This is a genomic window from Streptomyces sp. NPDC046881 (assembly GCF_040645015.1).
In the GTDB taxonomy this organism is placed as follows: Bacteria; Actinomycetota; Actinomycetes; order Streptomycetales; family Streptomycetaceae; genus Streptomyces.
The window spans coordinates 1-44,075 of record NZ_JBEYXJ010000076.1 but is presented as its reverse complement, the minus strand read 5'-3'; the positions used below and the strand labels follow the sequence as shown (position 1 = coordinate 44,075).

Below are 44,075 nucleotides of genomic sequence, written 5' to 3'. Positions count from 1 at the left end.
GTGCGCGGGGCCGCGCCCTGTCTCGAACGGACAGCGAAAAACCCTTGCACCACGACAGTTGGAGTACTACAAATGAACCACTACATGCGGAGCGGTACGCGGGGTGCCCACCCCGGCCGCTCCCCCCCGCCGTCCCACGAAAAGAGACCCGCTTGCGCAAGCTCTCGTACGTCATCGCCTGTTCGCTCGACGGATTCATCGGCGACGAGCACGGTGACGCCTCCGCGATGTTCCGCTACCTGGACGAGGAGTACTCGGCCTTCCTCGCGGCGGAACTCCCGGAGACCCTGCCCACCCAGGCCCGCAAGGCGCTCGGAGTCGACCACCTGGAGAACAGGCGGTTCGACACGATCGTCCAGGGCCGGGCCAGCTACGAGCTGGCTCTGCGGGAGGGCGTCACCAGCCCCTTCGGTCACCTGCGCGAGTACGTCGCCTCCCGCAGTCTCGGTACCTCGCCCCATCCGAACGTCGAGATCGTCGCCGACGACCTGACCGGCCGGGTCCGCGCCCTGAAGGCGGAGGACGGCGGGCTCGACATCTTCCTGTGCGGCGGCGCGCAGGTCGCCGGAGAACTGCTCGACGAGATCGACGAACTCGTCATCAAGAGCTACCCCCTCGTCTACGGCAAGGGCATGCCGATGTTCGCCACCGGCCTGGACCTCAAGGAGTTCGCCCTGGAGTCCGTCCGCACCTTCGGCAACGGCGTGGTGGTGCGCACCTACGGCAGGAAGCGCTGAGGCTGCCGCCGACCTACCCTGAGGGCATGGACAGCGACGCACCTGCCTGTCCCGTCTGCGGACAGCCCGTCGAAACGGTCGTCAAGCGGCACAAGACGCTGGGCGCCTGGGTGCCGGTCTGGGGCCCCGGCCCCTGCCGCAACCCCGACTGCGGGAGACACGACGCCACCGGCCGGCCCGCCCAGGACGACCGGTCCGCCGCTGCGCCGGCCGGGCCGGGCGGCAGCGGCCCGGAGAAGCCGTCGGCGGACGGGGGGACGCCGTAGCGTGGGCGCATGCCGAAACTTCCGTACATCCTCCACATCACCGAGCGTTCCCTGTGGGAGGCGGCGCGCGAGCGCGGCACCTACGAGATGTCCACCCGGGGCCGCACCCTCCAGGAGGAGGGCTTCATCCACTTCTCCACCCGCGACCAGCTCCCGACCGTCGCCGGCTTCCTCTACGGCGGCTACGACGGCCCCGACGAGCTGGTCGTCCTGGTGGTGGACCCGGCCCGGGTCGGTGTGCCGGTGAAGTACGAGTCCGTCGAACCGGGCGGGGAGGAGTTCCCGCACGTGTACGGACCCGTACCGGCCGAGGCCGTGGTGGACGTGGAGCGCTGGGCATGACCCGGCCGTGAATCCCCCGACGCGGGGGCTACCCGACCGGCCGGGCGCCGCCGGCCGGCAGCCCGCCGGTCTCCGGGTCGCGGCCGGTCAGGCAGTACGTGCCGCCGGCCGGGTCGCGCATCACCGTCCAGTGGGCGCCCGCACGCACGACCACGGCGCCCAGCTTCTCGTGCCGTTCGCGGACGGCCGCGAGGTCAGCGCAGGCGAGGTCGAGGTGGGCGGAGGCCGGGCGCTCCTCGTCGAGCCGCTGGAGCAGCAGCCGTACCGGCAAGCCCGCCGGCGGTAGCAGCACGGTGAACTCCGGCCGGGAGCCCGCCCGTTGCTGCCACCCGGTCAGCCCGGCCCAGAACGCGGACTCGGCGTCGTACCGGGACGGCGGGATGTCGAGGCACACCTGGTCCAGGCGGCTGCCGGACACCACCGGCGGCCGTACCGTCTCCCCCTGCCAGGGCACGGCACAGAACAACTGCCCGGCGGGAGAACGCAGTACGGCCCAGTCGCCGTGGTCCGCCACCAGGCCGGCGCCGAGCCCCCGGGCGAGCGCGACCACCTCCCGTACGTCGTCGGCGCACAGGTCGACGTGGGCGCCGCCGTCGCCCTCGCGGACGCCCTGGAGCTTCACGCTCGGGTCCGTCCCCTCCGGCAGCAGCGTCACGAACTCGCCGTCGTCGCCGCGGAACGCGGACAGCCGGGTACCGGTGGCGGCCGTCCAGAAGGCGCACGCGTCGGCGAGGCGCGCGCCGGGGCGGTCGGCGAAGGCGTAGGTCCAGCGGATCGTCATCCGGGGAGTGTAGGAGGGGGCGCGGGCGGGGAGTTCAGCCGGTGGGGCGTTCGATGAAGCGGAGCTGGTTGCCCGCCGGATCCCGGAAGGCGCAGTCGCGGACCCCGTACGGCTGGTCCATCGGCTCCTGGAGGACGTCGCCGCCGGACTCCCGCACCCGCTCGTACAGCGCGTCGCAGTCCGGCGTGGTGAAGATGACCCCGCGCAGCAGGCCCTTGGCCAGGAGTTCGTTGAGCGCCTGCTTGTCCGCGGGGGAGGCGTCCGGGCTGGCGTCCGGCGGCTCCAGGACGATCTCGACGTCCGGCTGGAGCGGGGAGCCCAGGGTCACCCAGCGCATCCCCTCGAAGCCGACGTCGTTGCGGATCTCCAGACCGAGCACGTCGCGGTAGAAGGCGATGGCCTTGTCGTGGTCGTCCACGGCGAGGAAGCACTGCGCGAGTTTCACGTCCATGGGCTCACCCTAGAACCGGCGGGCCCGCCGTGCCTCAGTACAGGCGCCGCCGCGGCCGGGTCAGCCGGCGGGCCACGCAGGGCGGGATCACCGCGCTCTCCTCGTGGTCGCGGGCGCGGTAGGCGCTCGGCGTCTCGCCGACCAGCTCGGTGAAACGGGAGCTGAAGGAACCGAGCGAGGTGCAGCCGACGGCGAGGCACACCTCGGTCACGCTCAGATCGCCCCGGCGCAGCAGCACCTTGGCCCGCTCGATGCGCCGGGTCATCAGATAGCTGTACGGCGTCTCCCCGAACGCCTTGCGGAAGCTGCGCTGGAAGTGGCCCGGGGACATCAGGGCGCCACGGGCCAGCTCGGTCATGTCGAGCGGCTCGGCGTACTCCCGGTCCATGCGGTCGCGCACCCGCAGCAGCCGTCTCAGATCCTCCAGCGCGGTCACCCGCCCAGCTTCGCACAGCACCACGCGCCGGGGCCCCGGGTTCGGCGGAGCGCTTCTCCCGGGCCGTGCGGGTTCTGGGGCGGAAGTGCTGACCTGGATCGGGGCCCGCGGGACGGAACCGGTCGCCAGCTACCCAGGTCCGCGCCCGGGCGGCGACCTGTTCGACCCGGCCGGGATCGAGGTCGGTGCGTTCCCCGGCGGGCGCTCCTGTACGCCCTGCTGGATGCTGGCGGCCCGGGCCGATTCGGCCTTCGCCGGCCGGATCCTGGAACTGCTGCTCGCACACCCCGACGCCGCCCCGGACCGCGGCCGCCCCGGCCCCACGACGACCGACCTCGCGCTCGACCGGCTCGGCACCCACTCCACGCACCGCAACGCCGGAGGCGTCCTGTCGGCCGCGCTGAACCGTCCCGGCATCCCGCCCGGCCTGGCCCAGGCGTTCGTGGCGTCCGCGCACCTGTGGATCGCCGCGGCCGGTCCGGCCGACGAGCGCGTGCCCCGGCTCCGGAGCGGTTCAGCGGGAACGGCGTGGCGTGAGCAGGGATCTCCAGGACCTGTTCCGCTGGAAGGGCAGCTCGAAGACGCGGGAGAACAGCCAGGCGCCGAGCACCGAGGCCGGAAGGGCCACGAGGAGCGTGAACCAGAAGGTGGGCAGGCCGGGCCCTACGAAGTGCGGGGCCACTCGGCGGATGACGGCCATGACGATCGGCAGATGGATCAGGTAGAGGCTGTAGGAGAAGCCGCCGAGACTCCGGAGGGGGCGCGTGGTCAGGAGCCGCACGAGGACGGCGGGCCTACCGGTGGCGACCGCGGCGAGCAGCATCGCCATGGCGGGAGCGATGGCGAGATCCACCCAGAAGTAGTGGTGCACCGTCCAGACCGGGCCCTGTACGACGCCGAGCGCCAGGACGGGCGCGGTGGCCAGGGCGGCCAGCCATGACCACGGCAGGCGCCGGACCCTCTCGGACGCCACGACGACTCCCGCGCCGACCATGCCCGCGACGAACACGGGAGCCAGGTGCGGAGCGAGCCGGTTGTCGCCCTCCACCGGGGTGGCGCCGGCCGCCAGCAGACCCCAGATGATCACCGGGGCGGTCACACAGGCGGCCATGACCGCCGCGCTCGCCTTCCGCCGGACCAGCAGCAGGAGGGGGAAGAGGAGATAGAGCTCGGCCTCCACGCCGATCGACCAGAACGCGCCGTTCGGCGTCGGGGCGGTGACCACGTCCTGGGCGACGAGGCCGTACACGAGCAGGGACGCGCCGGTGGGCGGTCCCGCGTGGGAGGCCGGCACCACGAACGAGGAGACGACCAGGCTCATGGCCAGCGCCGCCCAGTACGGAGGCAGGATGCGCCAGGCACGCCGGCGCAGGAACCGTAAGGCGCCGTCCGAACGCCAGCCGCGGCGGGCGGGGGAGATCGCGAGGGAGAAGCCGGACAGCACCAGGAAGAAGACGACGGCGAGACGCCCGAACATCAGCACGTCCAGCCAGCCGGGTGCCGAACTGTCCGGGTACCCGGGGAAGGTGTACAGCCAGCAGTGGAACAGGACCACGTAGAGCGCCGCCAGGCCGCGCAGCCCGTCCAGCCCCCGCACGTGCCGCCGCTCGTGCGCCCCCTCCTCCCCGGCCGGGGAGGCCACGTCGACTGTGCCACCGACCGCCCGGGTCAAAGCCACCGAAATCGTCCCCTTCCCGGGCACCACGTTCGCACGCAGGACAGCACGGCACCACCCCGCACCCACTGGTACGCGGCTACCGGGCGGGCAGTTCAAATCCGCTGGGGAGCCTGAGCGACGAAAAAAGACCGCACCCGGTCCGTGAGGGACGCCGTTGTCGGCGGCCTGGGGACCGGGTGCGGACAGGGAGGACCCTGCAAGAAAGGGAATTGCAGGTCAGAAGGCTTGATCCGGGATCAGGCCTTCTTGGTCTCCCAGAAGATCTTGTCGATCTGGGCGATGTAGTCCAGCGCCTTCTGGCCCGTCGCCGGGTCGGTGGACGCCTTGGCGGCCGAGAGGGCCTTCAGGGTGTCGTTGACGAGCTGGTGCAGCTCCGGGTACTTCTCGAAGTGCGGGGCCTTGAAGTAGTCGCTCCAGAGCACGGAGACGTGGTGCTTGGCCAGCTCCGCGCGCTGCTCCTTGATGACGGTGGCGCGCGCCTGGAAGTGGGGGTCGTCGTTGGCGGCCATCTTCTCCTGGACGGCCTTCACCGACTCCGCCTCGATGCGGGCCTGGGCCGGGTCGTACACGCCGCAGGGCAGGTCGCAGTGGGCGCTGACCTTGACCTTGGGGGCAAACAGGCGGGAAAGCATGGAGCATTCCTTCCTCGTGATCGTCTTCTCAGGTGCGACATTACTCCCTGTGGAAGGCGATTTCTCGGGTGCCCCCTAGGGCTTAGGACAAAAGTCCAGGGTGAGACTGAGACTGGTGGAGGAACGGACCGGGGAGGTGCCGGGGATGCCGGAGCTGTCGCAGCAGACCGAGCGGGGGAGGGCCGCGCCGCTCTTCGGGCTGGCCGAGGTGACCGGCCCGTCGATGGTGCCCACGCTGCACCACGGGGACCAGCTGCTGGTGCGGTACGGGGGTGTGGTCAGGCCCGGCGACGTCGTGGTCCTGCGTCATCCCTTCCAGCAGGACCTGCTGGTGGTCAAGCGTGCCGTGGAGCAGCGCGAGGGCGGCTGGTGGGTGCTCGGGGACAACCCGTACGCCGGCGGCGACAGCACGGACTACGGGGTGGTGCCCGAGGAGCTGATCCTGGGGAAGGCGTGGTTCCGGTTCCGGCCGGTCAAGGCCGGTCAGCGCTCACCGCTCGCGCTGGTGCGCTGGGCGCTCTCGGCGGCGAGGCCGCTGCTGCCGGACCGGTCGGCCTCCAGGCGTTTGCGGGCCCGGTAGGCGGCCACGTTGGCGCGGGTCGCGCAGCGGTCCGAGCAGTAGCGCCGGGAGCGGTTGGTGGAGGTGTCCAGGTAGGCGTTGCGGCACGGGGGCGCCTGGCACAGGCCGAGGCGGTCCACGCCGTACTCGGTGAGGTGGAAGGCCAGGCCCATCGCCGCGATCGCCGCGTAGCCGGCGGTGGCGTTGGACGGGTGGTCGGCCAGGTGCATGTGCCACAGCGGGCGGCCGTCCTCGTCGCGGTGGTCGTGCCCGGAGATCTGCGGGCTGACCGGGAACTCCAGCAGGAGCGAGTTCAGCAGGTCCACGGCGAGGGTCTCGTCGCCCGTGTCGGCGGCCTCGAAGACCCCGCGCAGCCGCGCCCGGACCGAGCGGAACCGCGTGACGTCGGCGTCGGTGGCGCGGCGGGCCGCCGACGCGTTGTCGCCGAACAGGTCGCGGACGGCCTCGACCGTGGTCAGGATGTCCTTGCCCCGGGCCGGTTCCTCGCTGTTGACGAGACGGACGGCGTAATCCGAGTAATAGGCCAGTTCCACTTGTAGTCCTTACGGAGGCGCATTATCGTCGTGTCTGCGGTCGGGTAACAGCCGGTCGTGCTTCCAGGGTATTACGCGAACCGAGGGGAGTCGTCGTTCCATGACCACCACCGCCGGAACCGACTGGGCAGCGTGGCAGGAGAGCTGGGACCGGCAGCAGGAGTGGTACATGCCGGACCGCGAGGAACGCTTCCGGATCATGCTCGACATGGTCGAGGCACTCGTCGGCACCGCCCCGCGCGTGCTCGACCTCGCCTGCGGCACCGGCAGCATCACCGCCCGGCTGCTGCGCCGGTTCCCCGAGGCGACCAGCACCGGCGTCGACCTCGACCCGGCGCTGCTCGCCATCGCGGACGGCACCTTCGCGGGCGACGACCGCGTCACCCTCGTCACCGCCGACCTCACGGACCCCGACTGGCCGGCCAGGCTGCCGTACGACTCCTACGACGCCGTCCTGACCGCCACGGCCCTCCACTGGCTGCACAGTGAACCCCTCGCGGCCCTCTACGGTCAGGTCGCGGGGCTGGTCCGCGACGGCGGTGTCTTCATGAACGCGGACCACATGATCGACGACACCACGCCCCGGATCAACGCGGCCGAGCGCGCCCGGCGCCACGCCCGCATGGATCAGGCCAAGCGGGACGGCGCGCTGGACTGGGCCGACTGGTGGCGGCTGGCCGCCCAGGACCCGGTCCTCGCCGAGCCGACCGCCCGCCGCTTCGAGATCTACGGCGAACACGCGGACGGGGACACGCCGCCGGCCGCCTGGCACGCGCGCGTGCTGCGCGAGAAGGGGTTCGCCGAGGCCAGGCCGGTGTGGTGCTCGCCCTCCGACACCCTGCTGCTCGCGCTCAAGTAGGGGTGCGGAGGCGGAACGGGCGTCGTACGGACGGCGCGTGACACGGCGAAGGGCGGTACGGGGAGCCGTACCGCCCTTCGCCGTGCGGAGCGTCAGAGGACCTTCGACAGGAAGGACTGCGTCCGTTCGTGCTGCGGGTTCGTCAGGACGTCCCGCGGGTGGCCGGATTCGACCACCACACCGCCGTCCATGAACACCAGGCTGTCGCCCACCTCGCGGGCGAAGCCCATCTCGTGGGTGACGACGACCATGGTCATGCCGGACTCGGCGAGGTCCCGCATGACGTCCAGGACGTCACCGACCAGCTCCGGGTCCAGGGCCGAGGTCGGCTCGTCGAACAGCATCAGCTTCGGCTCCATCGCCAGGGCCCGGGCGATCGCCACGCGCTGCTGCTGGCCGCCGGAGAGCTGGGAGGGGTAGTGCCCGGCCCGGTCGGCCAGGCCCACGCGCTCCAGCAGCTGCATGGCGCGCTCCCGGGCCTGCGTCCGGTTCACGCCCTTGACCTGCACCGGCGCCTCCATGACGTTCTCCACGGCCGTCATGTGCGGGAACAGGTTGAAGCGCTGGAAGACCATGCCGATGTCCCGGCGCTTCATGGCGACCTCGCGGTCGCGCAGCTCGTACAGCTTCTCGCCCTGCTGGCGGTAGCCGACCAGCTCGCCGTCGACGTAGAGCCGCCCGGAGTTGATCTTCTCCAGGTGGTTGATGCACCGCAGGAAGGTCGACTTGCCGGAGCCGGAGGGGCCGATGAGGCAGAACACCTCGCCCGGCTTCACCTCCAGGTCGATGCCCTTGAGCACCTCGACGTGGCCGAAGGACTTGTGGACGCCCTCCGCCTTGACCATCGGGACGGTGCCCTTGGCCGGGGTGTCCTGCGTCTTGCTCAGCTTGTCGGTCATGCGCCCACAGCTCCCCTCGGGCGACCCAGCGACAGCATGTTCGCCTTCACCTTCTGCCACGGCGTCGCCGGCAGCTGGCGGCTGGAACCGCGGGCGTAGTACCGCTCGATGTAGTACTGGCCGACGCTCAGCACCGAGGTCATGATCAGGTACCAGGCCGCGGCGAGGAAGTACATCTCCACCGGGGCACCGGAGTTCTGGCCGATGTCCTGGGCGTAGCGGAACAGCTCGGGATACTGGACGGCCGCCACGAGCGAGGTCGTCTTCAGCATGTTGATCACTTCGTTGCCCGTCGGCGGCACGATCACGCGCATCGCCTGCGGGATGACCACCCGGCGCAGGGTCTTGCCGTGGCTCATGCCGAGCGCATGGGCCGCCTCGGTCTGGCCCTCGTCCACCGCGAGCAGACCGGCCCGGCAGATCTCGGCCATGTACGCCGCCTCGTTCAGACCCAGGCCGAGCAGCGCCGTCAGCAGCGGCGTCATGAAGTTCGACCAGTAGTCCTTGTAGAACGGCATCAGGTTGATGTACTCGAAGACCAGGCCCAGGTTGAACCAGAGGAACAGCTGGACCAGGACCGGGGTGCCGCGGAAGAACCAGATGTAGAACCAGGCGATCGACGAGGTCACCGGGTTCTTCGACAGCCGCATCACCGCCAGGACGATGCCGCCGACGATGCCGATCACCATCGAGAGCACGGTCAGCAGGAGGGTCTTGCCGACACCGGTCATGATCCGGTCGTCGAAGAAGTAGTCCGGTACCGCGTGCCAGTTGATCCTGCCCTGGCCGAACGCGTAGATGATCGCGACGAGGAGCGCGATCGCGATGACGGCGGAGACGTAGCGTCCGTAGTGCCGGACCGGGATGGCCTTGAGGGCCTCCGCGCCGGCCGGGGGCGCGTCCTTGGGCCCCGCCGTCTTGTCGATGTCAGTCACGGGTATTGCCTCTCAGTGGCCGCTCGGCGTGCCGCGGGTCACTTGCCGCCGTTGATGACGGACTGCTTGACGGCGCCGTCCTCGGCGCCCCACTTCTCAAGGATCTTCTGGTACTCGCCGTTCTTGATGATCGCGTCCATCGCGGCCTGCAGCGCGTCGCGCAGCTGGGTCTCCTTCTTGGACACCGCGATGCCGTACGGGGCCGCCTCGACCTGGTCGCCGACGATCTCGAAGTCCTTGCCGCCGCCCGAGGTCTTCACCGCGTACGCGGCGACCGGGAAGTCGGCGGACACGGCGTCCGCGCCGCCCGAGCGCAGCCGGGTCTGGGCCTGCTGGTTGTCGTCGAAGGCCTCGATGGCGAGCTTCTTGCCGCCCGGACACTTCTTGGCCTGCTGCTTGGCCAGGTCCTCGGAGGTGGTGCCGCGCTGGACGGCGAGCTTCTTGCCGCAGAGGTCGTCCCAGGAGGTGATCCCCTTGGTGTCGCCCTTGCGGGTGTAGATCGAGACACCGGCGGTCAGGTAGTCGACGAAGTCGACGCCCTCGCCGACCTTCTTGCCGGTGTCCGGGTCGACGCCCTCCTGACGGTTCTTGTTGTCCGTCATCGCCGACATCGCGATGTCGTAGCGGTCCGAGCGCAGACCGGTGAGCAGGGCGTCGAAGGTGCCGTTCTGGAAGTCGAACGTCACGCCGAGCTGCTTGCCCAGGGCCGTCGCCAGGTCGGGGTCGAGGCCGACGACCTTGCCGGCGGAGTCCTTGTACTCGACGGGGGCGTACGCGATGTCGGAGCCGACCCTGATCGTGCCCTTGCTCCGGATCTCCTGCGGGAGCTTGTCGGCGAGCGGTGCGCTGTTGGTGGACGCGCTGCCGGAGTTCTCGTTCTTGTCCTTCGTCTGGTCACCGCAGCCGGTGAGCAGCAGGGCCCCTGCGACCGCGATCGCACCGGCCGCGGCCAGACGTGAGCGCGCTGCGGTCGTACGACGGGTGGAGCTTGCGGTCATCGTGGTTCCTCCGGCGGATGGGAAGAGTTGCCGATGGGTCGACGGAAACACACACCTTCGGGTGTCGCGACCTCGTGGGTTTACGGCATCTTGCCATTCGGACTACGCCATTCAGGGGCGTCGCTATGTCAAAATCGGATAACGGGTGACTCCCGAACCGCATCAGGTCGGTACATCCCAGCTGTGCCACTGCCGAACATCTGCGGGAATCCAGCGCTCCAGCCGGAAAATCTTCGGCGCGTCTCAGGATGCGGTCACCCCTTCGCCGGGCCGTACGGGCCGCCTTGGGCGTATTCGCGTGCTTCCGGGCCGTCGGCCGCGCGTCATCCGCGGGTCGCCTGCCCGTTCCCGAATGTGACCTTGCACCTAATGGACTCGTCGCGGGCACCGTCCGTCCGGTAAGAAGGTTCTTTACACCCCTCATCCGGGGCTCAGGGCGCGTGTGCGGCGCGCCCGTCGCGTATGAGCTCGTACGTATCCGCAATCGAGCCGTACGCGGTGCCCGCCCACCCCTCACCAGGAGTGGTCGACCCTCAAACCATGCATAGCTAAGGGGTAAAACAAAGTGGCAGCGGAGATCGTCAATCCTCGCAGCGACAGCGGTACGGACCAGGACGGCGGGGCCGAGCCCCTCGATTCCTTCGATCCGGCGTTCGCGCTGCACCGCGGCGGCAAGATGGCCGTGCAGGCCACCGTGCCGGTCCGTGACAAGGACGACCTTTCCCTCGCGTACACGCCCGGCGTCGCTCGCGTGTGCACCGCGATCGCTCAGCAGCCGGAGCTGGTCAACGACTACACATGGAAGTCCAACGTGGTCGCCGTCGTCACCGACGGTACGGCCGTGCTCGGACTCGGGGACATCGGTCCCCAGGCCTCCCTCCCCGTGATGGAGGGCAAGGCCATCCTGTTCAAGCAGTTCGGCGGCGTCGACGCGGTGCCCATCGCGCTCGACTGCACCGACGTGGACGACATCGTCGAGACCGTCGTCCGGCTCGCTCCCTCCTTCGGCGGAGTGAACCTGGAGGACATCTCGGCGCCCCGGTGCTTCGAGGTCGAGCGCCGGCTCCAGGAGCGCCTGGACATCCCGGTCTTCCACGACGACCAGCACGGTACGGCCGTCGTGACGCTCGCGGCGCTCAGGAACGCGGCGCGGCTGAGCGGGCGCGAGATCGGGCAGCTGCGGGCCGTCATCTCGGGCGCCGGCGCGGCCGGTGTGGCCATCGCCAAGATGCTGGTCGAGGCGGGCATCGGGGACGTGGCCGTGGCGGACCGCAAGGGTGTCGTCTCGGCCGACCGGGAGGACCTGACGCCGGTCAAGCGCGAGCTGGCCGGCTTCACGAACAAGGCCGGCATCAGCGGTTCGCTGGAGGCCGCCCTCGCGGGCGCGGACGTCTTCATCGGTGTCTCCGGCGGTACGGTCGCCGAGGAGGCCGTGGCCTCCATGGCCGAGGGTGCCTTCGTGTTCGCGATGGCCAACCCGAACCCCGAGGTGCACCCGGACGTCGCGCACAAGTACGCGGCGGTCGTCGCCACCGGGCGCTCGGACTTCCCCAACCAGATCAACAACGTGCTGGCCTTCCCCGGGATCTTCGCGGGCGCGCTCCAGGTGCGGGCCACGCGGATCACCGAGGGGATGAAGATCGCCGCGGCCGAGGCGCTGGCCTCGGTGGTCGGTGACGACCTCGCCGCCGACTACGTGATCCCCTCGCCGTTCGACGAGCGCGTCGCTCCCGCGGTCACCGCCGCGGTCGCCGCCGCCGCCCGGGCCGAGGGCGTCGCCCGTCTCTGACGTCGCGCCGAACGGCCCCGTCCCTCAGGGCGGGGCCGTTTCCTTTTGTCCGTACACCCACCCCTTCGGGTGACGCCCGGGCGCCGGCGTACCGCTGCGCCGCAGGGGTGCCGTTGCGCAAGAGGGCATGTGTCACAGGGGGGCCTGGTTCCGTCGGCTGCACCGCCGACCTATCGTCGGCAGCATGTTCGCTGCCTACGCCGCCCGCATCGACCGCGACCAGCCGCTGAGCGGCCTCGAGTTGGGGGAGCGTCCGGCTCCCGAGGCCCGTCCCGGCTGGAGCACCATCACTGTGCGGGCCGCCTCTCTCAACCACCACGACCTCTGGTCCCTGCGGGGCGTCGGCCTCCCGGAGGACCGGCTGCCGATGATCCTCGGCTGCGACGCCGCCGGTGTCGACGCGGACGGCAACGAGGTCGTCCTGCACTCCGTCATCGGCCAGACCGGCCACGGCGTCGGCCCCGACGAACCGCGCTCCATCCTCACCGAGCGCTACCAGGGCACCTTCGCCGAGCAGGTCGCCGTGCCGACCTGGAACGTCCTGCCCAAGCCGAAGGAGCTGTCCTTCGCCGAGGCCGCCTGTCTGCCCACCGCCTGGCTGACGGCGTACCGGATGCTGTTCACCAACGCCGGGGTGCGGCCCGGCGACTCGGTCCTCGTGCAGGGCGCGGGCGGCGGTGTCGCCACGGCCGCGATCGTCCTCGGCAAGGCGGCCGGGCTGCGCGTCTTCGCCACCAGCCGGGACGAGGCCAAGCGGAAGCGGGCCCTGGAGCTCGGCGCGGTGGAGGCCGTGGAGCCCGGGGCGCGGCTGCCGCAGCGGGTGGACGCCGTCATCGAGACCGTGGGCGCGGCCACCTGGTCCCACTCGGTGAAGTCGCTGCGGCCCGGGGGCACGCTCGTCATCTCCGGGGCCACCAGCGGGGACCGGCCCTCGCACGCCGAGCTGACCCGGATCTTCTTCCTGGAGCTGAAGGTCGTCGGCTCCACCATGGGCACCAAGGACGAGCTGGAGGACCTGCTCGCCTTCTGTGCCGCGACGGGGGTACGGCCCGTCATCGACGAGGAGCTGCCGCTGGACCGGGCCCGCGAGGGCTTCGAGCGGCTCGCGGCCGGGGAGCAGTTCGGGAAGATCGTGCTGACCAACTCCTGAGGCGCCGGCCGGAAGTTGACGCAGAGGCGGGTCCGGGTGCCGGACCCGCCTTTTGCGTGGCCTTCTTGTCAACTTGGGTTGACAGTCGCGGAGTGTCAACCTACATTGACAGTATGAGTGAGGCAACCGATCTCGCCGAGCGCGCCGGTGACCGGGATCCCCGGATCGGACTGCGGGCCGTGGCCGCGCTGCGCCGGCTGCTGGAGCAGTTGGAGGCGGTGCAGGTGCGCAGTGCGCGCAATCAGGGCTGGTCGTGGCAGGAGATCGCCGCGGAGCTCGGTGTCAGCAGGCAGGCCGTGCACAAGAAGTACGGGAGGCGTTGATGTTCGAGCGGTTCACGAAGGAAGCCCGGGCGGTGGTCGAGGGGGCGTACGCCTACGCGGAGGAGGGCGGGTCGCAGTCGGTGGACGCCGAGCACCTGCTGCTCGCGCTGCTCGACCGGGAGGGCGGCCGGGGGTCGTCCGCCCTGTCCGCCCTCGGGCTCGCCCGGCCGCACGAGCGCGAGGAGGTACGGCGGGCCCTGCGCGAGGCGCGGCGGCGGGCCGGGCTGACCCGGGCCGAGGCGGATGCGCTGGCCGGACTGGGGATCGACGTGTCGGAGATCGTGGCCCGGGTGGAGGAGGCGCACGGCGTCGGCGCGATGTCCGGCGACCGGAGGGCCACGGGGCTGCGGGGGCGGGTCCGGCGCCGGCCGGCGTTCAGCCGGGGGGCGAAGGGGGTGCTGGAGCGGGCGCTGCGGGTGGCCCTGGCCCGGCGGGACCGGTGTGTCGGCGACGAGCATCTGCTGCTGGCGCTCACCGTGTTGCCGGGCGTGGCGGGGGAGGTGCTGGCCGACAGCGGTGTGACGTTCGCGGAGCTGTCGAGGGTCTGCCCGCCGGCTCGCTCGGTCGAAGCGTGAGCCCTCCGGGGGTCCGGCCGACCCACCCGTCCACCCGGCTCGCTCGGCCGAGGCCTGAGCCCCCGGGGCTCCGCCCCGGACCCCGAGGCGCTCGGCCGCCCGCCCGGCCGACCCGGTGGGCTGGAAGGCGGGCGGGTGGTCTCGCTCGGTCGGTGCCGGAGGGGGATGTGGTCCGGGGCCGATGTCGCCGGGGGCTTCGGTGTGCCGGAGCGGGGGTGTGGCCGGTGGGCCCTGGGGTGGGGTCTGGGCGGCGCCTGCGGCGGGGTCAGCGGGTGTGGAGGATTCCCGCGATGCGGGACGCCGCCGTGGCGAGGTGGTGGCGGGCCTCCTGGAGCTGGGCCGGTGTGACCCCGTGGTCGCGGGCCGCGTCGCGGATGTCGTCGCGGAAGCGGTCCAGGAGGCGGTCCAGGTCGCGGGCCGGGTCGCCGGTGAGGTCCTCGTGGGCCCAGGACGGCTCGTACCCGGCGGTGAAGTCCTCCGGCGGGGCGGTGTGGTGCGGTTTCGCGGACGGGTCGGACTCGGGGGTGCGGGGGAAGATCCACTCCCGGCCGGCCTCCTGGCCGAAGTCGCCGAACTCCTTGGCCAGTTCCGTCAGGCCCTCGCGGACGCCCGTCGGCCAGTCGCCGCGCGTGAAGTGGTCCTGGACGCGGTCCTGGACGCGGCGCGCGATGCGCTGGATCTCCTCCTGCGCCTGGGCCCGCGCCCGCGCCTGCGCCTCCTGGGCCTGGCGGCGGGCCCGCTCGGCCTCCTCGCGGGCCCGGCGGCTCTCGTCCTTGGCGCGCCGCGCCTGCTCCTTCCACTCCTGCTTGACCCGGCGCATCTCCTCCTTGGCGGCCTTCCAGGCCTCCTTGTCGCCCGGCTCGCCGTACTCCCCGTAGGAGTACTCGCCGCCGGACGTCTTCGCGCCCCGGCGGGCCTCGGAGGCGGCGGCGCGCATCTCGCGGCGCAGGTCGCCGGCCGCGCCGCGCACGTCGGCCCTCATCTCGGCGGCCAGTTCCGCGACCGACTCACGGATCTCCAGCTCCAGGTCGGCCAGCTCGCCGCTGCGGTCGGCCAGTTCGGCGCGGCCGGCGTCCGTGATCGCGTACACCTTGCGGCCGCCCTCGGTGGTGTGCCGGACCAGGCCCTCCGCCTCCAGCTTGGCCAGGCGGGGGTAGACCGTGCCCGCCGAGGGGGCATAGAGGCCCTGGAAGCGTTCCTCGAGGAGCCTGATCACCTCGTAGCCGTGGCGCGGGGCCTCGTCGAGCAGCTTGAGCAGGTACAGGCGGAGGCGGCCGTGGGCGAAGACGGGAGGCATGTCAGAGCACCTTCTTGTCGGTCGTGCCGTCGGCCGGGGCGCCGCCGGTACCGGGGGCATCGGCGGCGGTGGCGTCCTGGCCGGAGACGGAATTGTCTCCCGGGGCGGCCGGGGGGCGGTCGGCCGGGTGCGGTGCGTCGGGGGCGGGGGTCTTCGGGGGCGCGGTCTCCCAGGGGGTGTCCTCCTCGTCGTCCCGGGGCGGGCGGCGCAGCAGGGCGATCGAGCCGGACACCGTGGTGGCGCGCAGCCTGCCGGTGCCCGCGCCGAGGCGGCCGGTGATCTTGTGCGCGCCCCACTGGCCGTGGACCCGCAGCCCGTCGAAGGCGTTGGAGATCGTGCCGCTCGCGGTGTTCGCCTCCACCTCGGCGTCCGCCGGGTGCGGCAGGCGGATGGCGATCTCGCCCGAGACGCTGGTCAGGCCGACGTCCGTGGGGCCGTCCGGGTCCAGGTCGACGATCATGGAGCCGCTCACGGAGTCGGCCCGCACGGACGGGCCGGAGCCCTCGACCACGGTGAGGTCGCCCGAGACCGAGTGGAAGCGGAGGTCGCCGGTGACCGCCTGGGCCTCCAGGTTGCCCGAGACGGTGTCCGCGCGGACCGGGCCGGCGACGCCGACCAGGGTGGTGTCACCGGTGACGCCCTTGATCACGGCGGGGCCCCGGATGCCGGAGACGACCGCGGCGGCGCCGACCACGCCGACCTCCACGCGGGTGTCGGCGGGGACGGCGAGGGAGACGACGGCGCTGCGGCGCCAGCCCTTGCGGTCGAGCCACTTGAGGAAGCCCTTCCAGGGCAGGTCGTCGTAGGCCACGGTGAGGGTGGTGCCCGTCCGGGTGACCACCAGGGGTGGGCCTTCGAGTTCCGAGACCTCCAGACGGGGGGCGGGGTCGTCCGTGCCCACCACGTTCACCGTGCCGTTGACGATGCGGACCTGGAGGTCGCGCACGGGGGTGTCGAAGGTCAGCTTCTGGGGTTCGGTGACGGACCACTCCGACATGGGGCCTCCTTGGCCGGGCACGGGCACGGACGCGACGCGCCATATCGCGTCCTCTCGTAAACACGATATATCGCGGTTCCGGGAAGTCAAGAGACTCTTCCGGGTGGCTGCGCGGGCGCTGCTCCCGGGTGCGCCGGCGCGGACGGGGTGTGCGCGGGTGCGGTGGCCCGAACCGTGCGGGCGGTGTCGCCCGGGCCGGGCCGGCCGGTGGGCCCGAGCTGCGCTCCTCGCCGTCCCGCGGGGCGCTTACGCTGGTGGTTGTTGTCGGTTGCCGGATGTTTGCAGGAGACGTGACCCTATGTACTTCACCGACCGCGGTATCGAGGAGTTGGAGAAGCGGCGTGGCGAGGAAGAGGTCACCTTCGAGTGGCTCGCGGAGCAGCTGCGGACGTTCGTGGATCTGAACCCGGACTTCGAGGTGCCGGTCGAGCGGCTGGCCACGTGGCTCGCGCGGCTCGACGACGAGGACGACGAGTGACGGCGGGCGGAGCCCGGGGGCGATCACCGGCCGTGTCTCCCGGCTGATCCCGGACCTCATCGACGAGGCGGAGGCCGGTTACCGCTCGCTGCTCGGCCCCGCGCACCCGGTGGCCACCGGCATGCTGTCCAACACCGGTCTGGTGATGCAGGCGGCGGGCGAGCGGGGCGAGGCGCTGTCGATGTTCGAGTCCGCGCTCGCCGGCCTCGGCGCCACGCTCGGCCCGGACCACCCGTGGGTGCTGGGCTGTGCCCTCAACGCGGCCGGCGCGCGCAACTTCAACGGCCGGATCGAGGACGCGACGGAACTGAGCCGGGACACCCTGCGCCGTGCCCGGCACACCCTCGGCCACGAGCACCCGCTGACCCTGTCCTGCCAGGTGGCGCTGGCCGCGGACCTCCGCGCGGCGCACGAGCAGGACGAGGCGGGCACCCTGGAGGAGGACGCCCTCCTGTCCCTCACCCGCACCCTGGGCGCCCAGCACCCGCACACCCTCTCGGCCCGTCAACGGGTCCGCCCCTACTGGGACTTCGAGGCGTACCTGGGCTGAGGAAGCACCCCCGAAGGGGCGCGGGCAGCCACCCCACGGAACAGGCGAAGGGCCCGGTGCCGAGCAAGACTCGGCACCGGGCCCTCACATCTGGCGAACCGCCGGAGGCCTACGCCTCGAACACCTCACGGACCAGCTGCTCCTGCTCCGCCTGGTGGCGCTTCGCGGAGCCCACCGCCGGCGACGAGGAGTGCGGGCGCGAGATGCGCCGCAGCCGCTCGCCGGCCGGGATGTCGGCGCCGACCGCCAGGTCCAGGTGGTCGATCAGGTTGAGCGCGATGAACGGCCAGGCACCCTGGTTCGCCGGCTCCTCCTGCGCCCACAGGTACTTCTCGGCGTTCGGGTACTTGTTGACCTCCGCCTGGAGCTCGGCACCCGGCAGCGGGTACAGCCGCTCGATGCGGATGATCGCGGTGTCCGTCACGCCCCGCTTCTGCCGCTCGGCCTCGAGGTCGTAGTACAGCTTGCCGGCCACGAACACGACCTTGCGGACCGCGGCCGGGTCCACCGTGGTGTCCCCGATGACCGGACGGAACTGACCCGACGTGAACTCCTCCGTCTTCGACGCGGCGGCCTTCAGGCGGAGCATCGACTTCGGGGTGAAGACCACCAGCGGCTTGTGGTGCGGGTTGTGCACCTGCCACCGCAGGAGATGGAAGTAGTTCGACGGCAGGGTCGGCATGGCGACCGTCATGTTGTTCTGGGCGCAGAGCTGGAGGAACCGCTCGACCCGGGCCGAGGAGTGGTCCGGGCCCTGGCCCTCGTAGCCGTGCGGCAGGAGCAGGGTGACGCCGGACGTCTGGCCCCACTTCTGCTCCGCGGCCGAGATGTACTCGTCGACCACCGTCTGGGCGCCGTTGACGAAGTCGCCGAACTGCGCCTCCCACATCACGAGCGCGTCGGGGCGGGCCAGCGAGTAGCCGTACTCGAAGCCCATGACCGCGTACTCGGACAGCAGGGAGTTGTAGACGTTGTACCGCGCCTGGTCCTCGGCGAGGTACTGGAGCGGGGTGTACTCCTCGCCCGTCTCGCGGTCGATGAGGACCGCGTGGCGCTGGCCGAAGGTGCCGCGCTGGGAGTCCTGGCCGGACAGCCGGACCGGGGTGCCCTCCAGCAGCAGGGAGCCGACCGCGAGGGTCTCGCCCATGCCCCAGTCGATCGTGCCGTCCTCGACCATCGTCGCCCGGCGCTGCAGCTGGGGCAGCAGACGCGGGTGCACGTGGAAGGTTTCCGGGATGTTGACCTGGGACTCGGCGATGCGCTTGACGACCTCGGAGGAGATCGCGGTGTTCACGGCGACCGGGAACTCCGCCTGCGGGTCCGACACCGGGCCGGTGGCCGGCTGGGTCGTGACGGCCTCGCGGACCTCGGTGAAGACCTTCTCCAGCTGGCCCTGGTAGTCCTGCAGGGCCTGCTCGGCCTCTTCCAGGGTGATGTCGCCGCGACCGATCAGGGACTCGGTGTAGAGCTTGCGCACCGAGCGCTTCTTGTCGATCAGGTCGTACATCAGCGGCTGGGTGAAGGCCGGGTTGTCCGACTCGTTGTGACCGCGGCGGCGGTAGCAGATGAGGTCGATCACCACGTCCTTGTTGAACGCCTGGCGGAACTCGAAGGCCAGACGCGCGACGCGGACCACGGCCTCCGGGTCGTCGCCGTTCACGTGGAAGATCGGGGCCTCGATCATGCGGGCCACGTCCGTCGCGTACATGGAGGAACGCGAGGACTCGGGGGCCGCGGTGAAGCCGACCTGGTTGTTGATGACGATGTGGACCGTGCCGCCGGTGCGGTAGCCGCGCAGCTGCGACATGTTCAGGGTCTCGGCCACCACGCCCTGGCCCGCGAAGGCCGCGTCGCCGTGCAGCGCGACGGGCAGGACCGTGAAGTCCGTTCCGCCCTTGTTGATGATGTCCTGCTTGGCGCGGGCGATGCCCTCGATGACCGGGTCGACCGTCTCCAGGTGGGACGGGTTGGCGGCCAGCGAGACCTTGATCTGCTCGCCGTCCAGGCCGGTGAAGGTGCCCTCGGCGCCCAGGTGGTACTTCACGTCGCCGGAGCCGTGCATCGACTTCGGGTCGAGGTTGCCCTCGAACTCGCGGAAGATCTGCGCGTACGACTTGCCGACGATGTTCGCCAGGACGTTCAGGCGGCCGCGGTGGGCCATGCCGATGACGACCTCGTCCAGCCGGGACTCGGCGGCGGAGTCGATCACCGCGTCGAGCAGCGGGATGACGGACTCGCCGCCCTCCAGCGAGAAGCGCTTCTGGCCGACGTACTTCGTCTGCAGGAAGGTCTCGAAGGCCTCCGCCGCGTTCAGCCGGCGCAGGATGCGCAGCTGCTCCTCGCGCTCCATCTTGGAGTGCGGGCGCTCCACGCGGTCCTGGATCCACTTGCGCTGCTTGGGGTCCTGGATGTGCATGAACTCGATGCCGGTGGTGCGGCAGTACGAGTCGCGCAGCACGCCGAGGATGTCGCGCAGCTTCATCATCGACTTGCCGGCGAAGCCGCCGACGGCGAACTCGCGCTCCAGGTCCCACAGCGTGAGCCCGTGCTCGGTGATGTCCAGGTCGGGGTGCTTGCGCTGCTTGTACTCCAGCGGGTCGGTGTCGGCCATGACGTGGCCGCGGACCCGGTAGGAGTGGATCAGCTCGAAGACGCGGGCGGCCTTGGTGACGTCGTCGTCGTGGCTGGCGTCGATGTCCCTGAGCCAGCGGACCGGCTCGTAGGGGATCCGCAGGGCCTCGAAGATGTCGTCGTAGAAGCCGTTCTCGCCGAGCAGCAGGTTCGCGACGGTGCGCAGGAACTCGCCGGAGGCGGCGCCCTGGATGACCCGGTGGTCGTAGGTCGACGTGAGCGTCATGACCTTGGAGATGCCGAGCTTGTTCAGGGTGTCCTGGCTGGTGCCCTGGAACTCCGCGGGGTAGTCCATGGAACCGACGCCCATGATCACCGACTGGCCGGGCATCAGGCGCGGCACGGAGTGGACGGTGCCGAGGCCGCCGGGGTTGGTCAGCGAGACCGTGACACCGGTGAAGTCGTCCATCGTCAGCTTGCCGTCACGGGCGCGGCGGACGATGTCCTCGTAGGCCTGCCAGAACTCGAAGAAGTTCAGCGTCTCGGCCTTCTTGATGGCGGCCACGACGAGCTGGCGGTCACCGTTCGGCTTGACCAGGTCGATGGCCAGGCCGAGGTTGACGTGCGGCGGCTTGACGAGGGTCGGCTTGCCGTCCTTCTCGCCGAACGACCAGTTCATCGACGGCATGGCCTTGATGGCCTGCACCATCGCGAAGCCGATCAGGTGCGTGAAGGAGATCTTCCCGCCCCGGGCGCGCTTCAGGTGGTTGTTGATGACGATGCGGTTGTCGAACAGCAGCTTCACCGGGACGGCGCGGACCGAGGTGGCGGTCGGCAGCTCCAGGGAGGCGTTCATGTTCTTGGCGACGGCGGCGGCCGGGCCGCGCAGCGTGATCAGCTCCGGGCCGTCGGGGGCCTGCGCCGCCGACGATCGCGCGGCGCCAGCCGCTCCGGTGGAGCCGGTGCCTGCACCGGACTTCGCCTTGGGCTGAGCGGGCGCCTGTGCGGGCTGCGCCGGCTTGGCCGGGGCGGGAGCGGCCTTCGCCGCGGGGGCCGGAGCCGGCGCCGCCGCGGGGGCCGCGGCGGGCTGCGCGGGAGCCGGGGCGGCGGCCTGGGGGGCCGGGGCCGCGGCGGGCTGCGCCTGCGGGGCCGTGGTGGTCTCTGCGGCCCCCGCGGCCGCAGTACCCGCCGGAGCCGGGGTGGCAGGTGCACCCGGCTTGTAATCGGCGAAGAAGTCCCACCAGGCACGGTCTACCGAATTCGGGTCCTGGAGGTACTGCTGATAGATCTCGTCGACGAGCCACTCGTTCGGACCGAACGCGGCAGCGGGGTTCTTCCCGGCTTGGTCGTCGGTGGAGATGCTCGAGTTACTGGGGGACTGTGGCGACACGGCGGCAACCGCCCTCTTCCGCTTCACAAGGTGATGGACAGCGGGAATAAAGGCTACGCCTCCCTGGCCGGGAAGGTCAGGTCGAGCAAGGTCATCGTCGCGTAAGTCACATCAAGAATCTTGTTTCAGGGCTTGAAATGGCGGGAAACAAGCGTGGTTCCGCATGAGGGAGGGTGCGCGGGGGCGGACCCTGCGCGTCTTCGTTCGACGGGTGCCCGGGCCTGCCCTGATCACACGTGTCCGGCCGCGCTGACCGGCGGCGGCCGAGGTGGATCTTGAGGTTCCGCTCGGACTTTACGTCAACTTGGCACGGAAGTCAGTCCCGGAAGGGTGACGATGATCCGACAGCCCCGCTCGGATTCGGCCACCCCGATCCGGCCGCCGTGCAGGTCCACCGCCCACCGGGCGATCGCCAGCCCCAGCCCCGTGCCGCCGTCGCTGCCCGGACCGTGCGGCCGGGTGACGGCACCCCGGTTGAACCGTTCGAACACCCGGTGCCACTCGGACCGGGGGATGCCGGGACCCTCGTCCAGGACCTCCAGCTCCAGCGACTCCGGCTGCGGCCCGCGCCGCGCCCGTACGGTGACCCGGCCGTGCGGCGGGCTGTGCTTGACCGCGTTGTCGATCAGGTTCGCGACGACCTGGTGGATCCGCTCGGGGTCCGCGTGCGCGGTCAGCTCCGGCGGGGAGACGTCGAGGTGCAGATGGACGTCGGTGCGCGTGTGGCTGCCGGAGCCGGTGGCCATGCCCGCGCGCGCGGAGGCCACCATGTTGGCCTCCTTCAGCACGCCCGACAGGTACGGCCACACCTCGAACCGGCGCAGCTTGAGCGGGACGACGCCGTTGTCGAGCCGGGACAGGTCCAGCAGGGTCTCCACCAGCCGGCCGAGCCGCTCGGTCTGCTTCAGGGCCGTCCGCATGGTCTCCGGGTCGGCCTCGGTGACCCCGTCGACGATGTTCTCCAGCACCGCGCGCAGCCCGGCGATCGGGGTGCGCAGCTCGTGCGAGACGTTCGCGACCAGCTCCTTGCGCTGGTTGTCCTGGGCCTCCAGCTCGTCGGCCATGACGTTGATCGTCTGGGCCAGGTCGCCGAGCTCGTCCCGGCGGTTCTCCAGCACCCGGCGCGTGTAGTCGCCCTGGGAGATGGAGCGGGCCACCGCGTTCATCTCGTCCAGCGGCATGGTGAGCGAATGGGCCACGAACTGCGTGATGAGCAGTGTGGCGATCATCGAGAAGACCGTGATGAAGCGCAGCTCCGTCTTGGTGTGCACCGCGACGATCGACAGACCGGTGGTGATGAGCACCGCGATGACGACGAGCGCACCCAGCTTGGTCTTGATCGAGAACGGGCGTACGCCGCCCCAGGGTTCCTCGGCGAGGGTCCCGGGGCTCCTCCGTGCGGCCTGGCGCCCGTCGGTGCTCACGGGTTCGGTGTCTCCAGCGCGTACCCCACCCCGTGCACGGTGCGGATCCGCTCGGCGCCGATCTTCCGCCGCAGCGCCTTGATGTGGCTGTCCACCGTGCGGGTGCCGGAGGCGTCCGCCCAGTCCCAGACCTCGGCCAGCAGCTGCTCCCGGGAGAGCACCGCGCGCGGGGTGTTCGCCAGGCACACCAGCAGGTCGAACTCGGTGGGGGTCAGGTGGACGTCCTCGGACTTCACCCGCACCCGGCGCTGCGCGTGGTCGATCTCCAGTTCGCCGAGGCGCAGGATGCCGGAGCGGGGGGTGGCGGCGGCCAGCGCGGCCCGCTCCACCCGGCGCAGCAGCACGTGCACGCGTGCCGCCAGCTCCCGCATCGAGAACGGCTTGGTCATGTAGTCGTCGGCGCCGACGCCCAGCCCGACCAGCATGTCCGTCTCGTCGTCCCGCGCGGTGAGCATCAGCACCGGCACCGGACGCTGTGCCTGCACCCTTCGGCAGACCTCCAGCCCGTCGAAGCCGGGCAGCATGATGTCGAGGATCAGCAGGTCGGGCTGCCAGGCCTCGGCCGTGTCGACCGCGGCCGGACCGTCGGCCGCCGTTTGCACCAGAAATCCCTCGGCACGGAGCCGGGCCGCGATGGCGTCGACGATCGTGGGGTCGTCCTCGACGACCAGGACCCGGCGCTGTGCGCCCGGGGTGGTCGTCGCCGCGCCGCTCTGGGAGGTGTGTGTCTGCTCCATCGCCCGCCCCTGTTGTTGCTTTCCGGAATCAGTGGGGTGATCCCATGTCTGCGATTGACGCTTGAATGATCCGCGTCAGGGCAGCACATTACGGGGACTCACCGCGCTGTCGCTATCCAGGTCGGACGCCGAGGTGGACGGCGTCCGGAACGCCCCGGGCAACCGGCACCTCTTCGGTACGCACCTGCTGGAACCCGGCATTCCGCAAGCTTCCTTCAAATTCCGGAGAGGGCTCGGCCGACCACACCGCGAGCACCCCACCGGGCCTCAACACCCGTGCGCACGCGGCGAGTCCGGCCGGCGCGTAGAGGCTGTCGTTGCCCTCCGTGACGGTCCAGCCGGGGCCGTTGTCGATGTCGAGGCACAGCGCGTCGAACGTGTGAGATGTCTCATTGACGTACGCCACGAGATCCGCTTCCACGACCGAGGTCCGCGGGTCGGCCAGCGCGCCCGCCGACACCTCGGCCAGCGGGCCGTCCCGGTGCCAGTCGATGACGGCGGGCTCCCGCTCCACCACGGTGATCCGTCCCCAGTGGGGGTCGGCGGCCGCGTGGGCGAGCGAGAACCCCACGCCCAGCCCGCCGAGCAGCAGTCCCGGCGCCGGCCGGCCGTCCAGCGCCGCGCGGGCCGCGTCGACCAGCAGCCGCTCCGAGCGGCCGTCGGAGGTGTCCATCAGGAAACAGCCGTTGGCGATGATCTGCAGCAGCGCACCGTGCCGGCGCAGCACCACTTCGCCGTACGGGCCGTCGCGCCGGTCCAGGACCACGGGAGTGTCGTACACGGCAGTCATGAGCCCATCCTGCTGGAACGGGGCCCGACGTTCACGGCAATTACGGATGACGCCCGTACGTGTGGTGCGGCCGGGCCCGGACGCGGCCGGCGGGTGAGAGGTTGCCGTGAATCCGCTCGCGCGTGGCGCCGGTCATAGACAGCGGCCCGCCGAGGACGAAGGGTGGGGCGGGACGGAAGGAGCGTCTCAGCGTGGATCGCGTCACGACGGGCCCGGCGCCGGACGCCTCCCTCCCGGACGGTACGGCCGCCGTCCCGCCCCCGGTGCTCGGCGGCCTGCTGGACGGCATGCCCCGCCAGCGCCCCGGTACGCCGGCCCCGCCCCCCGCCGCCGTTCCCGCCCCGCCGCCCCTCCCGCTGTCCCGCCCGCGGCGCCTGTCCCGCCTGCTGCCCACCCCGGCCGGCACCCCGTTCACCTTCGCCTACGCGGCCGTCCTGGCCCTCACCTCCCTGGTCGCGGCCCTGGCCGACCCCGCCCTGGTGCACACGCTCCACCAGGGCTCCAGCACGGACGTGGCCCACCTGGTCCGCACGCCCGTGCTGGTGCTGGTGGCGAGCGCGCTGTGGATCGCGGGCGGGATCGTCTCGCCGTACGCGGCCCTGTTCGTGCTGGTGCTGGGCGCGCTGGAGCGGCGGGCGGGCGGGGTGCGGGCCGCCTGCGTCTTCCTGGCCGGGCACGTCCTGGCCACCCTCGCCACCGAGGTCCCGGTGGGCCTCGCCGTCCTCGCCGGCCACCTGCCCGCCACCTCGCTGCACCGCCTCGACTACGGCATCAGCTTCGGCGTGGCCGCCGGCACCGGCGCCCTGGCGGGCCTGCTGCGCCCCTGGCTCGGCCGGGCCGTCCTGACCGTCACGGCCGGGGTCCTGCTGTCCGACCTCCTCGCCTACCGCGACCCGCTGACCGACTGGGGCCATGTGATCGCCCTGGCCATAGGCGTGTCGGCATGGCCATGGCTCCGGCGCGGGCGCCGCCCGGCCTGAAGGGCCCCCAAAGATCGCTCACAGCGAACATCCCCTGGGGAACATTCCGGCCCGCTGGAACATTGAGTCGGCATAGCTCAAGTTGACTGCCTAAGGGGAGATCATGGCTGCTGAGTCACCGGCGTTCACGCTGACCCTGCCCGTGCTGCCGCTCGACGACGAGGTCGTGCTGCCCGGGATGGTGGTTCCGCTGGACCTGAGCGACGCCGAGGTGCGGGCCGCGGTGGAGGCCGCGCAGGCCGCCGCCCGCTCGGAGCCCGGCAAGCCCAAGGTGCTGCTGGTGCCGCGCATCGACGGCACGTACGCCAAGACCGGCGTCCTCGGCACGGTGGAGCAGGTCGGCCGGCTGGCCGACGGTGACCCCGGGGCCCTGATCCGCGGCCGGAGCCGGGTGCGCATCGGCGCCGGCACCACCGGCCCGGGCGCCGCGCTCTGGGTCGAGGGCGCCCGCGTCGCGGAGGACGTCCCGGAGCCGCTGCCGGGCCAGGTCGCCGAGCTGGTCAAGGAGTACAAGGCGCTCGCCACCACCTGGCTGAAGAAGCGCGGCGCCTGGCAGGTCGTGGACCGCGTCCAGGCCATCGACGACGTGTCGGCGCTGGCCGACAACTCCGGCTACTCGCCGTTCCTGACCACCGAGCAGAAGGTCGAACTGCTGGAGACCGCCGACCCGGTGGCCCGGCTCAGGCTCGCCACGCAGCAGCTGCGCGACCACCTCGCGGAGCAGGACGTGGCCGAGACCATCGCCAAGGACGTCCAGGAAGGCGTCGACAAGCAGCAGCGCGAGTTCCTGCTGCGCCGCCAGCTGGAGGCCGTCCGCAAGGAACTGCGCGAGCTGAACGGCGAGAAGGAGGGCGAGGAGTCCGACGACTACCGTGCCCGCGTCGAGGCCGCCGACCTGCCGGAGAAGGTCCGCGAGGCCGCCCTCAAGGAGGTCGACAAGCTGGAGCGCGCCTCCGACCAGTCGCCCGAGGGCTCCTGGATCCGCACCTGGCTGGACACCGTCCTGGAGATGCCGTGGAACGAGCGGACCGAGGACGCGTACGACATCCAGGGCGCCAAGGCCACCCTCGACGCCGAGCACGCGGGCCTGGAGGACGTGAAGGAGCGCATCACCGAGTACCTGGCCGTGCGCAAGCGGCGCACCGACCGCGGGCTCGGTGTCATCGGCGGCCGGCGCGGCGGTGCCGTACTTGCCCTGGTTGGTCCCCCTGGTGTCGGAAAGACCAGCTTGGGGGAGAGTGTCGCCCACGCCATGGGCCGCAAGTTCGTCCGCGTCGCCCTCGGCGGCGTCCGCGACGAGGCCGAGATCCGCGGTCACCGCCGTACGTACGTCGGCGCGCTGCCCGGCCGGATCGTGCGCGCGATCAAGGAAGCCGGGTCGATGAACCCGGTGGTCCTGCTGGACGAGATCGACAAGGTGGGCTCGGACTTCCGGGGCGACCCGGCCGCCGCCCTCCTGGAAGTGCTCGACCCGGCGCAGAACCACACCTTCCGGGACCACTACCTGGAGGTCGAGCTGGACCTGTCCGACGTGGTCTTCCTCGCCACCGCCAACGTCCTGGAGGCGATCCCGGAGGCGCTCGCCGACCGTATGGAGATCGTCCGCCTGGACGGCTACACCGAGGACGAGAAGGTCGTCATCGCCCGCGACCACCTGCTCCCGCGCCAGCTGGAGCGGGCCGGTCTGGACAAGGACGAGGTCACGCTCGACGAGAGCGCGCTGCGCAAGCTCGCCGGCGAGTACACCCGCGAGGCGGGCGTGCGCACCCTGGAGCGGTCCATCGCGCGACTGCTGCGGAAGGTCGCCGCCCAGCACGAACTGGGCGAGCGGGAGCTGCCGTTCACCGTCACCGACGGCGATCTGCGCGCCCTGATCGGCCGGCCGCACCACGTGCCCGAGTCCGCCCAGGACCCGGCCGAGCGCCGTACGGCCGTGCCCGGTGTGGCGACCGGTCTCGCGGTCACCGGCGCCGGCGGTGACGTGCTCTTCGTGGAGGCGTCCCTGGCCGACCCGGAGACGGGCGCGGCGGGGCTCACCCTCACCGGGCAGCTGGGCGACGTGATGAAGGAGTCGGCGCAGATCGCGCTGAGCTTCCTGCGCAGCCACGGCGCCGAACTGGAGCTGCCGGTGGCCGACCTGAAGGACCGGGGCGTGCACATCCACTTCCCGGCGGGCGCGGTGCCGAAGGACGGCCCGAGCGCGGGCATCACGATGACCACGGCCCTCGCCTCGCTGCTCTCCGGCCGCCTGGTCCGCACGGACGTCGCCATGACCGGCGAGGTCTCGCTGACCGGCCGGGTGCTGCCGATCGGCGGGGTGAAGCAGAAGCTGCTGGCCGCCCACCGCGCCGGGGTGACCACCGTGATCATCCCCAAGCGCAACGAGCCCGACCTGGACGACGTCCCGGCCGAGGTGCTGGACAAGCTGGACGTACACGCCGTGACCGACGTCCGCCAGGTCCTGGAGCTGGCGCTCGCGCCCGCCACGAGCGAGGCGGCGCCGGAGGTTCCGGTCGCGGCGTGACGACCGTGTCCTGCGGCGGACTGCGCCCGCGGGCACGGTAGGGCGAGGCCCGGTCCCGTGAGGGAGGCCCGGGCCTCCGCCGTGCGCCCGGAAAGGGATCAATCGGTAGAATTCAGGCGTGAGTCGGCCTTCCGAGCACGCCTCCGGCCTGATCGGGGCCGAGATCGCGGGCTACCGGGTGGAGCGCGAACTCGGCCGCGGCGGCATGGCCGTCGTCTACTGCGCCAAGGACCTGCGCCTGGGCCGCACGGTGGCACTGAAGCTGCTCGCCCCCGAGTACACCCGGAACGAGGCCTTCCGCAGCCGCTTCGCCCAGGAGTCCCGGGTGGCCGCCGCCATCGACCACCCCAACATCGTGCCCGTCTTCGAGGCCGGCGAGGCCGACGGGGTCCTGTACATCGCCATGTGCTTCGTCTGCGGCCTCGACCTGCGCGCCCTGCTCGACCGCGAGGGCCCGCTCCCGGTGCCGGCCGTGCTGCGCATCGCCGCCCAGCTGGCCTCCGCGCTCGACGCGGCCCACGCCCGCGACCTGGTGCACCGGGACGTCAAACCGGGCAACGTGCTGGTCGCCAAGGGCGTCGACAGCGACCACCCCGAGCACGTCTACCTCACCGACTTCGGTCTGGCGAAGAAGTCGCTGTCGCTCACCGGGTTCACCACGGCGGGCGAGTTCGTCGGCACGCTGGACTACGTGGCGCCCGAGCGGATCGCCGGCCGCCCGGTGGACGGCCGGTCCGACCAGTACAGCCTCGCCTGTGTGGTCCACGAGACCCTGGTGGGCGCCCCGCCCTTCCGCCGGACGGACCAGCTGGAGCTGCTCTGGGCCCACCAGTACGACCCGCCGCCCGCGGTGAGCGAGGAGCGGCCGGACATCCCGGCCGGCGTGGACCAGGTGCTGCACCGGGCCCTGGCGAAGATCCCCGACGACCGCTACGGCACCTGCCTGGAGTTCGTGGCGGCCCTGCGCGGTGCCGTCGTCGAGGCCGGCCCCCGCGACCCCGCGCCGGCGCCGGTGCCGCTGCCCGCGGACCTGCGGGCGGGCCCGGCCGGGGCATCCGGGCCTCCGCCGGAGCCGCCCGGCTGGGCCGGCCCCGTGCTCCGGGCGCCCCGCTAGCGGCGCATTCTCCTGCGCCGGGTTCCTCCGTCAAGTCCCGAGTCCTCGGAACATGCCCCCTCCGTGCCGCTGCGGCCTACTGGAAGCACGGGCCGCACCGGAACCACCGGACACCGACAAGGCCCCGCGACACCAGGAGGAGAAAGCCATGAAGCAGACCGACGAGAACCTCGGCAACCGCCGCTCGAAGCGGGGCGTACGGCTGGCCGCGCTCGCCGTCTCGGCCGGTGCGGTGGCCGCCGGTGTGATGCTGCCGGCCGTCTCCGCGAGCGCGGCCCCCGCGCAGCGGACGCCGACGGTCGCCCAGGCCCCGGCACACCACGACCACGACCACCACCACGACCATCACCACAAGTACTACTACTGCTGGTGGCATCACGGGTACCACGAGTACGTCTGCAAGTGGATCTACTCCGACGACTGGGACGACTAGGGTCACGCGGCCCCGCTCGCAGCGCCCCGCCCCGCCCCGCCGCCCACGGCGGGGCGGGGCGGGTCACAGCGCGGTCAGCGACTGCTCCGCCCACACCGTCTTGCCGACCCGGTCGTGCCGGGTGCCCCAGCGCTGGGCGAGCTGGGCGACCAGCAGCAGGCCCCGGCCGCCCTCGTCGAAGATCCGGGCCCGGCGCATGTGCGGGGTGGTGCCGCTGGAGTCGTAGACCTCGCTGATCAGCTTGGTGCCGTGGTGGATCAGCCGGAGCCGGATGGGCGGGCGGCCGTAGCGGATGGCGTTGGTGACCAGCTCGCTGACCATCAGCTCGGTGGTGAACGCGGCCTCCTCCAGGCCCCAGGCGGACAGTTGCTGGGTGGCGTACCGGCGGGCCAGCGCCACCACGGTGGGCTGGTCGTCCAGCTGCCAGGAGGCGACCAGGTCCTCGTGCAACGCCCGGGTACGGGCCACCAGCAGGGCGATGTCGTCGTCGGGGCGGTGGCTGAGCAGCTCGGTCAGGACCCGGTCGCACACCGACTCCAGGGACTGCGCCGGGCGGCCGAGCGCGGCGAACATCTTGTCCAGGGCCTCGTCGATGTCGTGGTCACGGGCCTCCAGCAGCCCGTCGGTGTACAGCGCCAGCAGGCTGCCCTCGGGGAGTTCCGCCTCCAGCGCCTCGAAGGGCAGCCCGCCGAGCCCGAGCGGCGGCCCCGCGGGCACGTCGAGGAAGCGGACGGTGCCGTCCGGGCTCACCACCGCGGGCGGCGGATGCCCGGCCCGGGCCACCGAGCACCGGCGCGAGACCGGGTCGTAGACGGCGTACAGGCAGGTGGTGCCGATGCCGCCGGCGGTGTCGGCACCCGGGTCGGCGCTGCCCTCGTCGGCGGCCAGCCGCAGCACCAGGTCGTCCAGGTGGGTGAGCAGCTCGTCGGCCGGCAGGTCGACGTCGGCCAGGGTGCGCACCGCCGTGCGCAGCCGGCCCATGGTGGCGGAGGCCCGGATCCCGTGGCCCACCACATCGCCCACCACGAGCGCCACCCGCGCCCCGGACAGCGGGATCACGTCGAACCAGTCGCCGCCCACGCCGGCCCGGGTCGCGGCCGGCAGATAGCGGGTGGCGATCTCCAGCGCGCCCTGCTCGGGCAGGGTGTGCGGCAGCAGGCTGCGCTGCAGGGCCATGGTGGTGGTGCGGGACCGGGGGTAGCCGTGGGCCTGCTCGATGCCGGTGGCCGCCTTCGCGGCGAACTCCTCGGCGAGCCGCAGCTCCTCCGGGCCGAAGGGCCCCCGCTCCGGGAGCCGGCCGAACAGGGCGACGCCGAGGGTGCCGCCCGGCGCGAGCAGCGGCACCGCCAGCAGGGAGCGTGCGCCGGACGCGCGCAGCCACGCGGCGCCCGGGTCCAGCGCCGCCCACTCGGCGATGTCCGGGTCCGCCGTGTCGTACAGCTGCGGCCGGGCCGACGCCAGGCAGCGGGCGGCCGGTGAGCCGGCCGGGCAGACGACGGTCTGGCCGACGCCGGTGCCCTGGCCCGGCCGGTCGCCGTCCGGGACCGCGCGCAGGGCGGCCCGGCGCAGGACGACCTGCTCCGGGGCGGCGGCCTCGCCGGTGGTCCGCGGGGAGTCGAGCAGGTCGACCGCCATGACGTCGGCCAGCCGGGGGACGGTGACCTCGCCCAGCTCCTGCGCGGCACGGGCCTGGTCGCCGAGTGTCCCGGCGGGCGGGCCGGCCTCGTCCGGGGGGCGCGGCGGGGCGGCGGTCTCCTGGGACGGCACGGACAGGCAGACGGCCCGGACCCGGCCGTCGGCGTCCTTCAGCGGGGTGAGGACGGTGGTCCGGCCGAGGTCCGCACCGAGCCGGCCCGGCGCCTCCTGCGGCCGGCCGGACTCCAGCGCCAGCCGCATCGCCCGGTCGGCCTCCTCGCTCGCGGCCCCCGGCACGATGTGGGCGAGGCCCAGCCCGCGCATCGCCGCCTCGGGCAGGGCGAGGGCGTGCTCCAGCCGGCGGTTGGCGCGCACCAGACGCAGCTCCGCGTCGAAGATCGCCAGGGGAAAGGGGGACTGGAGGAACGTCCACTCCTCCAGCGGTTCGCCGCGGGGCGGCTGGACGCGGGCCGACACGGCGCTCACCACGAGCCAGTCGGTGGTCCCGCCCGGCGAGGTCCGGCGGTGGGCGAGCACGTCCAGTTCCAGCAGCCGGCCGTCCCGGTGGCGCAGCGGGACGGTGCCGTTCCAGCGGGTGCGGCCGGTCAGCGCCCGCCGGACCGCCGCGTGCTCGCCGGCGAGCAGCCCGGTGGCGGGCCGGCCGAGCACCGCCGGCGAGTCGTAGCCGAGCAGCCGCCGCGCGCCCTCGCTCCAGCCGGTCAGGATGCCCCGCTCATCGATGGTGGCCGTGGCCGTGTACGTCGACTGTCGCTCCATCGCCGCTCATCTCGCCCTTGCTCGGCAGGCTCTCCTGACCAGCATGATCCCGGGCGGCGCGGAGCACCAACGCAGCGCGGCGGACCCGGTGGCCCCGTCCGGCCCGGGCCACCGGGGACTCCTCAGCCGAGGGCCAGGGCCTGCACCCGGTCGAGCGCGCCGTTGAACTTGTCGTGGTCGCCGACGGTCGGCCCGGAGGAGGTGTACTGCCACATCGTGTAGTACGACCACCCGGCCGGCAGCGTCCCCGGATCGGAGGCGTAGCGGGCGATCCACAGCGGGTTGTTCGCCGCGAAGCCGCCGTAGTTGCCGGTGCACTGGGTCCACCAGCTGGTGGCCGTGTAGATCACCGGATACCGGCCGGTGCGGGCCTTGTAGGTGTTGACGAAGTCGGCGATCCAGCCGGTCATCTGGCTCGCGGTCTTGCCGTAGCAGGCGGCGCCGTACGGGTTCCACTCGATGTCCAGGGCGCCGGGCAGGGTCTTGCCGTCCCGGGACCAGCCGCCGCCGTGGTCCACGAAGTAGTTGGCCTGGGTGGCGCCGCTGGTGGTGTCCGGGGTGGCGAAGTGGTACGAGCCGCGGATCATGCCGACGTTGTAGGAGCCGTTGTACTGCTGGGCGAAGTAGGGGTTCGTGTAGTACGTGCCTTCCGTGGCCTTCGTGTACGCCCAGCGCACCCCGCTGCCCCACAGCGTCGACCAGGCGACGTTGCCCTGGTGGGCGGAGACGTCGACGCCCTCGGTCTGGGTGGCGTCGCCGGTGCTGGGCGTGCCGTCCCGGCCGTCGTGGGCGAGGACGCCCATGCCCATGGAGGCGGAGCCGCGGGCGGGCGTGCCCGCGGCCCGGGCGGAGGTGAGCGGGAGGCCGAGGAAGAGCGCCGCGAGCAGCGCCGTGAGGAGGACGGAGAGGGGGCGCGGGCGGAAGGAGCCGGGTCTGCGCACGGGCATGCGTGCCTCCGGGGAGTGGAGTGGGGGAGGAGGGAGCGGTGTGGGGGGCTCGTGGCGCGGAACGCCGTCCACTGGCGTGGGCATGCCAGTAACGACGTGGTAAAGAAGCTACGCACGTAGATACGGCGTGGGAAGAGGGTCCGGACGACGCCGTTGGTCTACGCCTGCGAAATACTTACAGAGCTGCGGCAATGACGACTTTTGACAGAAACTTTCACCACCGCGAAACCGATCAGGGGTGCTGACGTGCACGAGGACGGAAACGGCGGCGCCAACGGCGTCGCCGGCCAGCTGACACCCAGTGGTGCAGACCAGGAATTCCTGGCGCTGGAACGCGAGTTGACCGTGCTGCTCCGGCGCGCCCGCGCCAACCAGGGCGAGATGGCCCGGGAGGTCCACCCCGACCTGGAGTCCTCCGCCTACGGCCTGCTCATCCGGCTGGACGAACTGGGCGGCCAGCGGGCCACGGCACTCGCCGCCTACATCGGCGTCGGCAAGGCCACCATGTCCCGCCAGCTGCGCGCCCTGGAGGAGCTGGGCCTGATCGCCCGGGAACCCGACCCCGCCGACGGCCGCGCCTGGCTCGTCACCCTCACCGAGGAGGGCCGCCGCCGCGTCGGCACGGTCCGCGAGGCCCGCCGCGCCCGCTACGTCCGCCAGCTCGCCCACTGGGACCGCAGCGAGGTGGCCGAGCTGGCCCGGCTGCTCCACGAGCTGAACGGCGTCATGGCCAAGTGAACGCCGTGGCGGACCCCGTCACGGCGCCCCGGCCTCACAGCTCCGCGTACACCACCGTCGCGTCGTCGTGCGTCTTGCTCCGCCCCAGGAACGCCCGCTCCTCCCGGTCCGCCGCCTCCAGCTCCCGTACCCGCTCCACCAGCGACCGGGCGCCCTCCTTCGCGACCACGTCGAACAGCGCCGTCCAGTCGCCCTCGCGGAACTTCTCCGTCCAGCGCGTCGCGCCGTCCGTCAGCGCGGCCAGCGCCCGGACCTCGCGCCGGGGCAGCACGCCGGTGACCGCCCGGGCGGCCACGGCCGGGTCGGCGGCGGCCGTGAAGAAGCCGCCCTCCTTGTTGCGCAGGTGCGCGTCGACCAGGGCGTCGGTGGCGAGCGCGGCGCGGGGCAGCCGGGCCAGCCGGTCGTCCAGCACCGGGCTGACCGCGCCGTCGGGCCCCCGTACCAGCAGCACCGAGTCGGACAGCACCAGGTACTCGACCTCGGCGGCGGACCAGCGGGCGAGGACGACGGTTGCCTGAGGGGTCCGCGGGTGAGAAAGGTCACAGGTGTCCGCGTGGGCCCGGGCGGTGCGCCCGATCGCCCGCGCGAGAATCTCCGAGAGCGTCAGATCTCGGTCGGAAACGGTCAGTTCGGTCAGCGCACCGCCCAGTCGCGCGGTGAACCAGGGAACGGAATGCAGACAGCCCGTCCCGCCGCCGGGCGGAGTGACTCCGTCCAGGACGATCACGCAACCTCCCTGTCCGGAGGCGGGTAGTCCGACACCGGCGAAGTCCTCGTTGGGGCGGGTCGCGTCGCCGGGTTCCGAAACGAGATCAGTGCGCATCCAGCCAGTCTGCACGAGGCCTTCACACCATGCCCCAAAGGCTGGCAAGGACCGGCGCATTCCCGCGGCCTCGCAGGTCAGGCGCCTGGTTTGGGCGAGAATGATCCACTCCGGGAAGGCGTGGCGGCGAATACTGCCAAAGCCTGCCGCGCGCGTCCAACCGGCCCGCCGCGCAAGACCCCCGCACACGCCACGGGAACTTGCCCGCCAACTCCCCTCCGATGTTCACTCCTTCGGGTGGCGGGTCAGGTGATGCGCGACCACTGCCCACCGGCACTGGGAGGGTCGGGAACCGTACGAACCGGGTGTACGCACCACTTGGCACCGAGCTGACGGGGCGCCACCCGGGCCCCTGGGTAGACGAGTTCAGGAATGCGAGCACCGGTGCAGAAGAAGCGGCCTCGGCGCACAGGCAGGCAGACGGCCCCCGAGGGGACCGTTCCCCAGACCCCCGTGGGCTCCGGCCGCCCCACCCATGTGCGTACCCGGCTGATCGTCGCCGTCGCCGTGGTGGCCGCGGCCGTCGCGGGGGCAGGCGCACCCGCGCTGCTGAGCGCCTCCCAGGACGTCGGCGACTCCCAGGACCTGGTGACGCTCGCCGGCCGCACCCAGGACGCGCTCACCCTCGCGCACTCCCTCGCCGACGAACGCGACGAGGTCACCTCCTACGTCGCGGCCGGCCGCCCCAAGTCCAAGGCGCCCTCCGAGGACCGCAGCGCCCGGGTGGACCGGCAGGTGGAGGAGCTGCGCGCCGACACCGACACCCCGGCGCGCCTGCGCACCGCCCTCGACGGCATCGACGCGCTGCGCCGGGCCGCCCTCACCGGCAAGACCGACGCCCTGCGGACCCACCAGGCCTACTCGGCGACGATCACCGAACTGCACCGGCTCGCCGAGCAGCTGGCCGAGCAGCTGCCCCCGCGGGCCGGCTCCGGCACGCACGCCCTGGCCGAACTGGACTCGGCCGTCCAGCAGTCCGCCGCCGCCCGCGGCCTGCTGCTGGCCGCGCTGAACGTCCCGTCCCGCACCCAGACGGTGATCGACCCCACCACGGGCCTGCCCAGCACGTCCGCCACCAGCACCGACACGGAGCGCAAGCAGCGCGACGCGCTCACCGCCGCGGCCCAGCAGGCCCGGCTGCGCGCCGACGCGGCCCTCGCCGGCTTCCGCGAGACCGCGCCCAAGGCCGCCGTCGACTCCTACGACTCCACGGTCACCGGCCCCGAGGTCAACTCGGCGGACAAGTACCTGTCCGCGCTCACCGACCAGCCCACCCTGGCCGACAGCGAGCTGACCACCAGCACCAAGAAGCTGGACGCGGCCCTGTCCGCCCGCGTCGACCTGATGCGCGGCGCCGAGTCCGCGCTCTACGACCACCGCACCAAGGACCTCGCCCACCTCCGGGACGACGACGTCACCGCCCTGGAGATCCGGATCGCCGTCCTCGGCGTGCTGATGCTGGTCGCGGTCGGTGTCGCCACCGGCATGGCCCGCAGCCTGACCCGCCCCCTGTCGGTGCTGCGCCGCGGCTCGGCCCGCCTCGCCGAGGCCGAGGACCCGGCCGGCCAGGAGCCGATCGCCTTCACGGGCCGCAACGACGAGTTCGCCCAGGTGGTCCGCTCGGTCAACGCCCTGCACGCCCACGCCGTCGCGCTGCACGAGCGCGTGGCCACCCTGGAGACCGACCGCAAGCACCTGGTCGGCCAGCGCCAGAAGATGGCCGACGCCCGCGAGGAACTGCGCGCCGAACTCGCCGACTCCGCCGCCCAGCTGGAGCGGCTGCGCACCAGCATCGGCACCACCTTCGTCAACCTGGCCCTGCGCACCCTGGGCCTGGTCGAGCGCCAGCTGGCGGTCATCGAGGGCCTGGAGGACCGGGAACAGGATCCCGAGCGCCTCGCCACCCTGTTCAAGCTGGACCACTTCGCCACGGTCATGCGCCGGCACAGCGAGAACCTCCTGGTCCTCGCCGGTACCGAGCACGTCCAGCAGCACCCCGGCCCGGTGCCGCTGGTCGACGTGGTCCGGGCGGCGGTCAGCGAGATCGAACGGTACGAGCGGGTCCGCATCGCCGCCCTGCCGCCGCACGCGCACGTGGCCGGCTTCGCCGCCGACGACCTCTCCCACCTGCTGGCCGAACTGATGGAGAACGCCACCGCGTTCTCCCCGCCGGACCTGCCGGTCGAGGTCTCCGGCTGGCTGCTGGAGTCGGGCGAGGTCATGCTGTCGGTGCAGGACGAGGGCATCGGCGTGGCGGAGGACCGCCTGGCCCGCCTCAACGCCCGCCTCGCCGACTTCGACCCCGAGTCCCTCTACGACCAGGAGGGCGAGGACGGTCTCGGCCTCGGCCTGTACGTCGTCGCGCGCCTCGCCCACCGCCACGGCGTCCGCGTCCAGCTGCGCGAACAGAAGCAGGGCGGCATCGCGGCGGTGGTGGTGCTCCCGGCTGGCCTGCTCGTCGAGGCCCCGCCCGCCGCCCTCCCGCCCCGGACGGCCCCCGGCGCCCCCGGCACCTTCACCCTCCCCGGCGCCGACGCGGAGGCCAACTCCAACGTCCTGCCCGCCCGCAAGCACCAGGACCCCCTGGTCACGCTGGCGGAACAGGCGGTACGGGAGGCCGCCGAGGAGGCACCGGAACAGCAGTCGGAACAGGGACCGGAACAGCCGTCGGAGCAGGCACCGGAACCGTCACCCGAGGAGGCCCACGAGCAGGCCGCCCAGCCCGCCGAGGACACGGAGACCCGTCCGAAGGCACCGGCGGAGACCCACGCCGAGACGACGATGGAACTCCTCCTCCCGGACGCACCGGTGGATCGGGCGCCCGCGGAGGCGGACCGTCCGCACGCCCCGGCACCCGCCGCCGACGACACCGACACTGCCGAGGGCGAGGCCGAGGCCGAGGCGGAGGAGCGGCTCACCAGCAAGGGCCTCCCCAAGCGCACACCGAAGATCACCGCACCAACCGCCCCGCCCCGCCAGCGCAGCACGTCCGTGGACGCGGAGGCCCTGCGCCGCAGGCTCGGCGGCTTCCGCCGCGGCGCCCAGGCCGGCTACCGCGACGTGGAGGCGGAGATCGCCGAACAGACGGCCGGCACCAAGCGGCCGACCAGCCACGCACACGCCGAAGAAGCCACGGGGGGCACAGCCGAGGAGGCAAGCAGTTGACCGCGCCCACTACCTACGGACTGAGCAGTGAAGCCCGAAACCTGCACTGGCTGCTGACCAACCTGGTCGAGGAAGTACCCGGCATCCAGTCCGTCGCCGTGGTCTCGTCCGACGGCCTGCTGCTGCTCTCGTCCGACCCGGGTCACACCGAGCAGTCCCGCCAGGCCCGCCCGGCGAAGGGCCCCCGGGGCTCCGCCGCCGACCTCGCCACCATCGTCTCCGGCATCGGCAGCCTCACCGTCGGAGCCGCCAAGCTGATGGACTCCGGCGCGGTCCGGCACACGATGGTCGCGATGGAGGAGGGCAGCCTGTTCGTGATGTCGATCAGCGACGGCTCGCTGCTCGGCGTCCACGGTTCCGCCGAGTGCGACATGAGCGTCGTGGCGTACCACATGGCGCTCTTCGTCGGCCGCGCCGGCCACGTGCTGACGCCCGAACTGCGCAGCGAACTGCGCAAGTCCCTGGAGGCCGAGTCGACGGGGAGCGCCCGATGAGCGGCACACCGAAACTGCCCGTCCGGGGCGGCGAACGCAAACCCGCGCGCGTCCGCCCCTACTCGCTCACCGGCGGCCGTACCCGCTTCGGCCACGTCCTCCTCGTGGAGACGTTCGTGGCCGCGCTGGAGGCCCCCGAGGAGCGCAGGGAACTGACGAACGGCTCGCTCGCCACCCGGGTCATGCCGGAGATGCGGGCCATCGTCGAACTGTGCCGCCGTATGCGCACGGTGGCCGAGATCGCCGCGCTGCTGAAGATGCCGCTCGGCGTGGTCCGCGTGCTCCTGAGCGACCTCGCGGACCAGGGAAAGATCCGTGTGTACGGCACCGGAACCGGTCACGGCACCGGCCGCCCGGACCGCGCTCTGCTGGAAAGGGTGCTGAGTGGACTCCGCCGTCTCTGACGCCACCGCCTCCTTCGGGGGCACCCCCCTCGCCGCCTTCACCGCGGACGAGGACCTGAAGTCCTGGCAGACGGACCGAACACGCGCCCCCGTCGCGACGAAGATCGTGGTGGCGGGCGGCTTCGGCGTCGGCAAGACCACCCTGGTCACCTCCGTCTCGGAGATCACGCCCCTGCAGACCGAGGCGCTGATGACCGAGGCCAGCGAGGGCACCGACGACCTGTCGGCCACACCGGGCAAGCTCACCACCACCGTGGCCATGGACTTCGGCCGCATCACGCTCGACGACGACCTGGTGCTCTACCTGTTCGGCACGCCGGGCCAGCAGCGGTTCTGGTTCATGTGGGACGACCTGGTGCGCGGCGCGATCGGCGCCGTCGTCCTGGCCGACACCCGCCGCCTGAAGGACTGTTTTCCCGCGCTGGACTACTTCGAGAGCTGCGGGCTGCCGTACGTCGTCGCGGTCAACCACTTCGACGGCAGCGAGCGGTTCGAGCCGGAGGACGTCAGGGAAGCGCTGACGATACCCGCGCACATCCCTGTCATGATCATGGACGCGCGGCGGCGGATCTCGGTGATCGAGACCCTCCTGGCCCTCGTGGCCCACGCGCTGGACGAAACTCCCGAGTAGTCCAGGAACCGTCCCCAGCCCCCGTAGGAGACACCACCCGCATGCGGAAGATACTCGTCGTCGGAGCCGGCCAGTCCGGCCTCCAGCTCGCCCTCGGCCTGCAGTCGCACGGCTACGAGGTCACCCTGATGTCGAACCGGACCGCGGACGAGATCCGCTCGGGCCGGGTCATGTCCACCCAGTGCATGTTCGACACGGCGCTGCAGCACGAGCGCGACCTCCAGCTGAACTTCTGGGAGTCCCAGGCCCCGAAGATCCAGGGGCTCGGCGTCTCGGTCGCCGCCCCCGGCTCGCACGACCCGGGCCCCACCCAGCGGGCGATCGACTGGGTGGGCAGGCTCGACGGGTACGCGCAGTCGGTGGACCAGCGGGTGAAGATGGCCGGCTGGATGGAGACCTTCGCGCAGCGCGGCGGCCAGCTGGTCATCCACGGCGCGGCCGTCGGCGACCTGGACTACTTCTCCCGCGCCTACGACCTCGTCCTGGTCGCGGCCGGCAAGGGCGAGCTGGTGTCGATGTTCGCCCGCGACCCGGAGCGCTCCCCGTACAGCGAGCCGCAGCGGGCACTGGCCGTGGCGTACGTCCACGGGCTCGGCCCGCGCCCGGAGCACCCGGAGTTCGACGCGGTCCGCTGCAACCTGGTCCCCGGCGTCGGCGAGCTGTTCGTGATGCCGACCCTGACCACCTCCGGCCGGGCCGACATCCTGTTCTGGGAGGGCATACCCGGCGGCCCGCTCGACGTCTTCAACGGCGTCAAGGACCCGGCGGAGCACCTCTCCCTGACCCTGGAACTCATGGAGAAGTTCACGCCCTGGGAGTACGCGCGGGCCACGAAGGTCGAGCTGACCGACGCCGGCGGCACGCTGGCCGGCCGGTACGCCCCGACCGTCCGCAACCCCGTCGGCCGGCTGCCCGGCGGCGGCCTGGTGCTGGGCGTGGCCGACGTGGTCGTCGCCAACGACCCGATCACCGGGCAGGGTTCCAACTCGGCGGCCAAGTGCGCGGCCGCGTACCTGGCGTCGATCCTGGAGCGCGGGGACCAGCCGTTCGACGAGGAGTGGATGCGGCAGACCTTCGACCGGTACTGGGCCACCGCGCAGCACGTCACCAAGTGGACCAACGCCATGCTGGCGCCGCCGCCGGAGCACGTGCTGAACCTCATCGGCGCGGCCGGCCAGCTGCAGCCGGTGGCGGATCGATTCGCCAACGCCTTCGACAACCCGGCCGACTTCGAGGACTTCTTCTACGACCCCGAGAAGACGGCCGCCTACCTGGGCTCGGTCACCGGGGCCTGACGGGCGCCCGACCTGGCCTCCGACCGTCGCCGTCTGTCGGTGTCGGTCGACGCCGGCCGCCCTCGCACGGCCCACAGACGGCCCCGGAGACAGTTCTCCGGGGCCGCTGGCGTTCCTGGCGTTCAGCCCCTCGACGCGAACTATGGGCGTGACGTCGCTGACGGTGAGGGGCAAGAGATCACAATGTCTTGACCTGGCCGCCGTCGATGGTGAACTCGGCTCCTGTGATGTTGCCGGCGAGCGGGGAGGCGAGGAAGAGAGCCAGATCGGCGACTTCGTGAGCTTCGGTGACTCGTCCTGTGGAGATGCCCATGCTCTGCGGCACGACTGCATCGATGGCTTCCTGCGCGGTGGTGCCGGCCTGGGCCGCCGTGGCCTCGGCGAAGCCGCCCGGCGCGGTCCAGAAGGGAGTGCGAACCGGCCCCGGGGCGATCGCGTTGACCCGGACGCCTCGCGGTGCGAACTCCTCGGACAGCGACTTGGTCAGGCTGCTCAGCGCGGCCTTGGCCGCGGAGTAGTCCACGACCACGGGGAAGGGTAGACGCGCGTTGATGGAGCTGATGTTGATGATGGAACCCCCGTCCACGACCAGCAGGTGAGGAAGCGCAGCGCGGCTGGCCCGGACCGCGCTGAACAGGGTCATGCCGAAGATCCGTTGCCACTCGGCGTCGTCGACGTCCAGGAAGCTCGGACGGGGCGTCGCGGTACCCACATTGTTGACCAGGACGTCGACCCTGCCGTACTGGTCCACCGCGTGTCGGACGAGTGCGCCCGGTCCGTCCGCGGTGGACAAGTCGACCGGGACCGCGGTGACGCCGTACTTCTCGTGGAGCCCTTCGAGCTCGGGAGTAATGCTCCGGCTGCCGACGATGACGTGTGCGCTTTCACGGGCGAACGCATCGGCGATGGCGAGGCCGATGCCCTTGCTCCCTCCGGTGACGACGGCGACCCTGTCCTTGAGCTGGAGGTCCATGGCGGTCCTTTTCCGGGTTGGTCACCCCCTGTATCGAGGGTAGGCAGAACCGGCGCCACCGGCTCAGCCGGGCAGCTGGTCCCAGCCTCGTGTCAAGCCGCGGAGATCAGTCACCGGAGTTTGCGCACGCTGCGGGCGCAGCCCAAATGAGGCGAGGGATCGTGGTCTTCGAGGCCGGGGCCTGGCGGGAGCCGTCCCCCTTTTGACACCTCTCACCGGTGGGGAGACGCTGGAGGGCAGGGGCCGGAAGGGGGACGAGCCACGTAGGAGTTCCCATGAAGGGTCGACGCGTACGCCTGGCGGTGCTGACCCCCCTGGCGGTGTCGGCGTTGACGGCGGGGACGGTGGCGCTCGCCGCCGCGCCGGCCGCGGCGGCGTCGCCCACCTGCGGTGTCTCGCGGGCCGACGGCCCGATGCACCTGGAGGTCGTCGGCGAGGATTTCACGCCGGACAAGGCCGTGTTCATCGAGTCCGCCCACGGAGCCGAGGGCACTGTGCGGACCGACGCGGGTGGCGCCTTCTCCGCGACGATCAGCCATGCCGCCGGCACCGTCACCGCCCGGCAGGCCGGCGGCCCCGAGGTCAGGTGCGGCACCGCCGAGCAGGGGGCGCGCAGGAACGCCCAGCAGCAGTACGCGGCGGGCTACAAGGCGGGGTACGCGGCCATGAAGAACGACTGCGACGTCCAGGACCTCAAGCGCGTGCCGGTCAACGACAACTTCCGCAACGGCTTCGCGGACGGCGCGGCCGCGGCGGCGAAGAAGTTCTGCGCGGGCTAGGGCCTCTCTGCCGGATCCGGCCGGTGTCGCGGGTCGGCCAGGTGGTGCGGCCGATGGGGGCCGGCCTGATCCGGCAGAAGGACCTGACCCTAGCCGCGTTGCGCCGGACCGGGACGTACCGCGCCGAGGATCGGGTAGCCGGCGATCGGGGAGACCGTGACCTTCCCGCCCGGTCTCGGCGCCTGGACGACCTTGCCCTCGCCCACGTACATCGCCACGTGCGTCGCCTCGGGGAAGTACACGACCAGGTCGCCCGGCCGCAGCTCCTTCAACGGCACCCGCCGCAACCGCTCCCACTGCTCCTGGCTGGTGCGCGGGATCGGGGTTCCCGCGTGGGACCAGGCGTCCGAGGTGAGGCCCGAGCAGTCGTACGCCTGCGGGCCCTGCGCCCCCCAGGCGTACGGCTTGCCGAGCTGGTCCAGGGCGTAGCGGACCGCGCGGTCGCCCGCCGGTGAGGCGGCGCGGTCGGCGGGGAGGGCGCCCGCGGTGGTCAGAGTGCGCTGGGCCTCGGCGACCCCCTGCTGTTCGAGGCGGGCGATGGCGGCGAGCTGCTGGGGGGTGAGGCCGGCCAGCAGGCGTTCCACGCCGGCCAGCCGGGTCCGGACGTCGTCGCGCTGCGTCTTCTGCCGGGCGGCCAGGCCCAGCTGGGTGTCGAGGGCCTTGCGGGCCGCGCGGGCCAGCGCGTCCTTGCGCTTCTCGGCCGCGGCCAGCCGGCCCACCGTACGGGCCCGTGCGCGGGCCAGCTCGCCGATGACATGGCCCTCGTCCAGCGCGTGCTGCGGGTCGGGCGCGAGGAGCAGCCGCACGTACGGACCGAGGCCGCCGCTGCTCTGGTACTGCTGCCGGGCCAGGCGCCCGGCGTCGGTCCGGCTGTCCTGCAACGCCAGCCGGGCCCGGGCCAGTTCACCGTCGAGCCGGGCGACCACGGCGCGCTGCCGCTCCAGCTGCTCCGTCGTGGCGTTGTAGGTCTCGGTGGCCTGTTCGGTCCGCCGGTACAGCTGCTGAAGGTCCGTCAGCAGCTCGGCCACCGACCGCTGCGGTTCCGGTGCGGCCACGGCGGGTGCGGGCGCGAGGACGGCCTGGGCCGCCACCGCGGCCGTACCGGCCAGACGCAGAAGCCTTGCTGACACGTCATCACCTCCGGGGCGGGGAGAGCGGAATCTCCGCCTCCCGTCGCAACCCGATAATCAGACGTGTCGGTGCGGGGGATGGGGGAAGCCTGGGCGGTTCGGCGCAGCGGAATCACCCGTTCGCGTCATCCGGCTTGCCGGACGGCGTGGCGTCCGGTTTCGACCAGGGCCAGCGGAGCCTTCCGCCGGACCTGTCGTCCGGGTCGTACGTGTACTTCCATCCCTGGAGCAGCCCGAGCCGCCGGCTGTGCCCGCGCGGCACCCGGCGGTAGACCAGCACCGTGGGCGGGCCGCCGGCCGGGTCGGGGACGGGGATGCGGTACGTCTTCGGGGGGTGCCCGGTGGGGCCGAGCAGGACGGGCAGCACGCGCCCGTCCATGGGGCCGCCCTCGAAGGGGGTGTCCTGGCTCTTCACAAGCTCAGTCTCGGTCATCCCCGGCGAGCGCGCCGACGAGCCCGGCGGTCTGCGGGTCCCGGCCCGCGGTGACCGTGAGGACGGCCACGAACTGCTCCACCAGCCAGTCGCGCAGCTCCGCGGCCGGGGGCTGCTTGTCCTCGTCCAGCCACATCAGGGAGGCCGCCTCCACGGCCGTGATCCACATCCGCACCGTCATGCGCAGCCGGGGGCCCGGACCGGCGATGCCGAGGTGCTGGTAGATGTGCTCGGCGGCGGACCGGCGCACCCCGTCCACGAGGGCGCTGGTGCGGGAGGTCTCCACCACGCTGCCGCCCTGGAGCAGCGCGCTGAACCCGGTGTCGTGCTCGTCCACGAAGGCCAGGTAGCGGTCCAGGACGCGGGACAGGCGGGGCAGCAGCGCCCCCTCGCGGGGCTCGTCGAAGCAGTGCTGGAGCTCCTCGGCGGCGGAGCGCAGCGCGGCCTCGTACAGCTGCTGCTTGCCGCCGGGGAAGTACCGGTACACCAGCGGCCGCGAGACCCCGGCCGCCTCCGCCACGTCGTCCAGCGAGACGTCCTCGGGGGCGCGGTGCGCAAAGAGGCCCAGGGCGGCGTCGAGGAGCTGGCTGCGCCGCTCCTCG

43 protein-coding genes and 1 pseudogene are annotated in these 44,075 nt (G+C 72.2%); 22 read left to right on the top strand and 22 right to left on the bottom strand.

The features are described from left to right. The first annotated feature begins 152 nt into the window (after positions 1-152). Genes ABZ923_RS28940 through ABZ923_RS28930 form a run of 3 tightly spaced genes read left to right on the top strand, consistent with a single transcriptional unit; the run spans position 153 to position 1,345 of the window. The gene (locus tag ABZ923_RS28940) at positions 153-737 is read left to right on the top strand and encodes a dihydrofolate reductase family protein (RefSeq protein WP_361477038.1); all 585 of its coding nucleotides are present in this window, start codon (positions 153-155) and stop codon (positions 735-737) included. Between the two features lie 26 nt (positions 738-763). Further along, entirely contained in the window at positions 764-1,003 is a 240-nt protein-coding gene (locus ABZ923_RS28935; RefSeq protein WP_361477035.1) for a hypothetical protein, read from the top strand. 9 nt (positions 1,004-1,012) lie between these two features. After that, positions 1,013-1,345: a DUF952 domain-containing protein gene (locus tag ABZ923_RS28930; protein ID WP_361477032.1), complete on the top strand. Its 333-nt coding sequence runs from the start codon at positions 1,013-1,015 to the stop codon at positions 1,343-1,345. A gap of 28 nt (positions 1,346-1,373) precedes the next feature. On the opposite strand, the gene ABZ923_RS28925 is transcribed toward ABZ923_RS28930, so the two are convergent. The 5 genes from ABZ923_RS28925 to sodN all read right to left on the bottom strand — a co-directional run bounded on the left by ABZ923_RS28925 (position 1,374) and on the right by sodN (position 5,323). Continuing rightward, positions 1,374-2,126: a VOC family protein gene (locus ABZ923_RS28925; RefSeq protein ID WP_361477029.1), complete on the bottom strand. Its 753-nt coding sequence runs from the start codon at positions 2,124-2,126 to the stop codon at positions 1,374-1,376. 34 nt (positions 2,127-2,160) lie between these two features. Further along, the gene (locus ABZ923_RS28920) at positions 2,161-2,577 is read right to left on the bottom strand and encodes a VOC family protein (protein ID WP_030339078.1); all 417 of its coding nucleotides are present in this window, start codon (positions 2,575-2,577) and stop codon (positions 2,161-2,163) included. A 34-nt stretch (positions 2,578-2,611) separates the two neighbouring features. Then, positions 2,612-3,013, bottom strand: a complete 402-nt coding sequence (locus ABZ923_RS28915; protein WP_361477026.1) for a helix-turn-helix transcriptional regulator — start codon at positions 3,011-3,013, stop codon at positions 2,612-2,614. Positions 3,014-3,527: 514 nt separating this feature from the next. After that, positions 3,528-4,691: an acyltransferase gene (locus tag ABZ923_RS28910; protein ID WP_361477023.1), complete on the bottom strand. Its 1,164-nt coding sequence runs from the start codon at positions 4,689-4,691 to the stop codon at positions 3,528-3,530. A gap of 236 nt (positions 4,692-4,927) precedes the next feature. Next, the gene (gene sodN / locus ABZ923_RS28905; protein WP_100828187.1) at positions 4,928-5,323 is read right to left on the bottom strand and encodes a superoxide dismutase, Ni; all 396 of its coding nucleotides are present in this window, start codon (positions 5,321-5,323) and stop codon (positions 4,928-4,930) included. Between the two features lie 145 nt (positions 5,324-5,468). On the opposite strand from sodN, the gene sodX reads away from it, so the two are divergent. Next, entirely contained in the window at positions 5,469-5,903 is a 435-nt protein-coding gene (sodX, locus tag ABZ923_RS28900) for a nickel-type superoxide dismutase maturation protease (protein WP_361477044.1), read from the top strand. Here the strand turns inward: sodX and ABZ923_RS28895 are convergent. Next, a complete protein-coding gene (locus ABZ923_RS28895; protein ID WP_361477020.1) occupies positions 5,807-6,436 on the bottom strand; it encodes a CGNR zinc finger domain-containing protein in 630 nt (209 codons plus the stop codon). The two genes, sodX and ABZ923_RS28895, sit on opposite strands and share 97 nt — an antisense overlap. Positions 6,437-6,536: 100 nt before the next feature. Between ABZ923_RS28895 and ABZ923_RS28890 the strand changes: the two genes are divergently transcribed. Continuing rightward, positions 6,537-7,295, top strand: coding sequence for a class I SAM-dependent methyltransferase (locus ABZ923_RS28890; RefSeq protein WP_361477017.1), 759 nt, complete (start codon positions 6,537-6,539; stop codon positions 7,293-7,295). A 92-nt stretch (positions 7,296-7,387) separates the two neighbouring features. On the opposite strand, the gene ABZ923_RS28885 is transcribed toward ABZ923_RS28890, so the two are convergent. Genes ABZ923_RS28885 through ABZ923_RS28875 form a run of 3 tightly spaced genes read right to left on the bottom strand, consistent with a single transcriptional unit; the run spans position 7,388 to position 10,127 of the window. Beyond that, positions 7,388-8,194: an amino acid ABC transporter ATP-binding protein gene (locus tag ABZ923_RS28885; protein ID WP_361477014.1), complete on the bottom strand. Its 807-nt coding sequence runs from the start codon at positions 8,192-8,194 to the stop codon at positions 7,388-7,390. Beyond that, positions 8,191-9,129, bottom strand: a complete 939-nt coding sequence (locus ABZ923_RS28880; protein ID WP_361477011.1) for an amino acid ABC transporter permease — start codon at positions 9,127-9,129, stop codon at positions 8,191-8,193. Before ABZ923_RS28880 ends, ABZ923_RS28885 begins: the two co-directional genes overlap by 4 nt. 38 nt (positions 9,130-9,167) lie before the next feature. Continuing rightward, positions 9,168-10,127, bottom strand: coding sequence for an ABC transporter substrate-binding protein (locus ABZ923_RS28875; RefSeq protein ID WP_361477009.1), 960 nt, complete (start codon positions 10,125-10,127; stop codon positions 9,168-9,170). A 565-nt stretch (positions 10,128-10,692) separates the two neighbouring features. Between ABZ923_RS28875 and ABZ923_RS28870 the strand changes: the two genes are divergently transcribed. From ABZ923_RS28870 to ABZ923_RS28855, 4 genes are all read left to right on the top strand, one after another. Beyond that, positions 10,693-11,916 (top strand): NADP-dependent malic enzyme, encoded by a 1,224-nt coding sequence (locus ABZ923_RS28870; RefSeq protein ID WP_361477007.1) that lies wholly within the window; start codon positions 10,693-10,695, stop codon positions 11,914-11,916. Positions 11,917-12,100: 184 nt separating this feature from the next. Continuing rightward, a complete protein-coding gene (locus ABZ923_RS28865) occupies positions 12,101-13,066 on the top strand; it encodes a zinc-binding dehydrogenase (protein ID WP_361477004.1) in 966 nt (321 codons plus the stop codon). Between the two features lie 113 nt (positions 13,067-13,179). Then, a complete protein-coding gene (locus ABZ923_RS28860) occupies positions 13,180-13,389 on the top strand; it encodes an HTH domain-containing protein (RefSeq protein WP_361477002.1) in 210 nt (69 codons plus the stop codon). Further along, entirely contained in the window at positions 13,389-13,964 is a 576-nt protein-coding gene (locus ABZ923_RS28855; protein ID WP_361476999.1) for a Clp protease N-terminal domain-containing protein, read from the top strand. The genes ABZ923_RS28860 and ABZ923_RS28855 overlap by 1 nt, the downstream gene beginning before the upstream one ends. A 265-nt stretch (positions 13,965-14,229) precedes the next feature. Here ABZ923_RS28855 and ABZ923_RS28850 read toward each other — a convergent pair whose 3' ends face one another. Beyond that, a complete protein-coding gene (locus tag ABZ923_RS28850) occupies positions 14,230-15,261 on the bottom strand; it encodes a PadR family transcriptional regulator (RefSeq protein WP_361476996.1) in 1,032 nt (343 codons plus the stop codon). Position 15,262: 1 nt separating this feature from the next. Further along, a complete protein-coding gene (locus ABZ923_RS28845) occupies positions 15,263-16,258 on the bottom strand; it encodes a DUF4097 family beta strand repeat-containing protein (RefSeq protein ID WP_361476993.1) in 996 nt (331 codons plus the stop codon). A 298-nt stretch (positions 16,259-16,556) separates the two neighbouring features. Here ABZ923_RS28845 and ABZ923_RS28840 point away from each other — a divergent pair, with 298 nt between their 5' ends. Next, positions 16,557-16,736, top strand: a complete 180-nt coding sequence (locus ABZ923_RS28840; RefSeq protein WP_003992906.1) for a DUF6104 family protein — start codon at positions 16,557-16,559, stop codon at positions 16,734-16,736. 52 nt (positions 16,737-16,788) lie between these two features. Beyond that, positions 16,789-17,286: pseudogene (locus tag ABZ923_RS28835) on the top strand (tetratricopeptide repeat protein); the annotation flags it as partial. 109 nt (positions 17,287-17,395) lie between these two features. On the opposite strand, the gene ABZ923_RS28830 reads toward ABZ923_RS28835, so the two are convergent. The 4 genes from ABZ923_RS28830 to ABZ923_RS28815 form a co-directional block, all read right to left on the bottom strand. Next, a complete protein-coding gene (locus ABZ923_RS28830) occupies positions 17,396-21,247 on the bottom strand; it encodes a multifunctional oxoglutarate decarboxylase/oxoglutarate dehydrogenase thiamine pyrophosphate-binding subunit/dihydrolipoyllysine-residue succinyltransferase subunit (protein WP_361476990.1) in 3,852 nt (1,283 codons plus the stop codon). 299 nt (positions 21,248-21,546) lie between these two features. After that, complete coding sequence (locus ABZ923_RS28825) at positions 21,547-22,671, bottom strand: HAMP domain-containing sensor histidine kinase (RefSeq protein WP_361476987.1); 1,125 nt, start codon at positions 22,669-22,671, stop codon at positions 21,547-21,549. Then, positions 22,668-23,408 (bottom strand): response regulator transcription factor, encoded by a 741-nt coding sequence (locus ABZ923_RS28820; protein WP_358643944.1) that lies wholly within the window; start codon positions 23,406-23,408, stop codon positions 22,668-22,670. The genes ABZ923_RS28825 and ABZ923_RS28820 overlap by 4 nt, the downstream gene beginning before the upstream one ends. A gap of 112 nt (positions 23,409-23,520) precedes the next feature. Next, complete coding sequence (locus tag ABZ923_RS28815) at positions 23,521-24,198, bottom strand: spermidine synthase (protein WP_361476984.1); 678 nt, start codon at positions 24,196-24,198, stop codon at positions 23,521-23,523. A gap of 287 nt (positions 24,199-24,485) precedes the next feature. On the opposite strand from ABZ923_RS28815, the gene ABZ923_RS28810 reads away from it, so the two are divergent. The 4 genes from ABZ923_RS28810 (at position 24,486) to ABZ923_RS28795 (ending at position 29,249) form a co-directional block, all read left to right on the top strand. Then, positions 24,486-25,178: a rhomboid-like protein gene (locus ABZ923_RS28810; RefSeq protein ID WP_361477041.1), complete on the top strand. Its 693-nt coding sequence runs from the start codon at positions 24,486-24,488 to the stop codon at positions 25,176-25,178. A gap of 103 nt (positions 25,179-25,281) precedes the next feature. After that, positions 25,282-27,702, top strand: coding sequence for an endopeptidase La (gene lon, locus ABZ923_RS28805; RefSeq protein WP_361476981.1), 2,421 nt, complete (start codon positions 25,282-25,284; stop codon positions 27,700-27,702). Positions 27,703-27,820: 118 nt separating this feature from the next. Continuing rightward, on the top strand, positions 27,821-28,816 hold the full coding sequence (locus ABZ923_RS28800; protein WP_361476978.1) for a serine/threonine-protein kinase: 996 nt from the start codon (positions 27,821-27,823) through the stop codon (positions 28,814-28,816). A 148-nt stretch (positions 28,817-28,964) separates the two neighbouring features. Further along, positions 28,965-29,249 (top strand): hypothetical protein, encoded by a 285-nt coding sequence (locus ABZ923_RS28795; protein ID WP_361476975.1) that lies wholly within the window; start codon positions 28,965-28,967, stop codon positions 29,247-29,249. Between the two features lie 63 nt (positions 29,250-29,312). On the opposite strand, the gene ABZ923_RS28790 is transcribed toward ABZ923_RS28795, so the two are convergent. Beyond that, the gene (locus tag ABZ923_RS28790; RefSeq protein ID WP_361476972.1) at positions 29,313-31,661 is read right to left on the bottom strand and encodes a SpoIIE family protein phosphatase; all 2,349 of its coding nucleotides are present in this window, start codon (positions 31,659-31,661) and stop codon (positions 29,313-29,315) included. Positions 31,662-31,783: 122 nt separating this feature from the next. Continuing rightward, on the bottom strand, positions 31,784-32,608 hold the full coding sequence (locus tag ABZ923_RS28785; RefSeq protein WP_361476969.1) for a lysozyme: 825 nt from the start codon (positions 32,606-32,608) through the stop codon (positions 31,784-31,786). 246 nt (positions 32,609-32,854) lie between these two features. Here ABZ923_RS28785 and ABZ923_RS28780 point away from each other — a divergent pair, with 246 nt between their 5' ends. After that, complete coding sequence (locus ABZ923_RS28780) at positions 32,855-33,346, top strand: MarR family transcriptional regulator (RefSeq protein ID WP_361476967.1); 492 nt, start codon at positions 32,855-32,857, stop codon at positions 33,344-33,346. Between the two features lie 34 nt (positions 33,347-33,380). On the opposite strand, the gene ABZ923_RS28775 is transcribed toward ABZ923_RS28780, so the two are convergent. Next, on the bottom strand, positions 33,381-34,169 hold the full coding sequence (locus ABZ923_RS28775; RefSeq protein ID WP_361476965.1) for a protein phosphatase 2C domain-containing protein: 789 nt from the start codon (positions 34,167-34,169) through the stop codon (positions 33,381-33,383). Positions 34,170-34,553: 384 nt separating this feature from the next. Between ABZ923_RS28775 and ABZ923_RS28770 the strand changes: the two genes are divergently transcribed. From ABZ923_RS28770 to ABZ923_RS28750, 5 genes are read left to right on the top strand one after another with little or no spacing between them, the layout of a single operon-like run. Beyond that, positions 34,554-37,334 (top strand): nitrate- and nitrite sensing domain-containing protein, encoded by a 2,781-nt coding sequence (locus ABZ923_RS28770; protein WP_361476963.1) that lies wholly within the window; start codon positions 34,554-34,556, stop codon positions 37,332-37,334. Next, the gene (locus ABZ923_RS28765; RefSeq protein WP_361476961.1) at positions 37,331-37,828 is read left to right on the top strand and encodes a roadblock/LC7 domain-containing protein; all 498 of its coding nucleotides are present in this window, start codon (positions 37,331-37,333) and stop codon (positions 37,826-37,828) included. The genes ABZ923_RS28770 and ABZ923_RS28765 overlap by 4 nt, the downstream gene beginning before the upstream one ends. Further along, a complete protein-coding gene (locus tag ABZ923_RS28760) occupies positions 37,825-38,232 on the top strand; it encodes a DUF742 domain-containing protein (protein WP_361476959.1) in 408 nt (135 codons plus the stop codon). Before ABZ923_RS28765 ends, ABZ923_RS28760 begins: the two co-directional genes overlap by 4 nt. Beyond that, positions 38,213-38,863 carry an ATP/GTP-binding protein gene (locus tag ABZ923_RS28755; RefSeq protein WP_361476957.1) on the top strand — a complete coding sequence of 217 codons (651 nt, stop codon included), beginning with the start codon at positions 38,213-38,215 and terminating at the stop codon, positions 38,861-38,863. Before ABZ923_RS28760 ends, ABZ923_RS28755 begins: the two co-directional genes overlap by 20 nt. A 41-nt stretch (positions 38,864-38,904) precedes the next feature. After that, entirely contained in the window at positions 38,905-40,158 is a 1,254-nt protein-coding gene (locus ABZ923_RS28750) for a styrene monooxygenase/indole monooxygenase family protein (protein ID WP_361476955.1), read from the top strand. A gap of 178 nt (positions 40,159-40,336) precedes the next feature. Here the strand turns inward: ABZ923_RS28750 and ABZ923_RS28745 are convergent, their stop codons facing one another. Then, positions 40,337-41,131 carry an oxidoreductase gene (locus ABZ923_RS28745; protein WP_361476953.1) on the bottom strand — a complete coding sequence of 265 codons (795 nt, stop codon included), beginning with the start codon at positions 41,129-41,131 and terminating at the stop codon, positions 40,337-40,339. A 275-nt stretch (positions 41,132-41,406) separates the two neighbouring features. Here ABZ923_RS28745 and ABZ923_RS28740 point away from each other — a divergent pair, with 275 nt between their 5' ends. Next, positions 41,407-41,910, top strand: a complete 504-nt coding sequence (locus tag ABZ923_RS28740) for a hypothetical protein (protein ID WP_361476952.1) — start codon at positions 41,407-41,409, stop codon at positions 41,908-41,910. Positions 41,911-41,999: 89 nt separating this feature from the next. On the opposite strand, the gene ABZ923_RS28735 is transcribed toward ABZ923_RS28740, so the two are convergent. The 3 genes from ABZ923_RS28735 to ABZ923_RS28725 form a co-directional block, all read right to left on the bottom strand. Further along, the gene (locus tag ABZ923_RS28735; RefSeq protein ID WP_361476950.1) at positions 42,000-43,040 is read right to left on the bottom strand and encodes a C40 family peptidase; all 1,041 of its coding nucleotides are present in this window, start codon (positions 43,038-43,040) and stop codon (positions 42,000-42,002) included. Positions 43,041-43,152: 112 nt separating this feature from the next. Further along, on the bottom strand, positions 43,153-43,455 hold the full coding sequence (locus ABZ923_RS28730) for a hypothetical protein (protein WP_361476948.1): 303 nt from the start codon (positions 43,453-43,455) through the stop codon (positions 43,153-43,155). Between the two features lie 4 nt (positions 43,456-43,459). Next, a partial coding sequence (locus ABZ923_RS28725; protein ID WP_361476946.1) for a TetR/AcrR family transcriptional regulator occupies positions 43,460-44,075 on the bottom strand: 616 nt, incomplete at its 5' end.

Excerpts from the sequence above, each read along its gene's own strand:
- ABZ923_RS28935 (WP_361477035.1), top strand. The coding sequence starts at position 764 with ATGGACAGCGACGCACCTGCCTGTCCCGTCTGCGGACAGCCCGTCGAA.
- ABZ923_RS28930 (WP_361477032.1), top strand. The coding sequence starts at position 1,013 with ATGCCGAAACTTCCGTACATCCTCCACATCACCGAGCGTTCCCTGTGG.
- ABZ923_RS28925 (WP_361477029.1), bottom strand. The coding sequence starts at position 2,126 with ATGACGATCCGCTGGACCTACGCCTTCGCCGACCGCCCCGGCGCGCGC.
- ABZ923_RS28920 (WP_030339078.1), bottom strand. The coding sequence starts at position 2,577 with ATGGACGTGAAACTCGCGCAGTGCTTCCTCGCCGTGGACGACCACGAC.
- sodN (WP_100828187.1), bottom strand. The coding sequence starts at position 5,323 with ATGCTTTCCCGCCTGTTTGCCCCCAAGGTCAAGGTCAGCGCCCACTGC.
- sodX (WP_361477044.1), top strand. The coding sequence starts at position 5,469 with ATGCCGGAGCTGTCGCAGCAGACCGAGCGGGGGAGGGCCGCGCCGCTC.
- ABZ923_RS28890 (WP_361477017.1), top strand. The coding sequence starts at position 6,537 with ATGACCACCACCGCCGGAACCGACTGGGCAGCGTGGCAGGAGAGCTGG.
- ABZ923_RS28885 (WP_361477014.1), bottom strand. The coding sequence starts at position 8,194 with ATGACCGACAAGCTGAGCAAGACGCAGGACACCCCGGCCAAGGGCACC.
- ABZ923_RS28875 (WP_361477009.1), bottom strand. The coding sequence starts at position 10,127 with ATGACCGCAAGCTCCACCCGTCGTACGACCGCAGCGCGCTCACGTCTG.
- ABZ923_RS28865 (WP_361477004.1), top strand. The coding sequence starts at position 12,101 with ATGTTCGCTGCCTACGCCGCCCGCATCGACCGCGACCAGCCGCTGAGC.
- ABZ923_RS28860 (WP_361477002.1), top strand. The coding sequence starts at position 13,180 with ATGAGTGAGGCAACCGATCTCGCCGAGCGCGCCGGTGACCGGGATCCC.
- ABZ923_RS28855 (WP_361476999.1), top strand. The coding sequence starts at position 13,389 with ATGTTCGAGCGGTTCACGAAGGAAGCCCGGGCGGTGGTCGAGGGGGCG.
- ABZ923_RS28850 (WP_361476996.1), bottom strand. The coding sequence starts at position 15,261 with ATGCCTCCCGTCTTCGCCCACGGCCGCCTCCGCCTGTACCTGCTCAAG.
- ABZ923_RS28845 (WP_361476993.1), bottom strand. The coding sequence starts at position 16,258 with ATGTCGGAGTGGTCCGTCACCGAACCCCAGAAGCTGACCTTCGACACC.
- ABZ923_RS28840 (WP_003992906.1), top strand. The coding sequence starts at position 16,557 with ATGTACTTCACCGACCGCGGTATCGAGGAGTTGGAGAAGCGGCGTGGC.
- ABZ923_RS28820 (WP_358643944.1), bottom strand. The coding sequence starts at position 23,408 with ATGGAGCAGACACACACCTCCCAGAGCGGCGCGGCGACGACCACCCCG.
- ABZ923_RS28815 (WP_361476984.1), bottom strand. The coding sequence starts at position 24,198 with ATGACTGCCGTGTACGACACTCCCGTGGTCCTGGACCGGCGCGACGGC.
- ABZ923_RS28810 (WP_361477041.1), top strand. The coding sequence starts at position 24,486 with ATGCCCCGCCAGCGCCCCGGTACGCCGGCCCCGCCCCCCGCCGCCGTT.
- lon (WP_361476981.1), top strand. The coding sequence starts at position 25,282 with ATGGCTGCTGAGTCACCGGCGTTCACGCTGACCCTGCCCGTGCTGCCG.
- ABZ923_RS28795 (WP_361476975.1), top strand. The coding sequence starts at position 28,965 with ATGAAGCAGACCGACGAGAACCTCGGCAACCGCCGCTCGAAGCGGGGC.
- ABZ923_RS28790 (WP_361476972.1), bottom strand. The coding sequence starts at position 31,661 with ATGGAGCGACAGTCGACGTACACGGCCACGGCCACCATCGATGAGCGG.
- ABZ923_RS28785 (WP_361476969.1), bottom strand. The coding sequence starts at position 32,608 with ATGCCCGTGCGCAGACCCGGCTCCTTCCGCCCGCGCCCCCTCTCCGTC.
- ABZ923_RS28775 (WP_361476965.1), bottom strand. The coding sequence starts at position 34,169 with ATGCGCACTGATCTCGTTTCGGAACCCGGCGACGCGACCCGCCCCAAC.
- ABZ923_RS28760 (WP_361476959.1), top strand. The coding sequence starts at position 37,825 with ATGAGCGGCACACCGAAACTGCCCGTCCGGGGCGGCGAACGCAAACCC.
- ABZ923_RS28750 (WP_361476955.1), top strand. The coding sequence starts at position 38,905 with ATGCGGAAGATACTCGTCGTCGGAGCCGGCCAGTCCGGCCTCCAGCTC.
- ABZ923_RS28745 (WP_361476953.1), bottom strand. The coding sequence starts at position 41,131 with ATGGACCTCCAGCTCAAGGACAGGGTCGCCGTCGTCACCGGAGGGAGC.
- ABZ923_RS28740 (WP_361476952.1), top strand. The coding sequence starts at position 41,407 with ATGAAGGGTCGACGCGTACGCCTGGCGGTGCTGACCCCCCTGGCGGTG.